This window comes from Rhodovulum sp. YNF3179 (genome assembly GCF_050586465.1).
Taxonomy (GTDB): Bacteria; Pseudomonadota; Alphaproteobacteria; order Rhodobacterales; family Rhodobacteraceae; genus CAJXYS01.
The window spans coordinates 217,991-264,163 of the sequence record NZ_JBOCEG010000003.1 but is presented as its reverse complement, the minus strand read 5'-3'; the positions used below and the strand labels follow the sequence as shown (position 1 = coordinate 264,163).

49 protein-coding genes and 1 tRNA gene (1 of these 50 running past the window's edge) are annotated in these 46,173 nt (G+C 69.8%); 36 read left to right on the top strand and 14 right to left on the bottom strand.

Going from position 1 to position 46,173, the window contains the following annotated elements:
- Positions 1 to 307: 307 nt before the first annotated feature.
- Positions 308 to 383, bottom strand: a tRNA-Thr gene (locus ACQ5SP_RS06655).
- A gap of 163 nt (positions 384 to 546) precedes the next feature.
- On the opposite strand from ACQ5SP_RS06655, the gene ACQ5SP_RS06650 reads away from it, so the two are divergent.
- Entirely contained in the window at positions 547 to 1,422 is an 876-nt protein-coding gene (locus tag ACQ5SP_RS06650; protein ID WP_430937566.1) for a hypothetical protein, read from the top strand.
- Between the two features lie 15 nt (positions 1,423 to 1,437).
- Here ACQ5SP_RS06650 and ACQ5SP_RS06645 read toward each other — a convergent pair whose 3' ends face one another.
- Positions 1,438 to 1,701, bottom strand: a complete 264-nt coding sequence (locus ACQ5SP_RS06645; RefSeq protein ID WP_430937565.1) for a DUF2312 domain-containing protein — start codon at positions 1,699 to 1,701, stop codon at positions 1,438 to 1,440.
- 117 nt (positions 1,702 to 1,818) lie between these two features.
- On the opposite strand from ACQ5SP_RS06645, the gene ACQ5SP_RS06640 reads away from it, so the two are divergent.
- Positions 1,819 to 2,034, top strand: coding sequence for a hypothetical protein (locus tag ACQ5SP_RS06640; protein ID WP_430937564.1), 216 nt, complete (start codon positions 1,819 to 1,821; stop codon positions 2,032 to 2,034).
- Positions 2,035 to 2,041: 7 nt separating this feature from the next.
- Here the strand turns inward: ACQ5SP_RS06640 and ACQ5SP_RS06635 are convergent, their stop codons facing one another.
- Genes ACQ5SP_RS06635 through ACQ5SP_RS06620 form a run of 4 tightly spaced genes read right to left on the bottom strand, consistent with a single transcriptional unit; the run spans position 2,042 to position 6,041 of the window.
- Positions 2,042 to 3,013, bottom strand: coding sequence for an alpha/beta hydrolase (locus tag ACQ5SP_RS06635; RefSeq protein ID WP_430937563.1), 972 nt, complete (start codon positions 3,011 to 3,013; stop codon positions 2,042 to 2,044).
- A complete protein-coding gene (locus ACQ5SP_RS06630; protein WP_430937562.1) occupies positions 3,014 to 3,769 on the bottom strand; it encodes an alpha/beta fold hydrolase in 756 nt (251 codons plus the stop codon).
- A gap of 49 nt (positions 3,770 to 3,818) precedes the next feature.
- Positions 3,819 to 5,120 carry an MFS transporter gene (locus ACQ5SP_RS06625; protein ID WP_430937561.1) on the bottom strand — a complete coding sequence of 434 codons (1,302 nt, stop codon included), beginning with the start codon at positions 5,118 to 5,120 and terminating at the stop codon, positions 3,819 to 3,821.
- Positions 5,121 to 5,168: 48 nt separating this feature from the next.
- On the bottom strand, positions 5,169 to 6,041 hold the full coding sequence (locus ACQ5SP_RS06620) for an RNA polymerase factor sigma-32 (RefSeq protein ID WP_430937560.1): 873 nt from the start codon (positions 6,039 to 6,041) through the stop codon (positions 5,169 to 5,171).
- 98 nt (positions 6,042 to 6,139) lie between these two features.
- Here ACQ5SP_RS06620 and ACQ5SP_RS06615 point away from each other — a divergent pair, with 98 nt between their 5' ends.
- The 7 genes from ACQ5SP_RS06615 (at position 6,140) to ACQ5SP_RS06585 (ending at position 12,402) form a co-directional block, all read left to right on the top strand.
- Positions 6,140 to 6,748, top strand: coding sequence for a MarR family winged helix-turn-helix transcriptional regulator (locus ACQ5SP_RS06615; RefSeq protein ID WP_430937559.1), 609 nt, complete (start codon positions 6,140 to 6,142; stop codon positions 6,746 to 6,748).
- Positions 6,745 to 7,086, top strand: a complete 342-nt coding sequence (locus ACQ5SP_RS06610) for a hypothetical protein (RefSeq protein ID WP_430937558.1) — start codon at positions 6,745 to 6,747, stop codon at positions 7,084 to 7,086. Before ACQ5SP_RS06615 ends, ACQ5SP_RS06610 begins: the two co-directional genes overlap by 4 nt.
- A gap of 120 nt (positions 7,087 to 7,206) precedes the next feature.
- Complete coding sequence (gene thrS / locus ACQ5SP_RS06605) at positions 7,207 to 9,153, top strand: threonine--tRNA ligase (RefSeq protein ID WP_430937557.1); 1,947 nt, start codon at positions 7,207 to 7,209, stop codon at positions 9,151 to 9,153.
- 167 nt (positions 9,154 to 9,320) lie between these two features.
- A complete protein-coding gene (gene infC / locus ACQ5SP_RS06600; RefSeq protein WP_430937556.1) occupies positions 9,321 to 9,815 on the top strand; it encodes a translation initiation factor IF-3 in 495 nt (164 codons plus the stop codon).
- Positions 9,816 to 9,822: 7 nt separating this feature from the next.
- On the top strand, positions 9,823 to 10,488 hold the full coding sequence (locus tag ACQ5SP_RS06595; RefSeq protein WP_430937555.1) for a DUF938 domain-containing protein: 666 nt from the start codon (positions 9,823 to 9,825) through the stop codon (positions 10,486 to 10,488).
- Between the two features lie 88 nt (positions 10,489 to 10,576).
- Positions 10,577 to 11,485 carry a DMT family transporter gene (locus tag ACQ5SP_RS06590; protein WP_430937554.1) on the top strand — a complete coding sequence of 303 codons (909 nt, stop codon included), beginning with the start codon at positions 10,577 to 10,579 and terminating at the stop codon, positions 11,483 to 11,485.
- A complete protein-coding gene (locus tag ACQ5SP_RS06585; protein WP_430937553.1) occupies positions 11,482 to 12,402 on the top strand; it encodes a lysophospholipid acyltransferase family protein in 921 nt (306 codons plus the stop codon). Before ACQ5SP_RS06590 ends, ACQ5SP_RS06585 begins: the two co-directional genes overlap by 4 nt.
- On the opposite strand, the gene ACQ5SP_RS06580 is transcribed toward ACQ5SP_RS06585, so the two are convergent.
- Both ACQ5SP_RS06580 and acnA read right to left on the bottom strand, forming a co-directional pair.
- Positions 12,354 to 13,052 (bottom strand): DUF1223 domain-containing protein, encoded by a 699-nt coding sequence (locus ACQ5SP_RS06580; RefSeq protein WP_430937552.1) that lies wholly within the window; start codon positions 13,050 to 13,052, stop codon positions 12,354 to 12,356. The two genes, ACQ5SP_RS06585 and ACQ5SP_RS06580, sit on opposite strands and share 49 nt — an antisense overlap.
- Positions 13,053 to 13,200: 148 nt before the next feature.
- A complete protein-coding gene (gene acnA, locus ACQ5SP_RS06575) occupies positions 13,201 to 15,951 on the bottom strand; it encodes an aconitate hydratase AcnA (RefSeq protein ID WP_430937551.1) in 2,751 nt (916 codons plus the stop codon).
- 228 nt (positions 15,952 to 16,179) lie between these two features.
- Between acnA and ccmA the strand changes: the two genes are divergently transcribed.
- The 16 genes from ccmA (at position 16,180) to ACQ5SP_RS06495 (ending at position 29,862) form a co-directional block, all read left to right on the top strand.
- A complete protein-coding gene (ccmA, locus tag ACQ5SP_RS06570; protein WP_430937550.1) occupies positions 16,180 to 16,815 on the top strand; it encodes a heme ABC exporter ATP-binding protein CcmA in 636 nt (211 codons plus the stop codon).
- Entirely contained in the window at positions 16,812 to 17,468 is a 657-nt protein-coding gene (ccmB, locus tag ACQ5SP_RS06565) for a heme exporter protein CcmB (RefSeq protein WP_430937549.1), read from the top strand. The genes ccmA and ccmB overlap by 4 nt, the downstream gene beginning before the upstream one ends.
- A gap of 58 nt (positions 17,469 to 17,526) precedes the next feature.
- Positions 17,527 to 18,255 (top strand): heme ABC transporter permease, encoded by a 729-nt coding sequence (locus ACQ5SP_RS06560; protein ID WP_430937548.1) that lies wholly within the window; start codon positions 17,527 to 17,529, stop codon positions 18,253 to 18,255.
- Positions 18,252 to 18,410: a heme exporter protein CcmD gene (gene ccmD / locus ACQ5SP_RS06555; RefSeq protein WP_430937547.1), complete on the top strand. Its 159-nt coding sequence runs from the start codon at positions 18,252 to 18,254 to the stop codon at positions 18,408 to 18,410. The genes ACQ5SP_RS06560 and ccmD overlap by 4 nt, the downstream gene beginning before the upstream one ends.
- On the top strand, positions 18,403 to 18,954 hold the full coding sequence (locus ACQ5SP_RS06550) for a DsbE family thiol:disulfide interchange protein (RefSeq protein WP_430937546.1): 552 nt from the start codon (positions 18,403 to 18,405) through the stop codon (positions 18,952 to 18,954). Before ccmD ends, ACQ5SP_RS06550 begins: the two co-directional genes overlap by 8 nt.
- A gap of 58 nt (positions 18,955 to 19,012) precedes the next feature.
- Positions 19,013 to 20,056 carry a dihydroorotase gene (gene pyrC, locus ACQ5SP_RS06545; protein ID WP_430937545.1) on the top strand — a complete coding sequence of 348 codons (1,044 nt, stop codon included), beginning with the start codon at positions 19,013 to 19,015 and terminating at the stop codon, positions 20,054 to 20,056.
- Positions 20,057 to 20,137: 81 nt separating this feature from the next.
- The gene (locus tag ACQ5SP_RS06540) at positions 20,138 to 20,818 is read left to right on the top strand and encodes an orotate phosphoribosyltransferase (protein ID WP_430937544.1); all 681 of its coding nucleotides are present in this window, start codon (positions 20,138 to 20,140) and stop codon (positions 20,816 to 20,818) included.
- 202 nt (positions 20,819 to 21,020) lie between these two features.
- Positions 21,021 to 22,523 (top strand): replicative DNA helicase, encoded by a 1,503-nt coding sequence (locus tag ACQ5SP_RS06535; RefSeq protein WP_430937543.1) that lies wholly within the window; start codon positions 21,021 to 21,023, stop codon positions 22,521 to 22,523.
- A gap of 81 nt (positions 22,524 to 22,604) precedes the next feature.
- Positions 22,605 to 23,669 carry an alanine racemase gene (gene alr / locus ACQ5SP_RS06530; protein ID WP_430937542.1) on the top strand — a complete coding sequence of 355 codons (1,065 nt, stop codon included), beginning with the start codon at positions 22,605 to 22,607 and terminating at the stop codon, positions 23,667 to 23,669.
- 59 nt (positions 23,670 to 23,728) lie between these two features.
- Positions 23,729 to 24,460 (top strand): MlaE family ABC transporter permease, encoded by a 732-nt coding sequence (locus tag ACQ5SP_RS06525; RefSeq protein WP_430937775.1) that lies wholly within the window; start codon positions 23,729 to 23,731, stop codon positions 24,458 to 24,460.
- Between the two features lie 8 nt (positions 24,461 to 24,468).
- Positions 24,469 to 25,215: an ABC transporter ATP-binding protein gene (locus ACQ5SP_RS06520; RefSeq protein ID WP_430937774.1), complete on the top strand. Its 747-nt coding sequence runs from the start codon at positions 24,469 to 24,471 to the stop codon at positions 25,213 to 25,215.
- Positions 25,212 to 25,679, top strand: coding sequence for a paraquat-inducible protein A (locus ACQ5SP_RS06515; protein WP_430937541.1), 468 nt, complete (start codon positions 25,212 to 25,214; stop codon positions 25,677 to 25,679). The genes ACQ5SP_RS06520 and ACQ5SP_RS06515 overlap by 4 nt, the downstream gene beginning before the upstream one ends.
- Positions 25,680 to 25,693: 14 nt before the next feature.
- Positions 25,694 to 27,061, top strand: coding sequence for a DNA repair protein RadA (gene radA / locus ACQ5SP_RS06510; RefSeq protein WP_430937540.1), 1,368 nt, complete (start codon positions 25,694 to 25,696; stop codon positions 27,059 to 27,061).
- A gap of 24 nt (positions 27,062 to 27,085) precedes the next feature.
- On the top strand, positions 27,086 to 27,667 hold the full coding sequence (locus tag ACQ5SP_RS06505) for a CvpA family protein (protein WP_430937539.1): 582 nt from the start codon (positions 27,086 to 27,088) through the stop codon (positions 27,665 to 27,667).
- A gap of 87 nt (positions 27,668 to 27,754) precedes the next feature.
- Entirely contained in the window at positions 27,755 to 29,215 is a 1,461-nt protein-coding gene (purF, locus tag ACQ5SP_RS06500) for an amidophosphoribosyltransferase (RefSeq protein WP_430937773.1), read from the top strand.
- The gene (locus ACQ5SP_RS06495; protein ID WP_430937538.1) at positions 29,212 to 29,862 is read left to right on the top strand and encodes an SDR family NAD(P)-dependent oxidoreductase; all 651 of its coding nucleotides are present in this window, start codon (positions 29,212 to 29,214) and stop codon (positions 29,860 to 29,862) included. The genes purF and ACQ5SP_RS06495 overlap by 4 nt, the downstream gene beginning before the upstream one ends.
- Before the next feature lie 94 nt (positions 29,863 to 29,956).
- On the opposite strand, the gene ACQ5SP_RS06490 is transcribed toward ACQ5SP_RS06495, so the two are convergent.
- The 5 genes from ACQ5SP_RS06490 to ACQ5SP_RS06470 form a co-directional block, all read right to left on the bottom strand.
- Entirely contained in the window at positions 29,957 to 31,333 is a 1,377-nt protein-coding gene (locus ACQ5SP_RS06490; RefSeq protein ID WP_430937537.1) for a TRAP transporter large permease, read from the bottom strand.
- Between the two features lie 4 nt (positions 31,334 to 31,337).
- A complete protein-coding gene (locus ACQ5SP_RS06485) occupies positions 31,338 to 32,027 on the bottom strand; it encodes a TRAP transporter small permease (RefSeq protein WP_430937536.1) in 690 nt (229 codons plus the stop codon).
- A 73-nt stretch (positions 32,028 to 32,100) separates the two neighbouring features.
- Positions 32,101 to 33,102 (bottom strand): DctP family TRAP transporter solute-binding subunit, encoded by a 1,002-nt coding sequence (locus ACQ5SP_RS06480; RefSeq protein ID WP_430937535.1) that lies wholly within the window; start codon positions 33,100 to 33,102, stop codon positions 32,101 to 32,103.
- 246 nt (positions 33,103 to 33,348) lie between these two features.
- Entirely contained in the window at positions 33,349 to 34,581 is a 1,233-nt protein-coding gene (locus ACQ5SP_RS06475) for a sigma-54-dependent transcriptional regulator (RefSeq protein WP_430937534.1), read from the bottom strand.
- Positions 34,578 to 36,371 (bottom strand): sensor histidine kinase, encoded by a 1,794-nt coding sequence (locus tag ACQ5SP_RS06470; protein ID WP_430937533.1) that lies wholly within the window; start codon positions 36,369 to 36,371, stop codon positions 34,578 to 34,580. The genes ACQ5SP_RS06475 and ACQ5SP_RS06470 overlap by 4 nt, the downstream gene beginning before the upstream one ends.
- Positions 36,372 to 36,478: 107 nt before the next feature.
- Between ACQ5SP_RS06470 and ACQ5SP_RS06465 the strand changes: the two genes are divergently transcribed.
- Positions 36,479 to 37,669, top strand: a complete 1,191-nt coding sequence (locus ACQ5SP_RS06465; protein ID WP_430937532.1) for a cytochrome P450 — start codon at positions 36,479 to 36,481, stop codon at positions 37,667 to 37,669.
- 138 nt (positions 37,670 to 37,807) lie between these two features.
- On the opposite strand, the gene ACQ5SP_RS06460 is transcribed toward ACQ5SP_RS06465, so the two are convergent.
- Complete coding sequence (locus ACQ5SP_RS06460; RefSeq protein ID WP_430937531.1) at positions 37,808 to 38,269, bottom strand: Lrp/AsnC family transcriptional regulator; 462 nt, start codon at positions 38,267 to 38,269, stop codon at positions 37,808 to 37,810.
- A 140-nt stretch (positions 38,270 to 38,409) separates the two neighbouring features.
- On the opposite strand from ACQ5SP_RS06460, the gene cysG reads away from it, so the two are divergent.
- The 10 genes from cysG to ACQ5SP_RS06410 all read left to right on the top strand — a co-directional run.
- Positions 38,410 to 39,801, top strand: coding sequence for a siroheme synthase CysG (gene cysG / locus ACQ5SP_RS06455; RefSeq protein WP_430937530.1), 1,392 nt, complete (start codon positions 38,410 to 38,412; stop codon positions 39,799 to 39,801).
- Complete coding sequence (locus ACQ5SP_RS06450) at positions 39,798 to 40,106, top strand: DUF2849 domain-containing protein (protein ID WP_430937529.1); 309 nt, start codon at positions 39,798 to 39,800, stop codon at positions 40,104 to 40,106. Before cysG ends, ACQ5SP_RS06450 begins: the two co-directional genes overlap by 4 nt.
- The gene (locus tag ACQ5SP_RS06445) at positions 40,099 to 41,778 is read left to right on the top strand and encodes a nitrite/sulfite reductase (RefSeq protein ID WP_430937528.1); all 1,680 of its coding nucleotides are present in this window, start codon (positions 40,099 to 40,101) and stop codon (positions 41,776 to 41,778) included. Before ACQ5SP_RS06450 ends, ACQ5SP_RS06445 begins: the two co-directional genes overlap by 8 nt.
- Positions 41,768 to 42,523, top strand: a complete 756-nt coding sequence (locus ACQ5SP_RS06440; protein WP_430937527.1) for a phosphoadenylyl-sulfate reductase — start codon at positions 41,768 to 41,770, stop codon at positions 42,521 to 42,523. The genes ACQ5SP_RS06445 and ACQ5SP_RS06440 overlap by 11 nt, the downstream gene beginning before the upstream one ends.
- A complete protein-coding gene (locus ACQ5SP_RS06435; RefSeq protein ID WP_430937526.1) occupies positions 42,520 to 42,963 on the top strand; it encodes a DUF934 domain-containing protein in 444 nt (147 codons plus the stop codon). Before ACQ5SP_RS06440 ends, ACQ5SP_RS06435 begins: the two co-directional genes overlap by 4 nt.
- A 49-nt stretch (positions 42,964 to 43,012) precedes the next feature.
- Positions 43,013 to 43,831 (top strand): ferredoxin--NADP reductase, encoded by an 819-nt coding sequence (locus ACQ5SP_RS06430; RefSeq protein ID WP_430937772.1) that lies wholly within the window; start codon positions 43,013 to 43,015, stop codon positions 43,829 to 43,831.
- A 61-nt stretch (positions 43,832 to 43,892) separates the two neighbouring features.
- Complete coding sequence (locus tag ACQ5SP_RS06425; RefSeq protein WP_430937525.1) at positions 43,893 to 44,600, top strand: endonuclease/exonuclease/phosphatase family protein; 708 nt, start codon at positions 43,893 to 43,895, stop codon at positions 44,598 to 44,600.
- Positions 44,601 to 44,799: 199 nt separating this feature from the next.
- The gene (locus tag ACQ5SP_RS06420) at positions 44,800 to 45,099 is read left to right on the top strand and encodes a BufA1 family periplasmic bufferin-type metallophore (protein ID WP_430937524.1); all 300 of its coding nucleotides are present in this window, start codon (positions 44,800 to 44,802) and stop codon (positions 45,097 to 45,099) included.
- A gap of 59 nt (positions 45,100 to 45,158) precedes the next feature.
- On the top strand, positions 45,159 to 46,031 hold the full coding sequence (gene bufB, locus ACQ5SP_RS06415; protein ID WP_430937523.1) for an MNIO family bufferin maturase: 873 nt from the start codon (positions 45,159 to 45,161) through the stop codon (positions 46,029 to 46,031).
- Positions 46,028 to 46,173: the 5' portion of an HvfC/BufC family peptide modification chaperone gene (locus ACQ5SP_RS06410; protein WP_430937522.1), read on the top strand. It continues 607 nt past the right edge of the window; 146 of the gene's 753 nt are visible here — the first part of the coding sequence; it begins with the start codon at positions 46,028 to 46,030; its stop codon lies off the right edge, out of view. Before bufB ends, ACQ5SP_RS06410 begins: the two co-directional genes overlap by 4 nt.

Below are 46,173 nucleotides of genomic sequence, written 5' to 3'. Positions count from 1 at the left end.
CGCCGCCCTGACCTAGCCGCGCCGTCCCGCGCGCCTGGCACATCGGCTGACTTCCCGCCCTCGGCCACCGGATCACCACCCTGGCGCCGGCCACCCCCCGGCCGCCGCCGGGATCCGCGCGGCTCAAGCACCGCGACTCGCGTGTGCTCGGCTAGGTTTTTTTTGGGGCTATGCCACTCGCGTTCACCGCGGCTTGTGGATCTCAAGAACGCGGTGACAAAAACAGTGACAAGGCCACAAACAGCCACATTCAGAAGGCTATTTGTCTGAAATTTATTAACTACGATTCTGTTTTTTCTGATTTTTTTGGTGCCCCCAGAGAGACTCGAACTCCCGACCCTCTGATTACAAATCAGATGCTCTACCAGCTGAGCTATAGGGGCGCCGCGAGTGATTTAGCCTGCCGCGGGGGGCCACGCAAGGGACGAGGCGGCCCGCGGCCCCGCGGCGCGGCCGGGGCGCGGCGGCGGCGAATCCGGTTTAACCCCGCGGAAATCCATCTATAGTTCGATCCGCGTATTGGTTTGAGTTCGTGTTCGGTGCCCCATGCAGATCGTCTTCCACCTCGGCGCCCATGTCACCGACGAGGCGCGCGCGCAGAAGGCGCTGCGCAAGAACGCCGCCCGTCTCGCCGACCAGGGCATCGCCGTGCCCCGCCCCGAGGAATTTCGCGCGCCCCTGGCCGAGGCGCTGCGCGCCCTGCAGGCCGGCGCCGAGGCGCAGGCGGTGGAGGATGCGCTGCTCTCCGCCCTGCTGGGCGGGACGGAGGCGACGCGGCTCGTGATCTCGGTCGACTCGCTGCTCTGCCCGGCCGACCAGGTGCTGGGCAAGGATCGGCTCTATCCCATGGCCGGCCCGCGGACGGCCCGGCTCGCCGCACTGTTTCCCGGCCACCGGGTCGAGTTCCATATCGGCCTGCGCAATCCCGCGACCTTCCTGCCCGCGCTTCACCGCCGGGCCGGCGGCGGCGGCTTCGCGGATTTTCTCGCCGACGCCGACCTGCAGCGCCTGCGCTGGTCGGACGTGCTGCGCCGCATCGCCGAGGCCACCCCCGCGGCGCGGCTCGTCGCCTGGGCGAACGAGGATACGCCCTTCATCTGGCCAATGCTGCTGCGTTCGCTCTCGGCCTATCGCGGCGAGACGCCGCTCGACGGCGGCGATGCCCTGATCGCCGGCCTGCTGACCGAGGACGGCATGGCCCGGATGACCGCCTACCTGGACAGTCATCCGCCGCGGACCGAGACGCAGCGCCGCCGGATCCTCGGCGCCTTCCTCGAGAAATTCGCCCGGCCGGGCGTGGTCGAGATGGATCTCGGCGACACCGGCTGGACCACGGCGGAGGTCGAGCAGATGACGCAGGCCTACGAACTCGACCTCGTCGAGATCGAGCGGATGTCCCACGTCACCTTTCTCGCGCCCTGACCCGGACCGCGCGGCTCACATGCCGAGCGCTTCCTTGTACAACTCCAGCACGGCCTCTTCCTCGCTGACCTCCTGGGGATCCTTCTTGCGCAGCGCCACCACCTTGCGCAGCACCTTGGTGTCGTAGCCGCGCGACTTGGCCTCGGCCATCACTTCCTTCTGCTGGTCGGCGATGTCCTTCTTCTCGGCCTCGAGCCGCTCGAAGCGTTCCACGAAAGAGCGAAGCTCCTCTCTTGTGACGCGGGTGGTGTCGCTGATGTGATCGTCTGCTTCGGTCATGCCTGCCCGTCCTCCGGTTCGTTCCGGCCCATCTCCTAGTGCCTCGCCCCGCCCCCCGCAAGGCCGCGCTTGCACGCCGCGCGACGCTTCGCTAAGGCGGCGCAAACGGAGGCTCCGATGGAATGGTTGGTCTATGCCGGCACGGTGCTGGCGCTCCTGGGTCTGGCGGGACTCGTCTGGTGCATCGTCAAGGTCGCGAAGGCCCGCCGCGCCGGGCTCTCCGACGCCGAGCTGCGCGCGCGGCTGCAGAGCGTCGTGGCGCTGAACCTCGGCGCGCTCGCCGTCTCGGCGCTGGGCCTGATGCTGGTGGTGGCCGGGCTGTTCCTGGCCTGAACGCCGCTCAGAGCCCGCGCGCGAAATCGAGGATTCGCGCGGTGACCGGCGCCGTCCGGCCGGGGCTCAGGATATCGCCCGCGACGAGATGCGCCGCGGGATCGTCGCCCGGCCCCATCTCGACCGGCGCCAGCACAGCCGGCCCGCCCCAGCGCGCGGCGGCGGCGCGGGTGGCGGCGGCGTCCACGATCTCGTCGGCGTCGGAAAAGAGAAACAGCGCCGGGGTGGTGACCGCCGAGACGTCGCGCCGCCGGGCCTCGGCCACGGCGGTGGCCATGGGCACCAGCGCGGTCACGGGATAGCGCGTCGTCCAGTAGCGCTCATGGCGGGGGCCGCGCGGCTCGAAGCCGCGGGTCCGGCCCGCCACGAGCGGCAGCCAGGCCCGCGCGAAGGGCAGCGTCAGCAGCCGCGCGCGGCGGTCCACGAGCCCGAAATTCGGCGAGACGAAGACGATCGCCCCGAGATCACGCGCCAGGTCCGGCTCGGTCGCGGCGAGCGCGGCCAGCGTGCCGCCCGTCGAGGTCCCGATGACGAGCACCCGCTCGCCGATGCGCCGGCCGATCTCCATCGCCTCGGCGAGGTCATGCCACCAGTCGGCCATCCGGGCCTGTCCCAGCGCCGCGCCGCCCTGCCCGTGCCCGGCCAGTCGCGCGAAGTAGAGATTGGCGCCGAGCCCCGCGGCCACCCGGTCGGGGACCGGGCGCAGTTCCTCGGCGGTGGCCGAAAAGCCGTGCAGGTAGATCACCGCCCAGTCCGTGCGCGCGCCCGCCTCACCCGCCCAGGCGATGCGTTTCTCGGCCTCGGCGATGACCAGCCCGGCCTCCGCCTCGGCGGCGGCCAGATAGGCGGCCGGGTCGGGCCCGATGGCGGACGGGTCAAAGCTCATGGGCCGCTCCGCCGGCATGCGCGGCCCGAACGCCGCCAGCCCCAGCACCGCCAGGGCCAGCGCGGCCAACAGTCCCGCGCCCCGGCGGCGCATCTACCCGGCACGCTCCAGCACCTCGGCGATGGCCGCCTCGATGGCGGCCAGGCAGTCCGGGGTCGAGAACCGGTGATCCGCGCCCTTGACCAGCGTCAGCCGGATATCGTCGCCCGCGGCATGTTCCAGCAGCCGCAGCGCGACCGACACGTCCACGTCCGCGTCCGCCGTGCCCTGCAACAGCCGCACCGGGACCGGCAAGGTGAGCGGGGCGCGCAGCACCAAGTGATCGCGCCCGTCCTCGATCAGGCGGCGGGTGATGACATAGGGCGCGTCGGAATAGTCGGAGGGCAGCTCGACGCGGCCCGTCTCCGTCAGCGCGGTGCGCTGGGCCGCGGTGAAGCCGGCCCACATGCCATCCTCGGTGAAATCGGGCGCGGCGGCGATGCCGACGAGGCCCGCGACCTTGTCCGGCATGGCGCGGGCCGCAAGCAGCGCGATCCAGCCGCCCATCGACGAGCCGACCAGGACCTGGGGGCCCACCGTCAGGGCACGGATCGCCGCGACGGCGTCCGCGGCCCAGTCGCCGATACAGCCGTCGAGGAAATCCTCCGACGACTGGCCGTGACCGGAATAGTCGAAGCGCAGGAAGGCCCGGCCGGTCGCCCGCGCCCAGGCCTCGAGATGGATGGCCTTGGTGCCCTCCATGTCCGAGCGGAACCCGCCCAGGAACACCACGCCGGGGCCGCGGCCCTCGGTGACGTGGTAGGCGATCCGCCGCCCGCTGTCGGTGTCGAGATAGCTCGGTTCGCTCATGCGCGCCTCCTCTTGCCCTGCCCCCAGAAAGCGCAGCCGGCGCGCGAGGTCAATCCGCCTGCACCTCGTCTAGCCCCAGCGCCAGCGCACCGCCCGCGGCGCTCAGCGCCACGAAGAGCCAGACCGCCGCCGCCGGCCCGGCGAGCGCGGCCAGCGCGCCAACGAGGCCGCCAGCCAGCAGCAGCAGCCCGATCACCGTGTTGGCCAGCGCCGTATAGGCCGCGCGCCGGTCGCCGGGCGCCATGTCCACCAGATGCGTGGCGCGCCCCAGCCGCACGCCCTGGTAGGCGATCATCAGGGCGAAAAGCGCCACGGGCAGCGCCCAGCTCGTGCCGCTCAGGCCGGCCGCCGACACGCCGAGCGCCAGCAGCAGCGCGGCCGCCCCGAGCCCGCCCGCGGCGGCCAGAACCAGCCGCGAGGATCGGTCGGCCAGCCGCCCCCAGACATAGCTCGAGACGAGCCCGGCCAGCGCCGAGGCCAGCACCAGCGCGCCAAGCGCCTCGAAGACGCCGCCCGCCCCGGCGCCGAGCATCACCAGGTAGGGCGGCGCGAGCGCGGTCGCGACCAGGCAGCCGCGCACCAGGATGAAGCGGCGCAACTGCGGGTCGTCGCGCAGGTAGGCGAGATGCGAGAGCGCCACGCGCGCGGCATTGCGCCCGCCCTCGGTGGCGCCCGCCTCCTCGGCCAGGGTCGCGAAGACGAGCCCCGCGAGGATCCAGGCGATGCCGGCCAGCCCGAGGCCGGCGAAGACCAGGACGCCGCGCTCCACCAGGCCGCTCATCAGCAGCAATGCGAAGATCACCACGCTTGCCGCCGCGGCCGAGCTGGCCAGGCCCGTTGCGGTGCCGCGCCGTGCCTTGTCGACGGTCTTGCCCAGCACGTCCTTGTAGGACACCGAGGCAAAGCTGCGCGCCACCGCCAGCACGGCCAGCGCGGCGACGATCGCGGCCCCGGCCGCCGCCCCGGACAGCGTCAGCCCCGCCGCGAGGATCGCCAGCGCGGCCGCGCCCTGCACGAGGCTCGCCCCCGCCCAGACCCATTTCCGACGCGGCAAACGGCGAATCCAGCCCGCGGTGAACAGCTGCGGCAGCAGCGCGCCGGCCTCGCGCACCGGCACCAGCAGCCCGACGAAGATCGCCGGGGCGCCCAGCGTGGTCAGCAGCCAGCTCAGCACCAGCTTGGGGTCGATCAGCCCGTCGGCGGACTTGGTCAGCGTCAGGGCGGCGGCGTGGCGCAGGAAGCTGCCCGGCTGCGCACGGCAGGCGTCCGGGCTCAATTCACGGCAGGCGCGGCCGTCATCCTCGGCGGTCAGGGCGGCGAAGGCCGCGTCAACGCTGGGTCGGTATTGCATGCGCCCCAAGCTATTCGCCCGGGCCCGCATGTCCAGCGGGTCGCCGCGTCAGGCGGCGCGGCTCTCGCCCGCGGCCGGGATCATCGCTTCCCGGAGCCGCTGGAGCGCGCGTTCCTCCAGCTGGCGGATGCGTTCCTTGGACACCCCCATCTCGGCGCCGAGATCGGTCAGGGTTCTCGGGTCGTCGCGCAGCCGGCGTTCGATCACGATGCGGCGTTCGCGTTCCGGCAGGGCCAGGATCGCGTCCTTGAGATGGGCGCGGATCTTGCGATCGTGCTGGCGCCCGATCACGGTCTCGGCGGGCTCCGGGCCGTCATCGACGAGAAGCTCGACCCATTCCCGCGCGCCCTCCTCGGTCGACTGCGGCGCGTTGAGCGACTGGTCCGGCCCGGCCATGTGGCCGAGCATCTGCTCGACCTGGGCGCGGCCGACGCCCAGCTCCTCGGAAATGCCGTCGATCAGCGCCTCGGAGGTCAGGTCCTCGCCGCGGGCGGCGGCCGCGGTCTCGAGCCCCGCGCGCACCCGGCGCAGGTTGAAGAAGAGCGTTTTCTGCGCCGCGGTCGCCCCCATCCGCACGATGGACCAGTTCCGCATCAGGTAATCCTGGATCGACGCCTTGATCCACCAGGCGGCATAGGTCGAAAACCGCACGCCGCGATCCGGGTCGAATTTCTCGGCCGCCTTCATCAGCCCGAGATTCGCCTGCTGGACGAGGTCCTCGACGGGCACCTGGTAGCGCTGCGCCTTGCGCGCCGAGGCGATGGCAAGCCGCGAATAGGCGTTGACGAGCCGATGCAGCGCGGCCTCGTCGCCATGGTCGCGCCAGGCCCGGGCGAGCGCGGCCTCGGTCTCGGCATCGAGCAGCTCACGCGCCATGGCCTGCCTGTTGAAGGCGCGATCCGACCCGACAAGCTCTCGCATGGTTTCCTCCGCCAAGACAGTCAAAGTGGTTTCGAGTCGAAACTATTTCTCCGGCGGGTTCCTTGTCAAGCTAGTATCGGGTCGCTACTATCCCGGCCATGACAACCGCGACGACCGCCGATCTCTGTGCCGAGCTGATCCTCCATCTCGGGCGTCTGGGCCAGCAGGCGCCGGGGGCCGCGCGGCTGACCCCGGCGCAATGGACGGCGCTGCGCTTCTTCGCGCGGGCCAACCGCTTCTCGCGCACGCCCTCGGCCTTCTCGAGTTTTCACGCCACCACCCGGGGCACCGCCTCGCAGACGGTCAAGTCGCTGGTCTCCGCGGGCTACCTGACCCGCAAGCCGAGCGAGACCGACGGGCGCAGCAGCCTTTTCGAGCTGACCGAGGCCGGGCGCGACATGCTGGCCGCGGACCCGCTCAAGACGCTGTCGGCGGCGCTCGAACGGATGCCGGAAGGCGAACGCGCCGCGCTGGACCAGGGGCTGCGCGACCTGCTGGCGCAGGTGGCGCTGGATCGCGGCGCCGAGACCTTCGGAACCTGCGGCGACTGCCGGTTCCTCGACCGCGAGGCGCCCGGCGCGGGAACACGCTGGGTGTGCAGCTGCACCGCCGCCGGGCTGATCTCGGACGATTTCGACAAGCTCTGCGTGAATTTCGCCCCCGCCACCGCCGAGCCCGACGAGGCCGGCACGACGCCGGCGCGATGACCGGTGCCGGGCTGTCGCTGCAGCTTCGCGCGCATCTGCTGACACTGTCCCCGGCCGATCCCCTGCCGAGCTACGCCGCGCTGGCCACGGCGCTGGCGCTGACCCCGCCGGGACGCATCGCGCAGGTGACCGGCGCGCTCGAGGCCAGCATGGCCCAGGACGCCGCCGCGGGGCGCCCGTTCATCGCCGCGCTGGTCACCGGGCGCGGCGGACGCCCCGGCCGCGGGTTCTTCGAGACGGCGCGCGCGCATGGCCGCGGCCCCGGCCCCGGCGAAAGCGCGGATGACTGGCTGGCCGCCGAGATCGCCCGCGCCCGCGCCCATTACCTGCGCGGCTGAGCCGCCGGGCGCTGCACATCCCTTTTCCACGTTGACTTCGCCGCGCAGCCGGCGCATGACGGGCCCCGACCCGCAACCGGGCGTTCCGTAGGCGCCAAACCGACGAGGAGGCACAGGCCGATGGCCGATATTTCCCTGACGTTTCCCGATGGCAATGCGCGCAGCTACCCCAGGGGCGTGACCCCCGCGGAGGTGGCGGCGAGCATCTCCAACTCGCTGGCCAAGAAAGCGATCTCGGCCTCGGTGGATGGCAGCCACTGGGACCTGAAATGGCCGATCGAGGCCGACGCGAACATCACGCTTCACACCATGAAGGACGACGGCCCGGCGCTGGAGCTGATCCGCCACGACCTGGCCCATATCATGGCCCGCGCCGTGCAGGAGATCTGGCCCGAGGTGCGCGTGACCATCGGTCCCGTCATCGAGAACGGCTGGTATTACGACTTCGACCGCGAAGAGCCCTTCACGCCCGAGGATCTCGGCGTGATCGAGGCGAAGATGAAGGAAATCATCAACCGCCGCGATCCCGTCACCACCGAGATCTGGGAACGCGACCGCGCGATCCGCTACTACGAGGCCAATAACGAGCCCTACAAGGTCGAGCTGGTCGAGGCGATCCCCGGCGACGAGCCGGTCCGGATGTACTGGCACGGCCACTGGCAGGATCTCTGCCGGGGGCCGCACCTGCAGCACACCGGCCAGGTGCCCGCCGACGCCTTCAAGCTGATGAAGGTGGCCGGGGCCTACTGGCGCGGCGACAGCACCCGCCAGATGCTGCAGCGGATCTACGGCGTCGGCTTCAAGAACCGCGAGGACCTGAAGGCCTACCTGACCTTCCTCGAGGAGGCCGAGAAGCGCGACCATCGCAGGCTCGGCCGCGAGATGGAACTCTTCCACATGCAGGAAGAGGCCCCGGGCATGGTGTTCTGGCACCCGAACGGCTGGACCGTCTACACCGAGCTGCGCGACTACATGCGCCGGGCGCAGCGCCGCGGCGGCTATGTCGAGGTCAACACGCCCCAGGTGGTGGACCGCAAGCTCTGGGAACGGTCCGGACACTGGGACAAGTACCAGGAGCACATGTTCATCGTCGAGGTTGAGGAAGAGCATGCGCAGGAAAAGCGCATGAACGCGCTCAAGCCGATGAATTGCCCCTGTCACGTGCAGATCTACAACCACGGGCTCAAGAGCTACCGCGACCTGCCGCTGCGCATGGCCGAGTTCGGCTCCTGCAACCGCTACGAGCCCTCGGGCGCGTTGCACGGCCTGATGCGGGTGCGCGGCTTCGTGCAGGACGACGCGCATATCTTCTGCGAGGAGCGTCAGATCGAGAGCGAGACCAAGCGCTTCATCGACATGCTCGCCGAGGTCTACCGCGACCTGGGCTTCGAAAGCTTCCGGGTGAAGTTCTCGGACCGCCCCGAGACCCGCGCCGGCTCCGACGAGGTGTGGGACAAGGCCGAGCGCGCGCTGATGGCCGCGACCGAGGCCGCCGGCTACAGCTTCGAGCTGAACCCCGGCGAAGGCGCCTTCTACGGGCCGAAGCTGGAATTCGTGCTGACCGACGCCATTGGCCGCGACTGGCAATGCGGCACGTTGCAGGTGGATTTCGTGCTGCCCGAACGGCTCGACGCGACCTATGTCGGCGAGGACGGCGCCAAGCATCGCCCGGTCATGCTGCACCGCGCGATCCTCGGCAGCTTCGAGCGGTTCCTCGGCATCCTGATCGAGAACTTCGCCGGGCGCCTACCCTTCTGGCTCGCGCCGCGGCAGGTCGTCGTGGCCTCCATCGTCTCGGACGCCGACCCCTTCGTGCTGGAGGCCGTCGAGGCGCTGAAGGCCGCGGGCATCCGCGCCGAGGCCGACGTGCGCAACGAGAAGATCAACTACAAGGTGCGCGAGCATTCCGTCGGCAAGGTGCCGGTGATCCTCGCCATCGGCCAGCGCGAGGTCGAGGACCGCACCGTTTCGATGCGCCGGCTGGGCGAGAAGGGATCGCGCGTGATCACGCTCGACGAGGCGGTGACGCAGCTGGCCGCCGAGGCCCGGGCGCCCGACATGCCCTGACGACCGCAGAGACGGGACCGCCGCCGGCCCGGCCCGGCGGCGGAAACAGCTTGATCGCCCAAGGGGCGCTGTCTATTTTCGACATTTGACCGAAGCAGAAAGAAGGAGCGAAACCCATAGCCCGCAGACCACACAACGCGCCGCCGACGCGCGACACCGGCCCCCGCGTGAACAACCGCATCCGGGTCAGTGAAATCCGTCTCATCGGTCCCGAAGGTGAAAATCTCGGCGTCTCGACGCCCGAGGAAGGCATGCGCATCGCCACGGAGGCCGGACTGGATCTGGTGGAGATTTCTCCGAACGCCAATCCGCCCGTCTGCAAGGTCATGGATTTCGGCAAGTTCAAGTACGAACAGCAAAAGCGTGAATCCGAGGCCAAGAAGAAGCAGAAGGTCATCGACGTCAAGGAAGTGAAATTCCGGCCGAACACCGACACGCATGACTACATGGTCAAGCTGAAGAACGTGCAGCGCTTCCTGGAAAAGGGCGACAAGGTCAAGGTCACGCTGCGCTTCCGCGGCCGCGAGATGGCCCACCAGCAACTCGGCCGCGAGCTTCTGGAACGCGTGGCCGAAGACGTCAAGGAGCTCGGCAAGGTCGAGAACATGCCGAAAATGGAAGGGCGGCAGATGATCATGATGATCGGCCCGCTCAAGACCTGACACGGCCGTGACGCGCCCGACCACCGAGCACAGCGCGCGCTACCGCGACGCGCTTGTGGACGGGCGCCTCCACTCCCCGACATTCGAACGCAACGCCGGGCCCGTGATCGACGGGCTCGCGCCCTATCTCGCGGGGCTCTCGGGCCATGCGCTCGAGATCGGCTCGGGGCCCGGACGCCATGTCTGCGCCTTCGCCCGCGCCTTCCCCGGCCTCGCCTGGACGCCCTCGGATCCCGACCCGGTGCACAGGACCAGCATCGCCGCCTGGGCCGCGCACGAGGCGGCCCCGGTGGCCGCGCCGCTCGATCTCGACGCGGCCGGGGACTGGGCCGCGCGCGGCGACGTCGCCGCGCTGGCCCCGTTGCGGCTCGTGATCGCGATGAACGTGATCCACATCGCCCCCTTCGCCGTGGCCGAGGGACTCGTCGCGGGCGCGGGCCGGGCGCTGGCCCCGGGCGGGTATCTCGCCTTTTACGGGCCCTTCCGCGAGAACGGTGCGCATACCGGCGACGGCAACCGGATCTTCGACGCGCGGCTCCGCGCCGACAATCCCGACTGGGGGCTGCGCGACACCGCCGAGATCACCGACGCCGCCCGCACCGCCAGGCTGGAACCGGCGGCGCTGCTGGCGATGCCGGCCAACAACCGGATCCTGCTTTTCCGCAAGTCCTGAAAGCGATTGCCGCGCCACGGGCCACGCCCTAGAACGGCGCCATGACCGACGCGCCAGCCAGAACCCGGCCCCCCGCGGGGGCGCGCCGATGACCCGTTTCGCGCGGCTCGCGCCCAATGCGCAGGGCATCCTGCTGGCCATCGGCGCGATCTTCTTCTTCACGCTGATGGACGCCACTGCCAAGGGCCTGACGGCCCGCTACGACACGCTGCAGGTCGTCTGGGCGCGCTATACCGGCCAGACGGTGATCGTGCTGGCGCTGCTGGCGCCGCGGCTGCGCGCCGTCGCCCGGACCCGCTATCCGGGGATGCAGTTCCTGCGATCCTGCTTTCAGTTCGGTGCGACGCTCTGCTTCTTCCTGAGCCTCGCCCATATCGGGCTGGCCGAGGCCACGGCGGTGATGGATCTGAACCCGGTTCTGATCACGCTGGGCGCGGCGATCTTCCTGGGCGAGCGGATCGGGCTGCGCCGCGCGCTCGGCATCGGCGCCGCGCTGGCCGGCTCGATGCTGATCATCCGCCCCGGCACCGACGTTTTTTCCGTCTACGCTTTGCTGCCGCTTTGTGCGGCGGCGTTCTACGCGGCCTACGCGATCTCAACCCGCGCGGTCGGACGCGATGAAAGCGTCTGGACCTCGCTGCTCTACACCGCGCTGGTCGGCACGGCGCTGACCTCGGTCGCGTTGCCGGCCGTCTGGGTGACGCCGGCCGCGGGCGATGCCGCGTTCTTTCTTCTGCTGGGCGTCCTCGGCGGCGCGGCGCAGCTTCTGCTGATCCGCGCGCTCTCGGTGGCCGAGGCCGGGGTCGTCGCGCCCTTCGGCTACGTGGGGCTACTCTTCGCCGCGATCTGGGGCATGGCCTTCTTCGGCGAGTATCCCGACCGCTGGACGATCATGGGCGCGCTTGTGATCGTGGCAGCCGGGCTCTATGTCTGGCACCGCGAAACACGGGCCGTGGCCAGCGCCCGGCCCGGCCCCGGCAAGGACGACGCGGCATGAAGACCCCCCGCAACCGGATCGCGGACCGGTCGACCGACCTAGCGCTCAGGGCGATGATCCGCCTGGCGCTGCTGCTGCCCTATCGCTGGCGGGTCCCGCTCTTCGGCTGGGTGGCGGCGCATCTGGTGGCCCCGCTCGCCGGGTATCGCCGCCGCATCCGTGCCAATCTCGCCCATGTGCTGCCCGACCTGCCCGAGGCCGAGATCCGGCGGCTCTGCCGCGAGGTGCCGGACAATGTCGGGCGCACGGTGATCGAGTTCTACTCGATCGAGGCGTTCGCAGAGCGCATGCGGTCGACCGTGATCCGCGGGCCGGGGCTGGCCGCGCTGCAGGCCGCACAGGCGGCCGGCAAGCCCGCTATCCTCGTCTCGGGGCATTTCGGCAATTACCAGGCGGTGCGCGTCGCGCTCCGCGAACGGGGCTGGACGGTGGCCGGGCTCTACCGGCCGATGAACAATCCCTATTTCAACCGCCACTACGTCGAGACGACCGCGCAGCTCGGCAAGCCGCTCTTCGCGCGGGACCGCCGCGGTATGGCGGGGCTGGTGAAGCATCTGCGCGAGGGCGGCGTCACCGGCATCCTGATCGACCAGTTTTTCGGACAGGGCGCCGACGTGACCTTCTTCGGCAAGACCGCGCCCACGGCGACCTCGGTCGCGGAAATGGCGCTCAAGTACGACGCGGCGCTGATCCCGGCCTACGGGATCCGCCAGCCCGACGGCATCTCCATCGAGATCGCGCTGGAAGAGCCGATCGCGCATACCGACGCGGTCACCATGACCCAGGCCTGCAACGACAGCCTCGAGGCCCAGGTGTGGCGGCACATGGGCCAGTGGTTCTGGGTGCACCGCCGCTGGAAGCCGCACCGTCAGCGCAGGCGTGCCGCCCCGAGTATCCGCCCCACCCCGTCGGATTGAACGATCACCGCGCAGGGCGTGTCGGCGTCCATCTCCACGCTGGCCGTCCAGACGCCCCGGCCGTTCCAGGACTCCAGCCTGTCCCAAGCCGTCACGATGTTGGAATAGAGCAGCGTGCGCCCGGCATTCTCGCCGCGGGTGATCTCGACCCGCTTGGCCGGGTCGTAGCGCACCAGCTGGATCACCGCGCCGCCCGGCAGCGCGGCGTCGGCCGTCACGCGGATGTCGAGCATGTCGCCCCGCCGCGCCATCTCGACGGCCACCGGCGCGGGCCGGGTCTGCAAGCGGGCGATCGCCTCGGCGACCTCGTCGGGGCGGTTGCCGATCACATGGGCGGTGCCCTGCACGATCATCTGGGGGGTGTAGACCGTCTTGGTGCCTGCCGCCCGCGCATAGGCCTTCTGCCGCTTGGTGAAGCGCGGATCGGCAAAGCGATCCTTCCAGCCGATGTAGTCCCAGTAGTCCACGTGCAGCGCCAGCGCGATCACGTCGTCGCGCGCGGCCAGCTCGGTCAGCAGCGCATCCGCCGGCGGGCAGGACGAACAGCCCTGCGAGGTGAAAAGCTCCACCACCACGGGACGGTCCGCGGCCCGGAGCGGCCCCGCGGCAAGGGTCAGGACGAGGATGGAAAGGGTCAGGATCTGGCGCATGGCGGCTCGCTTGTTTCGCGTGTCCACTGGTTTTAGGGCAGCGGACCGGGGAACGCCAATCAAGCCTTTGCGAGAGCCCCGCGATCAGCACCGTGGTCGCGCGACGGGATCGGCCCGCACCCGGGGGTGCGGGCCGCGCTGTCTTGGGTCAGGATGCCTTGGCGAGGTTGCGCAGCACGTAGTGCAGCACGCCGCCGTTGCGGACGTATTCGATCTCCACCTCGGTATCGATCCGGCATTTGAGCGTGATCTCGCGGCTGGTGCCGTCGGCATGGGTGATGGTGCAGGGCACCTCGGCCTGCGGCTTCAGATCGCCCGAGAGTCCCTGGATCGCCACCGTCTCGTCGCCCTTGAGGCCAAGCGTCTTGCGGGTGTCGCCGCCGGTGAATTCGAAGGGGATGACCCCCATGCCCACCAGGTTCGAGCGGTGGATGCGCTCGAAGTTCTCGGCGACCACCGCCTTGACGCCCAGAAGGTTCGTGCCCTTGGCCGCCCAGTCGCGCGAGGAGCCCGCCCCGTACTGCTCGCCGGCGAAGATGACCAGCGGCGTGCCCTCGGCCTGGTAGGCCATGGCGGCGTCGAAGATCGTCGTCTTCTGGCCGTCGGGGCCAAGCGTGTAGCCCCCCTCGACGCCGTCGAGCATCTCGTTCTTGATGCGGATATTGGCGAAGGTGCCGCGCATCATGACCTCGTGGTTGCCGCGGCGCGAGCCGTAGGAGTTGAAGTCGCGCGGCGCGACCTGGCGGTCGGTCAGGTAGGTCCCGGCCGGGGTATCGGGCTTGAAGGAGCCCGCCGGCGAGATGTGGTCGGTGGTGACCATGTCGCCCAGCACGGCCAGAACGCGTGCGCCCTCGATGTCGTCGATGGTGCCGGCCTCGGGGGACATGCCCTGGAAATAGGGCGGGTTCTGCACATAGGTCGAGGCCGCGGGCCAGTCATAGGTCAGGCCCTCGGACGTCTCGACCGATTGCCACTTGTCATCGCCCTTGAAGACGTCGGCGTATTTCGAGCGGAACGCCTCGCGGGTGACGGTGCGGTCGACGAGATCCTTGATCTCCTTCAGGCTCGGCCAGACGTCTTTCATGTAGACGTCGTTGCCGTTCCTGTCCTGCCCGATCGGGTCGCGGGTCAGGTCGATGTTCATGTCGCCGGCCAGCGCGTAGACCACCACCAGCGGCGGCGAGGCCAGGTAGTTGGCGCGCACGTCGGGGCTGATGCGGCCCTCGAAGTTGCGGTTGCCCGACAGCACCGAGACCGCGACCAGGTCGTTGTCGTGGATGGTCTTGGAGATCTCTTCCTGCAGCGGGCCGGAATTGCCGATGCAGGTGGTGCAGCCGTAGCCGACGAGGTTGAAGCCGATGGCGTCGAGGTCGTCCTGCAACCCGGCGGCCTCGAGATACTCGGACACCACCTGGCTGCCCGGCGCGAGCGAGGTCTTGACCCAGGGCTTGCGGGTCAGGCCCAGCGCGCGTGCCTTCTGGGCCACCAGCCCCGCACCGATCATCACGTAGGGGTTCGAGGTGTTGGTGCAGGAGGTGATCGAGGCGATCACCACCGAGCCGTCGCGCAGCTCGTAATCCTCGCCCTCGACCTTGGCGGATTTGCGCGGATCGACCAGCGCATCGGGGGCCGGCCCCTCGGCGGCCATGTCGTTGGCGGCCACGCCCTCGTCCTCGCCGCGATACTCGGCCACGACGTTGAAGAAGCTCTGCGCGGATGCGGTGAGCGGCGTGTGATCCTGCGGACGCTTCGGCCCCGAGACCGCCGGCACGACGTCGCCCATGTCGAGATGCAGCGCATCCGTGTAGACCGGGTCGTAATCGCCGTCGCGCCACAGGCCGTTGGCCTTGGCATAGGCCTCGACCAGCGCGATGCGGTCCTTGTCGCGGCCGGTCTGCTCGAGATAGCGCAGCGTCTCGTCGTCGATCGGGAAGAAGCCGCAGGTCGCCCCGTATTCGGGCGCCATGTTGGCGATGGTCGCGCGGTCGGCCAGCGGCAGGTGATCGAGCCCGTCGCCGTAGAATTCCACGAACTTGCCGACCACGCCCTTCTCGCGCAGCATCTGCACGACCTTGAGCACGAGATCGGTCGCGGTGGTGCCTTCGACCATCGCGCCGGTCAGGCGGAAGCCGACGACCTCGGGGATCAGCATCGAGATCGGCTGGCCCAGCATCGCGGCCTCGGCCTCGATGCCGCCGACGCCCCAGCCGAGCACGGCCAGGCCGTTGATCATCGTGGTGTGGCTGTCGGTGCCCACCAGCGTGTCGGGATAGGCGACCTCGTTGCCGTCCTGGTCGGTGTCCGTCCAGACCGTCTGGCCCAGGTATTCCAGGTTCACCTGGTGGCAGATGCCCGTGCCCGGCGGCACGACGCGGAAATTGTCGAAGGCGCCCTGCCCCCATTTCAGGAACTGGTAGCGTTCCATGTTCCGCTCGTATTCGCGATCCACGTTCATCTGGAAGGCGCGCGGATTGCCGAACTCGTCGATCATCACCGAGTGGTCGATCACCAGGTCGACCGGGTTCAGCGGGTTGATCTTGGTGGCGTCGCCGCCGAGGTTCACGATCCCGTCGCGCATCGCGGCCAGGTCCACCACGGCGGGCACGCCGGTGAAGTCCTGCATCAGCACGCGCGCCGGGCGGTAGGCGATCTCGCGCGGGTTGCGCCCGCCCTTCTCCACCCAGTCCGAGAAGGCGCGGATGTCGTCGACATGGACGGTCTTGCCGTCCTCGAAGCGCAGCATGTTCTCCAGCACGACCTTGAGGCTGGCGGGCAGCTGGGCGAAATTGCCGAGCCCGGCCTCTTCGGCGGCATGGATCGAGTAATAGGAAAAGCTCTTGCCACCCGCGGTCAGCGTCCTGCGGGTGTTCTTGGAGTCATGTCCGACGGTGATGGTCATCCCGGGCCTCCTGGATGTGACTGGCTAGCGGCGGTTCCCTTGACGTCCTCTTGCCCGATGGCAGGCGGTCACGCAAGGAGTCGCCGCTTATGTATACAATTGTGCACCGCCAATCCAGCCCCTTTTGCACCCGCGCGCCCCGGCGCGGCCGGCCGCCGGCTGCGGCAGCGCCCCGCAGGCCCGCGCTTCGCGCTTTTCGGGGGCGCGCGGATCGGCTAGACCCGCCCCATGGAGATGCGCGCAACAGACCTGGCCTGCCGCCGCGGCGACGTGACCGTGATCGAGGGGGTGAGTTTCACCCTGCCGGCCGGGCGCTGCCTGATCCTGCGCGGCCCCAACGGGTCGGGCAAGACGACGCTCCTGCGCACGCTGGCCGGGCTGGTGCCGCCCGCGGCCGGGCAGCTCGACGTGCCGCCCGACAGCGTGGTCTATGCCGGCCATGCCGACGGGCTGAAGGCCCAGCTGACCGTGGCCGAGAACCTGGCCTTCTGGGCTGCGGTCTACGGCACCGGCTCGACCGCTCGCGCCATCGCGGCCTTCGCGCTGGACGGCCTGCGCGACCGCCCGGCGCAGTATCTCTCGGCCGGGCAGAAGCGCCGGCTCGGACTGGCGCGGCTCCTGGTGACCGACCGCGCGATCTGGGCGCTGGACGAGCCCACGGTCTCGCTCGACGCGGCCACGGTCGCCAGCTTCGCGCAGGTCGTCGCGGATCACTGCGCGGCCGGCGGCAGCGCGGTCATCGCCACCCATATCGATCTCGGCATCGCGGATGCCGAGGTGCTGGACATCGGCGCCTTCCGCGCGGCGCCGGGGCGCGAGGGCTCGCCCTTCCTCGACGACAGCTTCGACGAGGCCCGCGCATGATCGCGCTGCTGCGCCGCGACCTCGCGCTCGCCTTCCGGTCGGGCGGCGGATTCGGGCTCTCGCTCGCCTTCTTCCTGATCGTGGTCACGCTGGTTCCCTTCGGCGTCGGGCCGGAAACCGGGACCCTGGCCGTGATCGCACCCGGCATCCTCTGGGTGGGCGCGCTCCTGGCCTGCCTGCTCTCGCTCGACCGGATCTTCCAGCTCGACTACGAGGACGGCTCGCTCGACCTGCTGGCCACCGCGCCGCTGCCGCTCGAGGGCATCGTCGCGGTGAAGGGCGTGGCGCACTGGCTCGTCACCGGGCTGCCGCTGACGCTCGCCGCGCCGGTGCTGGGGCTGCTTCTCAGCCTGCCGGGGCCGGCCTATGGCTGGCTGATGGTGAGCCTGCTCGCCGGCACGCCGGCGCTGTCGTTTCTCGGCACCTTCGGCGCGGCCCTGACCGTGGGGCTCAAGCGCGGCGGACTGCTGCTCTCGCTGCTGGTGCTGCCGCTCTACATTCCGACGCTGATCTTCGGCGCCGAAACCGTGCGCCGCGCGGCCGAGGGACTTTCGCCCGCGACCCCGGCGCTGCTGCTCACCGGTGTCAGCGCCGCGGTGCTGGCGCTGATCCCCTATGCCGCGGCGGCCGCCGTGCGCATCAACCTGAAGTGATCCCCTGCGACCGCGCGGCGCTTTGCCGCCCGCGCCTGACCGGCTTAGAAAGGGAACCATGTCGATCTGGGAATACGCAAACCCCGTCCGGTTCATCCAGACCACCGACCGCATCCTGCCCTGGGTGACGGGCGCGACGGTCGTGGCGCTGATCGTGGGGCTGTTCTGGGGCTTCTTCCTGACGCCCGACGATTACCGACAGGGCTCCACCGTGAAGATCATCTACCTGCACGTGCCCTCCGCGCTGATGGCGATCAACGCCTGGCTGATGATGCTGGTGACCTCGATCATCTGGATCGTGCGCCGCCACCACGTCTCGGCGCTGGCGGCCAAGGCCGCCGCGCCGGTGGGCGTGACGATGACGCTGATCGCGCTGCTGACCGGCGCGATCTGGGGCCAGCCGATGTGGGGCACCTGGTGGGCCTGGGACCCGCGGCTGACCTCCTTCCTGATCCTGTTCATCTTCTATCTCGGCTACATGGCGCTCTGGTCGGCGATCGAGAACCCGGACACCGCCGCCGACCTGACCTCGGTGCTCTGCATCGTGGGCTCGGTCTTCGCCGTGCTCTCGCGCTACGCGGTGAACTTCTGGAACCAGGGGCTGCACCAGGGCGCGACGCTCTCGCTCGACAAGGAAGAGAACATCGCGGACGTGTTCTACTACCCGCTTCTGTTCTGCATCGCCGGTTTCGTGCTCCTGTTCGTGGCGCTGGTGCTGCTCCGGACCCGCACCGAGATCCGCGCCCGCCGGATTTCCGCCCTGCTCGCCCGGGAGGCCCGCGCATGATGCCGGATCTCGGGAAATACGCGGTCGAGGTGCTCTCGGCCTATGCCGTCTCGATCCTTCTGATCGTCGGGATCGTGGCGCTGTCGCTGGCCCGCTCGGCCCGCATCCGCCGCCAGCTCCGCGAGATCGAGGAAAGGCGCCGCGCCGATGGCTGAGAAATCCGGTCTTTCGCCGCTGCTCTTCCTGCCGCCGCTGCTGTTCGTCGGCCTGGCGGCGCTGTTCTTCCTCGGGCTCAACCGCGAGAACCCCGACGCGCTGCCGACCGCGCTCGCCGGCAAGCCGGCCCCGGCCGTGATGATCGAGCCGCTCGGCGAAGGCGCCCAACTCACCGACGCGATGATCCGCGCGCCCGGCGTCAAGCTGGTGAATTTCTGGGCCAGCTGGTGCGCGCCCTGCCGGGTGGAACATCCCAACCTCGAGGAACTCGCCGCCGGCGGCCTGACGATCTACGGGGTCAACTACAAGGACAAGCCGCGCCAGGCGCTGGGCTTCCTCGACGAGCTCGGCGATCCCTACGCCGCGCTCGGGGCCGATCCCGCGGGCCGCATGGCCATCGAATGGGGCGTCTACGGCGTGCCCGAGACCTTCGTCGTGGACGGCAACGGCCGCATCATCGCGCGGGTCGCCGGGCCGGTCACGGACCGCGCGCTCGAGACCACGCTGCGTCCCGCGATCGCCGAGGCCCGCGCGCCGGAGTGAGGCGCTGGCCAAAACCCGCGCGCTGGTGTATCGCCGCCCCAAGCCAGAGGAGCGCCCCATGACCACCACGCTGACCCTCCGCCGCCCGGACGACTGGCACCTGCACCTGCGCGACGGCGCCATGCTCGAGGGCGTCCTGCCCGAGAGCGCGCGCCACTTCGCCCGCGCCATCATCATGCCGAACCTCGTGCCCCCCGTGGTCACCGCCAGGGATGCCGCCGCCTATCGCGACCGCATCCTGGCCGCCCTGCCCGCGGGGATGGATTTCACGCCGCTGATGACGCTCTACCTGACCGAAGAGACCGATCCCGCCGACGTCGCCGCCGCCCACGCCGCGGGCCTCGTGACGGCGGTGAAGCTCTACCCGGCGGGCGCGACCACCAATTCCGCCTCCGGGGTGCGCGATTTCGACAAGGTGCAGGGCGTGCTCGACAGGATGGCCGAGATCGGCCTGCCGCTCTGCGTCCATGGCGAGGTGACCGATGCCGAGATCGACATCTTCGACCGCGAGGCCGTCTTCATCGACCGCGTGCTCGACCCGATCCGGCGGGCCACGCCGGGGCTGCGCGTGGTGATGGAACACATCACCACCCGCGACGGAATCGACTACGTGCGCCAGGGCGGGCCCGATATCGGCGGCACCATCACCACCCATCACCTGGTCATAAACCGCAACCACATCCTGGTGGGCGGGATCAAGCCGCATTACTACTGCCTGCCGGTCGCCAAGCGCGAGGAACACCGCCTGGCGCTCAGGGCGGCCGCGACCTCGGGCGAGGCCAGCTTCTTCCTCGGCACCGACAGCGCCCCGCATCCCGACGACGCCAAGGAATCGGCCTGTGGCTGCGCGGGCTGCTTCACCGCCACCAACACGCTGTCGATCCTCGCCCGGGTCTTCGAGGAGGAGGGCGCGCTCGACCGGCTCGAGGCCTTCGCCAGCCTGAACGGCCCGGCCTTCTACCGCCTGCCCCCCAATGACGGGACGATCACGCTCGAAAAGGACGCCGCGCCGGTCGCCTACCCCGCCCGGATCGAGACCGGGGCCGGGCCGGTCACCGTCTTCGACCCGGGCATGCCGCTCCACTGGCGGGTGCGCCCCTGATCTTCACCGTTCCGTAAATATCCCCGCCGGAGGCACGATCCGCCGCGCAGCGGCATCCCCGGCCAGCCGAGAGAGACACCGATGATCCCCTCCGCCTTTCCCGACAAGACCGAGATCGCCCGTCTGACCGCGCGGATGCTGCTGGAAATCGAGGCGGTGCATTTCAACGCCGAAACACCCTTCACCCTGGCCTCCGGCCTGCCCTCGCCCACCTATATCGACTGTCGCAAGCTGATCTCCTTCCCGCGCATCCGCTCCGTGCTGATGGATTTCATGGCCGTGACCGTGATGCGCGAGGCCGGCTTCGAGGCCTTCGACAACGTCGCCGGCGGCGAGACCGCCGGCATTCCCTTCGCCGCGCTTGTGGCCGAACGCCTCGGCCTGCCGATGAGCTATGTGCGCAAGAAACCCAAGGGCTACGGGCGCAACGCCCGGATCGAGGGCGCCATGTCCGCGGGGTCGCGGGTGCTGCTGGTGGAGGATCTGACCACCGACGGCGGCTCGAAACTGTCCTTCGTGGACGCGATCCGAGAAACCGGCGCCAGCTGCGGGCACACGGCGGTGATCTTCTATTACGGCATCTTCCCCGAGACAGAGCAGACGCTCGGCGATCACGGCGTGCAGCTCCATCATCTCTGCACCTGGTGGGACGTGCTGGCCGAGGCTCGCGCCGCGGGCGCCTTCGACGCCGGGACGCTGCGCGAGGTCGAGTCGTTCCTGCAGGCCCCCCGCGCCTGGCAGGAGGCCCGCCAGCGCGGCTGAGCTTTCCCGGCACAGAAATATTTCGTTTCCAGGATTGGCCTTGCGCGCCCGGTCCGCCACAGCATGTTGACCGGCGCCCTGCCCGTGCCGCAAGATGTGCGGATCGAGCGGTTGCCCACAGGCAATCCACAGAAACATACAGTTTGCCAAGCACGCCGGGGTCGCACTATCCAAGCGCGCAAGGGACAAGGGCAGGCAGGCGATGAACGAGATTTCCGCGATCAGGCAGGGCCCCGCGGGCGGCGAGGAAGACGGCACGCTGCCCCACAACACCGAGGCCGAACAGCAGCTGCTGGGCGCGATCCTGACCAATAACGACGTCTTCGACCGCGTCGCGGCCATAATCAATGCCGGTCATTTCTACGACCCGGTCCACGCCCGCATCTACGAGGTCGCCGCCGCGCGCATCCAGAAGAACGCGCTGGCCTCGCCGGTCACGCTCAAGGCCTTCCTCGAGGACGATCCGGGCCTGGCGGAACTCGGCGGCGCGGCCTACCTCGTGCGCCTGGCCGGCGCCGCGATCTCGGCCTTCGCCGCGCGGGACTACGCGCAGATGATCTACGACCTCGCGATCCGGCGCGAGCTGATCGCGCTCGGGCGCGACATCGCCGCCCAGGCGGGCCAGGTCGATGTCGACAGCGATCCGAAATCGCAGATCGTCGAGGCCGAGCAGAAGCTCTACAAGCTCGGCGAAGAGGGCAAGTCCGAGTCGGGCTTCCAGTCCTTCCTCAAGGCGGTGACGGATGCGGTGAACGTCGCCAACGCTGCCTATCAGCGCGACGGCGGGCTGGCCGGGGTTTCGACCGGGCTGATCGATCTCGACAAGAAGCTCGGCGGGCTTCACAAGTCCGACCTCCTTATCCTCGCCGGGCGCCCCTCGATGGGCAAGACCTCGCTGGCCACCAACGTGGCCTTCAACATCGCCAAGGCCTACCGCAAGGGCAAGACGCCCGACGGCTCCGAAGGCGCGGTCGAGGGCGGGGTGGTGGGCTTCTTCAGCCTCGAGATGTCGGCCGAGCAGCTTGCCGCGCGGATCCTGTCGGAGGCCTCCGAGGTGCCCAGCGAACAGATCCGCCGCGGCGACATGACCGAGGCCGAGTTCCGTCGCTTCGTCGAGGCCGCCAAGCAGCTGGAGGCCTGCCCGCTCTATATCGACGATACCCCGGCGCTGCCGATCAGCCAGCTCGCGGCCCGCGCGCGGCGGCTCAAGCGCACGCACGGGCTCGACGCGCTCTTCGTGGACTACCTGCAGCTGGTCCGCCCCGCCTCGGCCAAGGACAGCCGGGTGAACGAGGTCTCCGAGATCACCCAGGGTCTCAAGGCCATCGCCAAGGAACTCGACATCCCCGTGGTCGCGCTCAGCCAGCTGTCGCGCCAGGTCGAGTCGCGCGACGACAAGCGCCCGCAGCTCTCGGACCTGCGCGAGTCGGGCTCGATCGAGCAGGACGCCGACGTGGTGATGTTCGTCTTCCGCGAGGAATACTACAAGGAACGAGAGAAACCGGGCGACCACGATCTCGACGCCATGGCGCAGTGGCAGGACGAGATGGAAAAGGTGCACGGCAAGGCCGAGGTCGTCATCGGCAAGCAGCGCCACGGCCCTATCGGCACGGTCGAGCTGGCCTTCGAGGGCCGCTTCACCCGCTTCGGCAACCTGGTGAAACCGTGGCAGCAGGGCGGCGGCGACGGCGGCGATTTCGCCTGACCGCGGCCTGCGGCGGGTTGCGGGCTTGTCAGCCTGGCCCTGCCACGCTATGGCCGCCCGGAACAGCCGCCGGAGCATTCCATGACCCGACCCACGCTTACCGTCGATCTCGATGCGCTCGTGGCCAACTGGCGCGGGCTGGACGCCGCATCGGGACCGGGCGTCGAGACGGCCGCGGTGGTCAAGGCCGACGCCTACGGGCTCGGCGCCGACCGCGTCGCGCCGGTTCTCGCGGCCGAAGGGGTGCGGCGTTTCTTCGTGGCGCTGGCCGAGGAAGGCGCGGCGCTGCGCCGCATTCTCGGGCCGGGGCCGGAGATCTTCGTCTTTTCCGGCCACATGGCCGGCGATGCCGAGTTGATCGCGGGCGCCCGGCTTGTCCCACTGCTCAATGACGCGGCACAGGTCAACCGCCATTTCGAGGCGCTGGCCGATCACCCCTTCGGCCTGCAGCTCGACAGCGGCATGAACCGGCTCGGCATGGAACCGGCGGAATTTGCCGCGCTTCGCGACAGGCTGCTTGCCGCAAGGCCGCGGCTGGTGATCAGCCACCTCGCCTGTTCGGACGACCCGTCCGACCCGATGAATGCCAGGCAGCTGAAATCTTTCAAGGAGATGGCAGGCGATCTTGACGTGCCTCGCTCGCTCGCCGCGACCGGCGGCACGCTGCTCGGGCCCGACTACCAGTTCGAGATCTGCCGCCCCGGCATCGGGCTTTATGGCGGGCAGCCCTTCGCGCGGGCGCAACCTGTCGTGCATCTCGACATCCCGGTGATCCAGACCCGCGAGGTCGCGGCGGGCGAAGCCGTGGGCTACGGCGCGACCTGGATCGCCAGCCGCCCGACACGGATCGCCACGCTGGCCGCGGGCTATGCCGACGGCATCATCCGCCAGATGGGCAATGTCGCGCAGCTCTACGCCGGCGCCACGCCCTGCCCGCTGGCCGGGCGCGTCTCCATGGATCTGCTGACGGTCGATGTCGGGCATCTCGACACCGTGCCCGACACGCTGGAACTTTTCGGCATCCACCAGTCGGTCGACGACGTCGCCGCGGCCGCGGGCACGATCGGCTACGAGATCCTGACCAGCCTTGGCGACCGCTACGCCCGGCAGTACAGTGGCGGCGAAACCGACCGGGCCGCCTCATGACCGCAACGCGCATCCTGACCTTCATCCCCCATGCCGTGGGCCATTCGACGCTGGGGCTGATGCGGCTCGTCGGGCGGGTAACGCTGTTCACCTTCTCGGCGCTGAGCCATCTTCTGCGCCCGCCATTCTACTTCAGGGAATTTGCGCATGCCCTTCTGTTCATTGGGTATTTCAGCCTTCCCGTCGTCGGCCTGACGGCGCTTTTCACCGGCGCGGCCCTGGCGCTGCAGATCTATTCGGGCGGCGCGCGCTTCAACGCGGAGACCGTCGTGCCGTCGATCGTCGCCATCGGCATGGTGCGCGAGCTGGGCCCCGTCATCGGCGGGCTTATGGTGGCCGGCCGCGTGGCGGCCTCGATCGCCGCCGAGATCGGCACGATGAAGGTGACCGAACAGATCGACGCGCTGGTGACGCTGTCCACCAACCCGATGAAATACCTGACCGTGCCGCGGATCCTCGCCGCGACCATCGCCATGCCGATCCTGGCCGGGATCGGCGATATCCTCGGCATCATGGGCGGCTATCTCGTCGGCATCACGCGGCTGGGCTTCAACTCCGCCGCCTATCTCGAGAACACGCGCGACTTTCTCGAGGCCGCCGACGTGATCTCGGGGCTCTGGAAGGCCGCGGCCTTCGGCTTCATCGTGGCGCTGATGGGCTGCTATCACGGCATGAATTCGGGCCGCGGCGCGCAGGGCGTGGGCCGCGCCACCACGAACGCCGTGGTCTCGGCCTCGATCCTGATCCTGGCGGCCAACTACGTGCTGACGGAGGTGTTCTTCTCGGCATGACACGCGCGATGATCGAACTCGAGGGCGTCGAGAAAGCCTTTGGCGCCAACGCGGTACTTCGCGGCGTGAACCTGTCCGTTGGCCGCGGCGAAAGCATGGTGATCATCGGCGGCTCGGGCACCGGGAAATCCGTCCTGATCAAGTGCATCCTCGGCCTCGTGAAGCCCGACGCCGGCACGATCCGGGTCGACGGCGCCGACGCCACCAAGGGCGACCGCGACGCCTTCCTCGCGCGCTTCGGGATGCTGTTCCAGGGGGGCGCGCTCTTCGATTCGATGACCGTGTGGCAGAACGTGGCCTTCCGGCTGCTGCGCGGCGCCCAGAAGCGGCCCAAGGACGAGGCGCGCGAAATCGCCGTCGAGAAGCTGCGCCGTGTCGGGCTGAAATCCGCTGTGGCCGATCTCTACCCCGCCGAGCTGTCGGGCGGCATGCAGAAGCGCGTCGGCCTGGCCCGCGCCATCGCCGCCGATCCCGAGATCATCTTCTTCGACGAACCGACCACCGGGCTCGATCCGATCATGTCGGGCGTCATCAACGAGCTGATCCGCGAGATCGTCGGCGAAATGGGCGCGACGGCCATGACCATCACCCATGACATGAGCTCGGTCCGGGCCATCGCGGACCATGTCGCGATGCTGCATGACGGCGTGATCCAGTGGACCGGCCCGGTCGAGGAAATGGACGCCAGCGGCGACCCTTACCTCGAGCAGTTCATCCAGGGCCGCGCCGAGGGGCCGATCGAGGCGGTGCGGTGAGACCCGCCGCGCCCTGGCCGCTGGTGGCGGCCAATCTCGCGCTGCTGATCCTGTTCCCGCTGGCCTGGACCGCGCCGCTCTTGCGGGCGGGGCTGCTGCCGCTTTTCGGGCTCTCGGAGATCTCCGTCGTCACCGGGCTGCGCGCGCTCTGGGAGACGGATGTCTTCCTTGCCCTCGTCGTCGCGCTCTTCGCGCTGGTGGCGCCCTATGCCAAGACGCTGCTGCTGGCCGCGCTCCATTTCGGCATCGCGCCGGAGCGGCTGCGCCCCTGGCCGGCGCGGCTCGGGCGGCTGGCCATGGCCGATATCTTCCTCGTCGCGCTTTATGTCGTGGTGGCCAAGGGCACCGGTATCGGCCGGGTGGAAACGGCCTGGGGGCTCTATCTCTTCACCGGCTGCATCCTGGCGTCGCTCGCGCTGTCGCATCTCGGGCGCGGGCGCGGCTTGCCGGCGGGCGGGGCCTGAGGCAGAAGGGATCCATGGCCAAGACCCAATCCCAATTCGTCTGCAACGACTGCGGTGCCGTCTACAAGAAATGGCAGGGCCGCTGCGATTCCTGCGGCGCCTGGAACAGCATCACCGAGGAAGCGCCGCTCTCGGCCGGGCCGGCGGGCAAGTCGCTGGGCCCCTCGCGCGGCCGGCCCGTCGCGCTGACGGATCTCGGCGCCAGCGACACGCCGCCGCCGCGCAGCGGCTCGGGGCTCGGCGAGCTGGACCGCGTCCTGGGCGGCGGGCTGGTGCCGGCCTCGGCGATCCTGGTGGGCGGCGATCCCGGCATCGGCAAGTCCACGCTGCTGTTGCAGGCGGCAGCGCGTTTCGCGCTGCAGGGGCTCTCGGCGGTCTATGTCTCGGGCGAGGAGGCCGCCGCGCAGATCCGCATGCGCGCCCAGCGCCTGGGGCTGGCCGACGCGCCGGTGAAGCTGGCCGCCGAGACAAGCCTGCGCGACATCCTCACGACCCTCGACCAGGAACGCCCGTCGCTGGCGATCATCGACTCGATCCAGACCATGTGGGCCGACAACGTGGAATCGGCACCCGGCTCGGTCAGCCAGGTCCGCGCCGCGGCGCACGAGCTGGTCAGCTTCGCCAAGAAGCGCGGCACCGCCGTCATCCTGGTCGGCCATGTCACCAAGGAAGGCCAGATCGCCGGCCCGCGCGTGGTCGAGCACATGGTCGACACGGTGCTCTATTTCGAGGGCGAGCGCGGGCACCAGTTCCGCATCCTGCGCGCGGTGAAGAACCGCTTTGGACCGGCCGACGAGATCGGCGTCTTCGAGATGACGGGCGCGGGTCTCGACGAGGTGGCGAACCCCTCGGCGCTGTTCCTGTCGGAACGCGACACGCCCTCGCCCGGCTCGGTCGTCTTTGCCGGGATCGAGGGCACGCGCCCCGTGCTGGTCGAGATCCAGGCGCTGGTGGCCCCTTCTCCGCTGGCCACCCCGCGGCGCAACGTCGTCGGCTGGGACTCGGGCCGGCTGTCGATGATCCTGGCCGTTCTGGAGGCGCGCTGCGGCATCAGCTTCGCGGGCTCGGACGTCTATCTCAACGTCGCCGGCGGCATGCGGATCTCGGAACCGGCCGCCGACCTGGCGGTGGCGGCCGCGCTGCTCTCGGCGCGAGAGGACGATCCGCTGCCGCCCGACACGGTCTTCTTCGGTGAAATCTCGCTCTCGGGGGCTTTGCGCCCGATCACCCAGGCCGAAAACAGGTTGAAAGAGGCGCAGAAACTTGGTTTTTCAAAGGCGGTCGCGCCGTCGCAGGCAAAGACGGTGGCCGTGGACGGTATCGCGGTGCAGAGCTACGCGGATCTCGGCGCGCTCGTCGGGGAGTTTTTCGGGGCCGGCTGAGTGGGCCCGCGCAGGGGAGACTTTATGGAAGGCTTCACCCTCATCGACGGCGTCGTCGCCGGCATCGTGCTGATCTCCGCCATCCTCGCCTATGCGCGCGGCCTCGTCCGCGAGGTCCTCTCCATCGCGGGCTGGGTGCTGGCCGCCGTGCTGGCCTTCGTCTTCGCGCCCCCGGTGCAGCCGCTGGTCAAGGAAGTGCCCGTGGTGGGCGAGTTCCTGGCCGACAGCTGCGAGCTGTCGATCGTGGCGGCCTTCGCGGCGGTCTTCGCGGTGGCGCTGATCGTCGTGTCGCTTTTCACGCCCTTCTTCGCCAGCGCGGTGCAGCGCTCGTCCTTCGGCGGCGTGGACCAGGGGCTCGGCTTTCTCTTCGGGGCGCTGCGCGGGCTTCTGCTGGTGGCGGTGGCCTTCGTCGTCTATGACCGCGTGGTGGTCCACGACACGATCCCGATGGTGGACAATTCGCGCTCCAGCGCGGTCTTCGCCTCGAGCCGCGCGGCCATCGCCGAACAGATGCCGGAGGAAGCCCCGGCCTGGATCGTGAACCGCTACGAGCAGCTCGTCGGCGTCTGCGGCGCCGAAGAGTCCGGGGGAACCGCGCAGAACTGACGGATCGCCCCGTGACACTTCTGTAACGAGTGGTTATATGGGGCCCGTGCTGCCCTGACCCCGGAGCCCTTTCCTATGCGCGAGCGCATGAAGCCGTTCCTGTCCCACCCTTTCGACGACGACAAGCTGCGCGAGGAATGCGGCGTCTTCGGCGTGATCGGCGTCTCGGACGCGGCGAATTTCGTCGCGCTCGGGCTCCACGCGCTGCAGCATCGCGGCCAGGAGGCCGGCGGGATCGTTTCCTACGCGCCCGAGACCGGCTTCAACTCGGCCCGGCGCTTCGGCTATGTGCGCGACAACTTCACCAAGGCGAGCCTGATGGAAACCCTGCCGGGCAGCCTCGCCATCGGACATGTGCGCTATTCCACCAGCGGCTCCAAGGCGCAGACCGCGATCCGCGACGTGCAGCCCTTTTTCGGCGAGTTCTCGATGGGCGGGTCGGCCATCGCGCATAACGGCAACATCACCAATGCCGAGGCGCTGCGGAAGGAGCTGATCGAGCGCGGGTCGATCTTCCAGTCGAACTCGGATTCGGAGTGCATCATCCACCTGATGGCACGCTCGATCCAGAAGAACATTCCCGAGCGGATGAAGGACGCGCTGCGCCGCGTCGAGGGCGCGTTTTCCATCGTCGCCATGACCCGGACCAAGCTGATCGGCGTGCGCGACCCGCTGGGCGTGCGCCCGCTGGTGCTGGGCCAGGTCGCCGGCGGCTGGGTGCTGAGTTCCGAGACCTGCGCGCTCGACATCATGGGGGCGGAGTTCATCCGCGAGATCGAGCCCGGCGAGATGGTCGTCATCACCGAGGAGGGCGTGGAGTCCTACCACCCCTTCGAGAAGGCCCGGCCGCGCTTCTGCATCTTCGAGCATGTCTATTTCTCGCGGCCGGATTCGATCCTGGGCGGGCGGTCCGTCTACGAGACCCGCCGCGCCATCGGGGCCGAACTGGCCAAGGAGGCCCCGGTCGACGCCGACCTCGTCTGCCCGGTGCCCGACAGCGGCACGCCCGCGGCGATCGGCTTCAGCCAGGAATCCGGTATCCCCTACGCGATGGGGATCATACGAAACCAGTATATGGGCCGAACCTTCATCGAGCCGACCGAGCAGATCCGCAACATGGGCGTGCGGCTGAAACTGAACGTCAACCGCGCGCTGATCCGCGGCAAGCGGGTGATCCTGGTCGATGACAGCGTCGTGCGCGGCACAACCAGCCGCAAGATCAAGGAGATGATCCTCGATGCCGGCGCCAAGGAGGTGCATTTCCGGATCGCCTCGCCGCCGACCTCCTGGCCCTGTTTCTATGGCGTGGACACGCCGCAGCGCGAGAAGCTGCTCGCCGCGTCCATGACCGAGGAAGAGATGCGCGCCCATCTCGAGATCGACAGCCTGCGGTTCATCTCGCTCGACGGGCTCTACCGGGCGGTGGGCGAATCCGGCGGGCGCAACGCCGACTGCCCGCAATACTGCGACGCCTGTTTCTCGGGCGAATACCCGGTGGCGCCGTCTGACATGATCGCCAAGGGCTTCGACCTCAAGGCCGCGGAATGACCGGGGCGGTCGCACTGGTCACCGGGGCCTCGCGCGGGCTCGGCGCCGCCATGGCCGAGAAGCTGGCCGGCGACGGCGTGCATGTGGTCGCGCTGGCGCGCACCACGGGCGGGCTCGAGGAACTCGACGACCGCATCCAGGCGGCGGGCGGCACGGCGACGCTGGCGCCGATGGACGTCACCAACGAGGATGCGATCCGCCAGCTCTGCCGCGCGGTGCATGACCGCTGGGGGCGGCTCGACATGATCGTGCACGCCGCGATCCATGCCGCGCCGCTCTCGCCCGCGGGGCATATCGACGCCCGGGACTGGGATCGTTCCATCGACGTGAACCTGCGCGCGACGGGCCGCCTGATCGCGCTGGCCGAGCCGCTTGTGCAGGCGGCCGAGGCCGGGCGCGCGATCTTTTTCGACGATCCCCATGCCGGCGAGAAGTTCTTCGGCGCCTACGGCGCGACGAAATCCGCGCAGGTCGCGCTCGCCCGCTCCTGGCAGGCCGAGATGGCCCGCACCGGCCCCGCCGTGCATGTGCTGGCCCCGCGCCCGATGCCCACGGCCACCCGCGCCCGCTTTTTCCCCGGCGAGGGGCGCGCGGGCCTCGCCGCCCCCGCAGACGAGGCCGCCCGGCTGCTGGCCGAGCTCGGCTGATCGCACCGACAGCGGAACGCAAGACCCCGGCGCGGGGACTTTCCGCGCCGGGGCTGTCCGCGTGCCGGGACCGCGGCCCGAAGTCCGCGCCGGGCTAGTAGGTGATGATCTCCGGCCCCATGAAGTAGGTGGGCAGGAAGGTCGAGATCCACGGCACGTAGGTCACCAGGATCAGGAAGACGAAGAGCACCGCCAGGAAGGGCAGCGCGGCCTTGACCACGCGCATCATCGGCATTCCCGCGACCCCGGAGGTCACGAAGAGGTTGAGGCCGACCGGCGGCGTGATCATGCCGATCTCCATGTTCACGACCATGATGATGCCGAGGTGGATCGGGTCGATGCCCAGCTCGATGGCGATCGGGAAGACCAGCGGCGCGACGATCACGATCAGCCCCGAGGGTTCCATGAACTGGCCGCCGATCAGCAGGATCACGTTGACGATGACCAGGAACATCACCGCGCCGAAGCCCGCCTCGAGCATCGCGCCGGCGATCTGCTGGGGGATCTGCTCGTCGGTCAGCACGTGCTTCAGGATCAGCGCGTTGGCGATGATGAACATCAGCGTGACGGTCAGCTTGCCCGCCTCGAAGAGCGTGTCGCGCGTGTCACGGTGGAAGAAGGCCGTGACCAGCGCATAGGGTTTCTTGATCAGCGGGATGTTCGGCCCGCCATCCTTCGCCGCAAGCGGCCCCATGTCGCGATAGACGAAGGTGGCGATGAAGAACGCATAGACGGCCGCGACGGCGGCGGCCTCGGTCGGCGTGAAGATGCCGCCATAGATGCCGCCCAGGATGATGACGATCAGGAACAGCCCCCAGGCCGCGTCCCGCGCCGAGGCGAAGACCTCGCCCCAGCCGAGCCAGTCGCCCTTGGGCAGGTCGCGCATGCGCGCGATCAGGTAGATCGTCGTCATCAGCATCAGCCCGGCCAGCGCGCCGGGGATCACGCCCGCGAGGAACATCCGCCCCACCGAGACGTCGGTGGCGGAGGCATAGACGACCATCACGATCGAGGGCGGGATCAGGATGCCCAGCGTACCCGCGTTGGCGATCACGCCGGCCGCGAAATCGCGCGAATAGCCGACCTGCCGCATGCCCGCGATCACGATGGAGCCGATGGCGACCACCGTGGCGGGCGACGAGCCCGAAAGCGCGGCGAAGAGCATGCAGGCAAAAACGCCCGCGATCGCCAGCCCGCCGTGGAAATGCCCCACCACGGCGATCGAAAAGCGAATGATCCGCTTGGCCACGCCGCCCGTCGACATGAAGGACGAGGCCAGGATGAAGAAGGGAATGGCCAGGAGCGTGTAGTGCCCCGCCATGGCCTGGAACAGGGTCTGCGCGATCGAGGACAGCGACGTGTCCGAGAGCACCAGCAGGAACAGGATCGAGGAGAACCCGAGAGAGACCGCGATCGGAACGCCCAGCAGCAGGAGCCCGATCACCATCGCGAAGAGAACGGCGACTTCCATGGTCTCACTCCTCCCAGTTCAGCTTCGAGGCGTCTTCGACGGCGTCCTCGGCTTCGTGGCTGACGATCAGCGAGTCCTGCTCGCCGCGCACCAGCCGGGCCGTGGCCTGGATGAAGCGGAACAAGAGCAGCGCCATGCCGAAGGGCAGGATGAAATAGGGAATGAAGCGCGGCAGCTTCTCGTATTCCTCGCCCTCGTTCATCAGCGGCTCGAGGAAGCGCAGGAATTCCGGCATCGGGATATCGACCACCGCGTACCAGGCCCGGTAGGAGGTGCGTTTCATCTCTTCCAGCCCGGTCGGGAACCAGCGCCCGGTGGTCTGCGGCAGGTTGGCGAAATTGGCCCAGTAGTCCCAGGCCCCCTTCATCAGCAGGAAGCCGTAGGCCAGGCAGACCGCGGCGGCGATCATGCCCATCACCCGCCGCGTCGGGCGCGGCACGAGGTTCAGGATCGCGTCCACGCCCAGATGGGCGGTGACCTTGACCGCGTAACTCACGCCGAACAGCACCAGCCAGGCGAACAGGAAGCTCGTCGCCTCCAGCCCCCAGATCAGGCCGGTATTGAAGCCGTAGCGCAGCACGACATTGGTGAACGTGATCAGCGTCATCGCGCCGAGGATCACCGCGATGGCGGTCTCCTCCAGCTCGTTGACGATACGGCCCAGCGCCGTTTCCGGTTCGTATCGCTTGGACATGCCCGGCTCCCCCTCCGAACGATGTGACGGGTCCGGCCCCGCGCGGGGCCGGACCCTGGACCTGACCCGGCCCTTAGTGCTTGGCGTTGATCGCCTGTGCCGCCTCGATGTTCTCGGCGCCGACATCGCCCTCGAACTGCGCCCAGACCGGCTTCATGGTCTCGACCCAGGCCGCGCGCTGCTCGGCGTCGAGCTGGCGCACGGTGCCGCCGGCATCGATGATCGCCTGCTTGGCCTCCTGGTTGACCGCGTAGGCCTCGGAGTTGCGGGTCGCGGTGACTTCCTCGACGAGCGTGGCGAGCTGGCCGCGCACGTCGTCCGGCAGACCTTCCCACCAGTCGATATTGGTCACCAGCAGGTAGTCGATGATGCCGTGGTTCGTCTCGGTGATGCCGTCCTGCACCTCGAAGAACTTCTGGCCGTAGATGTTGGACCAGGTGTTCTCCTGCCCGTCGACGACGCCGGTCTGCAGCGCGCCATAGACCTCCGAGAAGGCCATCGGCTGCGGCGACCCGCCGAGCGCGGCCATCTGCGCCTTCAGCACGTCGGAGTTCTGCACGCGGAACTTCAGGCCGTCGGCGTCCTCGGGCCCGATCAGCGGCTGGTTGGCCGACATCTGCTTCATGCCGTTATGCCAGAAAGCCAGCCCCAGCAGGCCGCGGCGCACCATGCTCTCCTTCATCGCCACCCCGGTTTCCGAGGTCTGGAACTCGTCCACCGCGTCGATGTTCTTGAACATGAAGGGAAGGTCGAAGATGCGGAACACCTTGGTGAACTGCTCGAACTTCGACAGCGACGGCGCGGCCATCTGCACGTCGCCCTGCAGCATCGCCTCGAGCACCTGGTCGTCGTTGTAAAGCGTCGAGTTCGGGAAGACCTCCATGCAGGCCTTGCCGTCCATCTCGGTGTTGACGCGTTCCTTCAGAAGCTCGGCGGCGATCCCTTTCGGATGCCGGTCGGTGTTGGTGACGTGGCTGAACTTGATGACGATCTCGCCGTCATCGCAGGCGGCAAGGGCCGCACTGCCGGAAAAGCTCAGCGCGACCGCGGTCGCGGCTGCGGTAAAGAGTTTCATGTTGTCCTCCCAATTCTTCAAGACGGGATCACCGGCGGTCCCGGCGCCCCGCGCCCACTGAACAAAGCGCGGCGCAGCGGAACAAGAGAAAGATTCGGTCGCGGCACGGGTTGAATTTTCGAGTTTATTTCCGGAACTTTAGAGCGCGTTTCGCAGACGGCTGCAGGCTGTCTGCGGCGACCCTGCGCGGAAAGTCACACAGTCGCGAACGGGCAATGTGTGGAAATCCACACAGGCCCGGGCCGGTCACGACTCGCGGTAATCCTCCGGCCGGAGCCCGTGCTTGGCCAGCTTGTCGTAGAAGGTCTTGCGCGGCAGCTGCAGCGCCGCCGCTGTGCGCCCGGCCCGGCCGCGGTGGCGTTCGAGCGCCTCGACGAGGATCGCGCGCTCGACGCGGCGCATCCGCTCGGCGAGGCCCAGCTCGGCCTCCTCCTCATCGCCGGTCTCGGGCAGCCCCATGGCAAAGCGCATCGCCGCGTTCTGCAGCGCGCGGGCATTGCCCGGCCAGTTCTGCGACATCAGCCGCGCGATCACCTCCTCACCGATCACGGGCTGCGGGATCGCGCCCTGCTCGCAGGCCATGGCGACGAAGTTGCGGAACATCGCCGGCACGTCCTCCATGCGTTCGCGCAGCGGCGGGATGCGCACGCGCATCACGTCGAGCTTGTAGAAGAGATCGCGGTTGAAGCGGCCCCCGGCCGCCGCGGTCTCGAGATCGTCCGAGGTCGCGCCGATGACCCGCGCGGCGGGATGCGTGTCGACCAGGTCCAGAAGCCCGAGCTGGACGCCCGGATCAAGCGCGCCCACCTCCTCGAGGAAGATCGTGCCGCTGCCCGCGCGCTCGAAGGCCGCGGCCAGGCTGGTCGAACTGGCCAGCGCGGCGCTGACCCGCTGGAAGGGGCCGGCGGCATCGGCCAGCTGGTGGATCACCTCGGCGATGCGGGCGGTGCCGGTGCCGGGCTCGCCGGTGACCAGCACGCTGGCCCGCGTGCTCGCGACGGCCCGCACCCGGCGCCGCAGATCCTGCGCGGCGGCCGAATCGCCCACGATCACCCGGGCGGCGGCGTCGCCGGCCTCGAGCCGGGCGCGCAGGCGGCGGTTCTCCAGCACCAGCTGGCGGGTGCGGAGCGCTTTACGGACCACCTCGATGAAATCGCCGGGCGCGCAGGGCTTTTCCAGGAAGGCAAAGGCGCCCCCCGACATGCCCTGCACCGCCATCGGGATATCGCCCTCGCCGGTCAAGAGCAGGACCGGCAGCTCCTCGTCCACCTGCCGCGCGAGGTCCAGCAGCGCGAAGCCGTCCTTGCCCGGCATCCGCACATCCGTCACCACCACGCCCGGGAAGGCCGGGACGACATGGTCCTTGGCCTCGATATAGCTGCCGGCCAGCACCGGCGTCAGATCGTGCAACTCCAGCGTCTGGCCGAGCGCCTCGCGCACCGCCGGGTCGTCATCCACCAGCAGAACCCTGTCGATCATGCCGCGGCCTCCGCCTCCCAGGGGCTGAGCTCGACGGTGAAGATCGCACCGCCCTCCGGATGGTTGCGGCCGCGGATGCGCCCGCCGAAGCTCTGCACGATGCCGTAGGAGATCGACAGCCCCAGACCCATGCCCTCGGACTGGCCGACCTCCTTCGTGGAATAGAACGGGTCGAAGATCTTCTCGGGCTCGCTCAGCCCCGGCCCGGTATCGCGCACGCTCAGCGTGACGCCCGCCTCGTCGCGCCCGATGGTGATCGCGATGCGCGGGTCCGCCGCGCCCTCCATCGCGTCGATCGCGTTGGAGACGAGGTTCAGCACCACCTGCTGCAGCCGCACCTCACCGCCGCGCACGATGACCGGCCTGCGCGGCGGGGCCCAGTCCACCGCCACCCCGGCATGGGTCAGCCGCGCCGCGCTGATCTCCAGCACCGCCTCGACCACCCCGCCGAGATCGACCCGGCCGATGGGCTCGTTCTCCTGGCGCGCGAAGGCACGCAGGTTCTTGATGATCCGCCCCATGCGCCGCGCCAGCTCCGAGATCCGGGCGAGGTTCTCGGACGCCCTTTCGGGCTTGCCGCGGTCGATGAAGGCGGCGGCGTTCTCGGCGAAGGAGCGTATCGCCATCAGCGGCTGGTTCAGCTCGTGACTGATCCCCGCCGACATCTGGCCCAGCGCCGAGAGCTTGCCGGCCTGCACCAGGTCGGCCTGCGCCTTTTTCAGCGCCGCCTCCGCCTCGCGGCGTTCGCCGATCTCGCGGCGAAGATTGCGGTTGGCCTCCGACAACTCGCCCGTGCGCGCCGCGACCCGCGCCTCGAGCGCCTGGTTCGCCGCCGCCTCGATCTCGAGCCGCTCGGCCAGCGTGCGGCGCCGCTCGGTCACCAGGAAGAGGAACGCCCCGAACACGAGACAGAGCGCCCCCACCCCCAGCGCCTGCCACGAGGCCAGCCGTACCGCCGGCCAGGCATCGAGCAACAGTTCGCCCCGCATCGAGATGACCGGCACCGGCTCCACGAGGTGCAGCGCCAGCGACGGCAGGTAAGGCCCGCCATCGACCCGCCAGAGCTCGTGCCCGCCGGCCATCATGCCGGTGATCTCGGGGAAAGGCCGCAGCACCGCCCGGTCATAGGGGCCGGCCGCCGCGGCGGCGTCCGGGTCCTCGGCCCGGAACAGCAGCTCCGAGCGGTTGGACACGAACACTGCCCCGGCCGCGTCGGTGAAATAGATCGCCTGGGGATCGCCGCTCCAGTCGGTTTCGACCGCGGCCATGTCGACCGTGACCACCACGGCACCGGCGGGCTGCGGGCCCGCGCCCCAGACCGGCGCGGCGAACTGGAACACCCGTGTCCCGTCAGCGCCCGCCCGGGCGTGATGGATCCCGAGCGCACCGTTCATCGCCCGCCTGAAATGCGGCCCAGGATCGGCCGGGCCGACCGCCACCGTCGGCGTGCCCGAGGATGCCAGAACCGTTCCCGACCGCGCCCGCAGCGTGATGGCGCGCGTCCCGGTCCGGTCCGCGTTCCGGCGGAGCAAACCGGCGGCGGCGGCGGCCGGGTCGCCCCCCGGCGTCTCGAGCATCGCCACCATCTGCGGATGATCGGCCAGCACCACGGCCAGCTCGCGGTAGCGGCGCAGCTCGCCGGCGAGCCGGTCCGCCGCCAGCGTCAGGTCGGACCGCCCGCGTTCCGACAATTGGTCCAGCGCGGCCCCGAAGGCCAGCCACCAGACCGCGGCCGCCAGCCAGGCCACCGCGAGGCAAAACGCCCCGATCGCAACTGCGCGCCGCCGCATCCGTCTCCTCCCGCGGTGCCGATGGGTTCCGGACTCTAGGCGGCGGCGCTTGCAATGGCCAGCGCGATTCGGCTAGGCCGGGCGGGCCCGGAAAGGATGCCCCCAACGTGCAACGCCTCTCGCAGCCCCCGACCGTGCCCGGCTTCGTCCAGGATCCCTACCCCTTTTACGACCGCGCGCGGGGCGCCGGGCCGCTGTTCTTCTGGGAAGATTACGGCATCCCCTGCGCCGCCGGCTGGGCGGAGGTCAACGCGCTGCTGCGCGACCGCCGGCTCGGGCGCGAACAGCCGGCCGAGTTCCGCCCGCCGGTCCCCGAACATCTCGCCGCCTTCGAGGCCGTCGAGGCGCATTCGATGCTGGAACGCGAGCCGCCGGCCCATACGCGTCTGCGCGGGCTCGTGCTGCGGGCCTTCACCAGCCGCCGCATCGCGGCGCTGGCCCCCGAGATCGCGGCGCTCGCCCACGACCTGATCGACGCCTTCCCGGCGACGGGCGCGGCCTTCGACCTTCTGCCCGCCTTCGCGGAACGGCTTCCGGTGATCGTCATCGCACGCCTCCTCGGCGTGCCCGAGGCGCGCGCCGACGACCTGCTGGCCTGGTCGCATGACATGGTGGCGATGTACCAGGCCCGCCGCACCCGCGCGACCGAGGACGCCGCCGCGCGCGCCGCCGCCGACTTCTCGGCCTTCCTCGGCGATCATATCGCGGCGCGGCGCGCCGCGCCGGGCGACGACCTGCTCACCCAGCTGATCGCCGCCGAAGAGGCCGGTGACCGGCTCTCGACAGACGAGCTGGTCTCGACCTGCATCCTGCTGCTCAACGCCGGTCACGAGGCCACCGTCCACACCATCGGTAACGGGGTGCGCGCGATCTGCGAGAGCGGGTTCGACCCCGCCCGCCTGCTCGCGCCCGGGGCGATCGACGCCACGATCGAGGAGATCCTGCGCTTCGACCCGCCGCTCCATCTCTTCACCCGCTTCGCCTACGAGGACATGGAGCTCTTCGGCCACGAGATCGCGCGGGGCGAGGAAATCGGCCTGCTGCTGGCCGCCGCGAACCGGGACCCGGCGGTCTGGACCGCGCCGGACCGGTTCGACCCGGTGCGGGCCGTGCGGCCGAATGCGAGTTTCGGCGCCGGGCTTCATTTCTGCGTCGGCGCGCCGCTGGCGCGGCTCGAGCTGCGCGTCGCGCTGCCGATCCTGTTCGAGAGATGCCCGGACCTGGCCCTGGCCGCGCCGCCGGTCTATGCCGATCTCTACCATTTCCACGGCCTCGAACGCCTGACCGTGACGCGCTGAGATTCCATGCCTCCGGCGGGGATATTTCCGCCACATGGAACGACACGCCTCCTCCAAGTGGGGCAAGTATCCTCGCCGAAGGCCGCGCGCCCGGGACGGGCGCGCAAGAAGAGGCTTGCGCGCCGCAGGCGCGCGCATTCAGACCGGCAGCGCGGTGGTCGACTTGATCTCTTCCATCGAGAGCAGTGCGGTGACGTTGTAGATCTTCACCTCCGAGATGAGCGCCTGGTAGAAGTCGTCATAGGCGCGCGCGTTCGGCACCCGGACCTTGAGGATGTAGTCGATCTCGCCGGCGAGCCGGTGGGCCTCCAGCACCTCGGGGCGGGCCTGCAGCGCGGCGAGGAACCGCGCCTGCCAGTCGGCCTCGTGTTCCGAGGTGCGGATCAGCACGAAGAAGCAGGCCTCGAAGCCCAGCTTCTCGGGATCGACCAGGACGGTCTGGCGTCCGATCACCCCGGCCTCGCGCAGCTTGCGAATCCGGTTCCAGACCGGCGTCTTGGAGGAACCGGCCTTGCGCGCGATCTCGTCGAGCGACTGGCTCGCATCCTCCTGGAGCTCCGCGAGGATTTTCCGGTCGATCGCATCGAGTTGGACGGGCATTCGTGCCTCCACGGCTCATGGGGAAAAACAGCTCTTTGTGAGAGTTATTATAGTACAGCTTCCTTAATTGCCAGCCCGTTATGGTCAATTAGGGGAATATTGTTCTACTTTCGGCGCAAGAACAGCCGGAAGGATCCCCCATGCAACATTTCCCCGTTTTCCTCGATCTGGCCGGTCAGCGCGTCGTTCTGTCGGGCGGCGGCGACGCGGCGCTGGCGAAGCTGCGGCTGCTGATGAAGACCGGGGCCGCGCTCGAGGTCTACAGCCCGGATCCCGCCCCCGAGATCGCGGGCTGGGCGGCGGAGGGGCGCCTCTCTCTCCACCGCCGGAGACTGGCGCCGGGCGACGTCTCGGGGGCGCGGCTGTTCTATGCCGCCGACGAGGACGACGCCGAGGACGCCCGCAGCGCCGCATGCGCCCGGGCCGAGGGCGCGCTCGTCAACGTGGTCGACAATCTCGCGGCCAGCCAGTTCATTACCCCGGCGATCGTCGATCGCGATCCCGTCACCGTGGCCATCTGCACCGAGGGCGCCGCGCCCGTGCTCGCGCGCGCCATCAAGGCCGATCTCGAGGCGAAGCTCTCCCCCGTGCTCGGCCACCTGGCCCGGATCGGCAAGGCCTTCCGGGACCGGGCCGAGCGCCTGGCCCCCGGACGCCCGCGGCGCGACTTCTGGTCGGACTGGTATTTCCGGGCCGGGCCGTGCGCGCTGGCGGCGGGGGCCGATGGCGAAACGGCGCTCACCGCGCTGCTCGACACCCATCTCGGCCATGCGACGCGCCCGGGCCACGTGGCGCTGGTGGGGGCCGGCCCGGGCGACCCTGACCTGCTGACGCTTAAGGCGCGCAAGGCGCTGCACGAGGCTGACGTGGTGATCCACGACCGGCTCGTGGCGCCGGAAATCCTGGAACTCGCCCGCCGCGAGGCCCGCATCGTCGCCGCCGGCAAGGAAGGTTTCGGCCCCGCCTGGGCGCAAGAGGACATCAACGCGCTGATGGTCGCCGAGGCCCGCGCCGGGGCGCAGGTCGTGCGGCTCAAATCCGGCGACCCGGGCATCTTCGGCCGGCTCGACGACGAGGCCGAGGCGCTGGACGCGGCCGGGATCGGCTGGTCGATCGTGCCCGGCATCACCGCGGCCAGCGCGGCGGTGGCCGGGCTCGGGCAGTCGCTGACGCGGCGCGGCCGGAACGCCGATCTGCGCTTGCTGACCGGCCATGACGTCAAGGGCTTCGCGGAACAGGACTGGCGCGCGCTGGCGCGCCCCGGCGCGGTCGCCGCCGTCTACATGGGCAAGCGCGCGGCGCGGTTCCTGCAGGGCCGGCTGCTGATGCACGGGGCCGACCCGGCAACGCCGGTCACGGTGGTGGAAAACGCCAGCCGGCCCGAGGCCCGCAACCTGGCGACCACCCTCGCCGCCCTGCCCGCCGACCTGGCCGCGGCCGCGCTGGACGGGCCGGCGGTGATCCTTCTGGGGCTGGCGCCGCGGCGCGCCGGGACCCCGGCCCTGCCCGCCCGCGAGGAGGCGCTGTCATGAGCCGCCCCTTTACCCCGCAGGTCGTCACCGCCAACGCCCTGGTCGCGGGCGACGTCGTCTACCTGACGCCGGGCGGCCACTGGTCACGCCACCACGCCGAGGCCGAGCTGATCGAGGATCCGGACCGGGCCGCGGCGCGGCTGGCCGAGGCCGCCGCGCAGACGGGCACCGTCGTCGGCGCCTATCTCGCCGAGGCGCGCCCCGGCCCCGCCGGCCCCATGCCCGTCCATTTCCGCGAGCGATGCCGCGCGCAGGGCCCGTCCAACTACCCTCATGGCAAGCAAGCGGAGACCCGCGATGTATGACTACACCGCCTTCGACGCGGCCTTCGTCCGCGCCCGCGTCGCGCAATTCCGCGCGCAGGTGGCGCGCCGGCTCGACGGCAGCCTTACCGAGGAAGAGTTCAAGCCGCTCCGGCTGATGAACGGGCTCTACCTGCAGCTCCATGCCTACATGCTGCGGGTCGCGATCCCCTACGGCACGCTGAACCCGGGGCAGATGCGCCAGCTGGCCATGATCGCCGATCGCTGGGACAAGGGCTATGGCCATTTCACCACGCGTCAGAACGTGCAGTTCAACTGGCCGCGTCTTCACGACGTTCCCGACATGCTTGAGGCGCTGGCCGACGTCGGGATGCACGCGATCCAGACCAGCGGCAACACGATCCGCAACGTCACCGCCGACCATTTCGCCGGCGCCGCGGCGGACGAGATCGCCGACCCGCGCCCGGTGGCCGAGCTGATCCGGCAATGGTCGACCGATCACCCGGAATTCCAGTTCCTGCCACGCAAGTTCAAGATCGCGATCACCGGCAGCCCCAACGACCGCGCCGTGACACGCGCCCATGACATCGGGCTGCGGATGGTCACGCGCGACGGGGCGCCCGGCTTCGAGGTGATCCTGGGCGGCGGGCTCGGCCGGACGCCGATGATCGGCAAGGTGCTGCGCGACTTCCTGCCCGAGGCGGACCTGCTGCCCTATCTGGAGGCCATCCTCGCGACCTACAACCTGCTCGGACGGCGCGACAACAAGTTCAAGGCGCGGATCAAGATCACCGTCCACGAACACGGCATCGACGCGATCCGCGACCTGGTCGAGGCCGAGTTCCCGCGCCGCCGCGCGGCCTTCGGCGGCGCCGACCGCGACTGGCTCGCGGCGATCGCGGCACAGTTCGCCCCGCCCGCCTTCCGCGACGCGGACCCGGCGCCCTACCACGCGGCGCGCGAGGCCGACCCGGTCTTCCGGGCCTGGACGGACACCAATGTCGCGGCGCATCGCCATCCGGGCTACGGCATCGTCTCGATCAGTCTCAAGGCCCATGGCGCGACGCCGGGCGACGCGACGGCCGCGCAGATGCGCGTCATGGCCGATCTCGCGGAACGCCATGGCCATGGCGCGCTGCGCATCAGCCACGAGCAGAACATGATCCTGCCGCATGTCCCCCTGGCCGAGATCCCGGCGGTCCATGCCGCGCTGCGGGACGCGGGGCTCGGCACGGCGAATATCGGCCTCGCCTCCGACATCATCGCCTGCCCCGGCATGGATTACTGCAGCCTCGCGACCGCCCGCTCGATCCCCGTCGCGCAGGACATCGCGCAACGCCTCGACGCGCTCGGGATCGAGCGGGCGGCCGGACCGCTCAAGATCAAGATCTCGGGCTGCATCAACGCCTGCGGCCACCATCACGTCGGCCATATCGGCATTCTCGGGCTCGACCGCGCGGGGGTGGAGAACTACCAGGTCACGCTCGGCGGCGACGGGACCGAGACCGCCGCCATCGGCACCCGCGCGGGGCCAGGTTTCGCGGCCGACGAGATCGTGCCGGCGGTCGAGCGGCTGATCCTGGCCTATCTCGAGCTGCGCGACGGCCCGGACGAGACCTTCCTCGAGGCCTACCGCCGGCTGGGCGCCGCGCCTTTCAAGGCCGCGCTCTATCCCGAAAGCGAACCGCGAAAGGACCGCTCCCGTGCCGCTTGAAGCCCCCCTGCGCCCGGTGGCGGAGCGCGCGGCCGAGCTGAACGCGCGCTACCGCGGCCACGGCGCCGTCTCGGTGCTGGAACACGCGCTGGGCGACCCGGAAGTCGGCCGCGTCGCGCTGGTCTCTTCCTTCGGGGCCGAGTCGGTCGTGCTGCTGCATTTGATCTCGATCATGGACCGGACGACGCCGGTGCTCTTTATCGACACCGAGATGCTGTTCGAGGAAACCATGCACTACCAGCGTGATCTCGCCGACCGGCTGAGGCTGACGGATCTGCGCGTGATCCGCCCCGACCGGGGCGCGATCTTCGCCGAGGATCCGGACGCGCTCTTGCACCGGCGCGACCCGGATGCCTGCTGCGCGCTGCGCAAGACGCGGCCGCTGGCCCGGGCGCTCGAGGGGTTCGACGCGTGGATCACCGGGCGCAAGCGCTACCAGGGCGCGACCCGCGCCAGCCTCGACCTCTTCGAGAGCGAGGACGGCCGGCGGATCAAGATCAACCCGCTGGCGCACTGGTCGCGCGACGACCTGCGTGCCTACATGGACAACAACGCCCTGCCCCGGCACCCGCTGGCGGCGCGCGGCTACCCGTCCATCGGCTGCCGCCCCTGCACGACCCGGGTCCGCCCCGGCGAGGACCCGCGCGCCGGGCGCTGGCGCGGACAGGCCAAGCAGGAATGCGGCATTCACTTCGTCAACGGGCAGGCCCGGCGCGACGCCCCGCCGAGAGGAGAGAGCAGATGACCGTCATCGTCACCGACACCGGCTTCGCCCCCGAGGACTGGGCGCATGGGTTCCTGCCGCTCGAGGCCTTCGACACCGGCGACGGCCGCGACGGCGGCCCGCTGGCCGTCAGCGTGCCCAGCGACACCGACCCCGAAACGCTGGGCAACCTGCTGGACGGGCCGGCGCTGATCCGGATCGCCTTCCCCAGCTTCGCCGACGGGCGCGGCTTCACCCTGGCCCGGCGGCTGCGCGACCTGGGCTATGCCGGCCGGCTGCGGGCCGCGGGCCATGTGCTGGCCGACCAGTACACGATGATCCGCCGCGCCGGCTTCGACGAGGTGGAGATCGACGACGACCTGGCCCGCCGCCAGCCCGAGGACCAGTGGCTTTTCCGGGCCGACTGGACCGCCCATGACTACCAGGCCCGCCTGCGCCAATTCGCGCGGGTTTCCGCCTGAGCCCGAAACACGTAAAAGGGATGTGCGCCGCGTGCGCGCAGCGACAGACATGAACGAACAGGCCACCGTGAGCAAAGACACCGCAAAGCCCGTCCCGACCATGCCCGACGCCCAGACCGTGACCGAGGTCCAGCACTGGAACGACAGGCTGTTCTCGTTCCGCGTGACGCGGCCCCGCTCGCTGCGCTTCCGCTCGGGCGAATTCGTGATGATCGGGCTGCCGGGCGAGGACGGCAAACCGATCATGCGCGCCTATTCCATCGCCTCGCCGGCCTGGGACGAGGAGCTGGAATTCTACTCGATCAAGGTGCAGGACGGCCCGCTGACCTCGCGGCTGCAGCATATCCAGCCCGGCGACCAGATCATCCTGCGGCCGAAGCCGGTGGGAACACTGGTGCTCGACGCGCTGCTGCCCGGCAAGCGGATCTGGTTCTTCGCCACCGGCACCGGCATCGCGCCCTTCGCCTCGCTCATCCGCGACCCCGACACCTATGAACGCTACGACCAGGTGATCCTGACCCACACCACCCGCACGGCGAGCGGGCTGGCCTATGGCAAGGATCTCGTCGCCAAGACGCTGGACGACCCGCTGGTGGGCGAAGAGGCGCAGGCCAAGCTCCGGTATTTCCCCACCACCACCCGCGAGGACAGCCCCGAGATGGGCCGCATCACCGACAAGCTGAAATCGGGCGAGATCTTCGAGACGCTGGGCGTGCCGCCGATCTCGGTCGAGGCGGACCGCGCAATGGTCTGCGGGTCGATGGGACTCAACATGGACATGAAGGCGATTCTCGAGGGCTTCGGCCTGACCGAGGGGTCCAACTCCGAACCCGCCGAATACGTTGTGGAAAAGGCCTTCGTCGGCTGAGGGACGCCGTGTCGCGGGGGCCGGGCTTTTGACGCGGACCCGGCATCCCCATATGTGGCCCATGTCCGACAGGTTTCGCGTCGCCACCTACAACATCCGCAAATGCGTCGGGCTCGACCGCCAGCGCAAGCCCGGCCGCGTGCTCGACATCGTCTCTGATCTCGAGGCGGATATCGTGGCGCTGCAGGAGGCCGACCGCCGCCTCGGCCCGCGGCCGTCCGCCCTGCCGCGGCGGATGATCGACATCCATTCCGACATGGAACCGGTGACGCTGGCCGCCAACGACGTCAGCCTCGGCTGGCACGGCAACGCGCTGCTGGTACGCAAGGGCACCCGGGTGCGCCATGCCGAGCGGCTGAACCTGCCCCATCTGGAGCCGCGCGGCGCCGTTCTGGCCGAGCTCGAGATCCGCGGCCGTGCGCTGCGCGTGATCGGTGCCCACCTGGCGCTCGTGCGCCGGTTCCGGCAGGCGCAGGCCGCGACCCTCGCCGACACGCTGGGCGCCCGCCCGGCCATGCCGACGGTCATCCTCGGCGATTTCAACGAGTGGAGCGTTCTCGGCGCGCTGGCGCCGCTGGCGGCCGGCTACGACTGGCACGCGCCGGGGCGCAGCTTTCATGCCGCCCAGCCCATGGCCGCGCTCGACCGCATCGCCACCGGCCCCGAGATCACCCTCTGGGACGCGGGCGTCGAGGAAGGCGCCGCCGCGCGGCAGGCCTCCGATCACCTGCCGGTCTGGGCAGACCTGCGGTGGCACGGCGCAGATTGAAACGAAACCCGCGGCCGAGCGGCCGAATCCGGGCAATTCTGTTTCAGTCCACCCCCTTTTCAGCGACATTTTCTGACATTCACTGACATACGCGTGTGTCACGCCCATGTGTGTGGCCGGTGATCGGCCCGCCCCGCTACCCCTGTGACAGCCGCCAAGGAAACCCGCGGCCTTGAGACCCACAGGAGGAAGACCACCCATGTCCCATAAAACCATGACCACCCTCGCCATCGCCGGCGCCGTCGCCGCCGCCGTCTCTGCCCACGGCACCACCGCCGCGCAGGCGCAGGAAAAGGTGAAATGCTACGGCGTTTCTCTGGCCGGTGAAAATGACTGCGCCGCCGGCCCCGGCACCACCTGCGCCGGAACCTCGACCGTCGACTACCAGGGCAACGCCTGGACGCTGGTGCCGGCCGGTACCTGCGAAGAGATGGACCTGCCGGGCGACCGGATGGGCTCGCTCGAGCCGCTGGACCGCGACCTGCCCGAACAGGGCTGAGCCGCCCGCGCCCGGGCGGCATCGCCCGGGCGTCCCCTCCGGCCAAGGAGAACCGCCCCATGCTCGACCGTGCCCCCGATCCGACCGCGACCCTGCCCGACGCGCCCGGCGTCGGCTACAAGGCGCAGCATTACGCCGCCATAGGGGCCGATCCCGGCGCGGTGCGCTGGCTGGAAATCCACGCCGAGAACTACATGGGCGACGGCGGGCGCCCGATCGCCCAGCTGCGCGATCTGCGCGACCGCTTCCCGATATCCTGCCACGGCGTCGGGCTGTCCATCGGCGGCGAGGCGCCGCTCGACCGTGACCATCTCGCGCGTCTCCGGCGACTGCTGGACTGGCTCGCGCCGGCGGCGTTTTCCGAGCATCTCGCCTGGTCCACCCATGACGGGCATTTCCTGAACGACCTGCTGCCGCTGCCCTACACCGCCGCGACGCTCGCCCGCGTCGCCGAGCATGTCGACGAGGTGCAGCAGACGCTCGGCCGGCAGATGCTGCTCGAGAACCCCTCGACCTACCTCGCCTTCGCCGAAAGCGAGATGTCCGAGATCGATTTCCTGGCCGGTATCGCACGGCGCACAGGCTGCGGGCTGCTTCTCGACGTCAACAACGTCTTCGTCTCGGCGACCAACCAGGGCTGGGACCCGGTCGCCTATATCGACACCTTCCCGCTGGATCGCGTGGGCGAGATACATCTCGGCGGCCATGACGCACAGGCCGACGATCACGGCGCACCGCTGCTGATCGACAGCCACGGCGCGCCGGTCGTGGACCCGGTCTGGGCGCTCTACGCCCACACGATCCGGCGCGGCGGACCGCGCCCGACCCTGATCGAGTGGGACACCGACGTGCCCGACTGGCCCGTGCTGGCCTCGGAGGCCGCCCGCGCCGCCCGGGTGCTGGCCGACGCTGCCGCGGAGCAGCCGGGATGAGCGCCCAGGACGCCTTCGCCGCCGCGCTGCTCGACCCGGCCCGGCCGGCACCGGCCGGCTTGACCGATCCCGCCGGCCGCCCGGCCGGCGCGCGCTTCGACGTCTACCGCAACAACGTGGCCGCCAGCCTGACCGCGGCGCT

Bases quoted from the DNA above. Each gene is read 5' to 3' on its own strand.
- alr (WP_430937542.1), top strand. From the start codon at position 22,605: ATGACCCGACCCACGCTTACCGTCGATCTCGATGCGCTCGTGGCCAAC.
- ACQ5SP_RS06620 (WP_430937560.1), bottom strand. From the start codon at position 6,041: ATGCGAGAGCTTGTCGGGTCGGATCGCGCCTTCAACAGGCAGGCCATG.
- ACQ5SP_RS06560 (WP_430937548.1), top strand. From the start codon at position 17,527: ATGTCGATCTGGGAATACGCAAACCCCGTCCGGTTCATCCAGACCACC.
- thrS (WP_430937557.1), top strand. From the start codon at position 7,207: ATGGCCGATATTTCCCTGACGTTTCCCGATGGCAATGCGCGCAGCTAC.
- ACQ5SP_RS06580 (WP_430937552.1), bottom strand. From the start codon at position 13,052: ATGCGCCAGATCCTGACCCTTTCCATCCTCGTCCTGACCCTTGCCGCG.
- ACQ5SP_RS06630 (WP_430937562.1), bottom strand. From the start codon at position 3,769: ATGAGCGAACCGAGCTATCTCGACACCGACAGCGGGCGGCGGATCGCC.
- ACQ5SP_RS06585 (WP_430937553.1), top strand. From the start codon at position 11,482: ATGAAGACCCCCCGCAACCGGATCGCGGACCGGTCGACCGACCTAGCG.
- ACQ5SP_RS06550 (WP_430937546.1), top strand. From the start codon at position 18,403: ATGGCTGAGAAATCCGGTCTTTCGCCGCTGCTCTTCCTGCCGCCGCTG.
- ACQ5SP_RS06535 (WP_430937543.1), top strand. From the start codon at position 21,021: ATGAACGAGATTTCCGCGATCAGGCAGGGCCCCGCGGGCGGCGAGGAA.
- ACQ5SP_RS06525 (WP_430937775.1), top strand. From the start codon at position 23,729: ATGCGGCTCGTCGGGCGGGTAACGCTGTTCACCTTCTCGGCGCTGAGC.
- ACQ5SP_RS06490 (WP_430937537.1), bottom strand. From the start codon at position 31,333: ATGGAAGTCGCCGTTCTCTTCGCGATGGTGATCGGGCTCCTGCTGCTG.
- ACQ5SP_RS06505 (WP_430937539.1), top strand. From the start codon at position 27,086: ATGGAAGGCTTCACCCTCATCGACGGCGTCGTCGCCGGCATCGTGCTG.
- ACQ5SP_RS06495 (WP_430937538.1), top strand. From the start codon at position 29,212: ATGACCGGGGCGGTCGCACTGGTCACCGGGGCCTCGCGCGGGCTCGGC.
- ccmB (WP_430937549.1), top strand. From the start codon at position 16,812: ATGATCGCGCTGCTGCGCCGCGACCTCGCGCTCGCCTTCCGGTCGGGC.
- ccmD (WP_430937547.1), top strand. From the start codon at position 18,252: ATGATGCCGGATCTCGGGAAATACGCGGTCGAGGTGCTCTCGGCCTAT.
- cysG (WP_430937530.1), top strand. From the start codon at position 38,410: ATGCAACATTTCCCCGTTTTCCTCGATCTGGCCGGTCAGCGCGTCGTT.
- ACQ5SP_RS06640 (WP_430937564.1), top strand. From the start codon at position 1,819: ATGGAATGGTTGGTCTATGCCGGCACGGTGCTGGCGCTCCTGGGTCTG.
- ACQ5SP_RS06520 (WP_430937774.1), top strand. From the start codon at position 24,469: ATGATCGAACTCGAGGGCGTCGAGAAAGCCTTTGGCGCCAACGCGGTA.
- ACQ5SP_RS06460 (WP_430937531.1), bottom strand. From the start codon at position 38,269: ATGCCCGTCCAACTCGATGCGATCGACCGGAAAATCCTCGCGGAGCTC.
- pyrC (WP_430937545.1), top strand. From the start codon at position 19,013: ATGACCACCACGCTGACCCTCCGCCGCCCGGACGACTGGCACCTGCAC.
- ACQ5SP_RS06425 (WP_430937525.1), top strand. From the start codon at position 43,893: ATGTCCGACAGGTTTCGCGTCGCCACCTACAACATCCGCAAATGCGTC.
- ACQ5SP_RS06610 (WP_430937558.1), top strand. From the start codon at position 6,745: ATGACCGGTGCCGGGCTGTCGCTGCAGCTTCGCGCGCATCTGCTGACA.
- ACQ5SP_RS06625 (WP_430937561.1), bottom strand. From the start codon at position 5,120: ATGCAATACCGACCCAGCGTTGACGCGGCCTTCGCCGCCCTGACCGCC.
- ACQ5SP_RS06615 (WP_430937559.1), top strand. From the start codon at position 6,140: ATGACAACCGCGACGACCGCCGATCTCTGTGCCGAGCTGATCCTCCAT.
- acnA (WP_430937551.1), bottom strand. From the start codon at position 15,951: ATGACCATCACCGTCGGACATGACTCCAAGAACACCCGCAGGACGCTG.
- purF (WP_430937773.1), top strand. From the start codon at position 27,755: ATGAAGCCGTTCCTGTCCCACCCTTTCGACGACGACAAGCTGCGCGAG.
- radA (WP_430937540.1), top strand. From the start codon at position 25,694: ATGGCCAAGACCCAATCCCAATTCGTCTGCAACGACTGCGGTGCCGTC.
- ACQ5SP_RS06435 (WP_430937526.1), top strand. From the start codon at position 42,520: ATGACCGTCATCGTCACCGACACCGGCTTCGCCCCCGAGGACTGGGCG.
- ACQ5SP_RS06445 (WP_430937528.1), top strand. From the start codon at position 40,099: ATGTATGACTACACCGCCTTCGACGCGGCCTTCGTCCGCGCCCGCGTC.
- ACQ5SP_RS06635 (WP_430937563.1), bottom strand. From the start codon at position 3,013: ATGCGCCGCCGGGGCGCGGGACTGTTGGCCGCGCTGGCCCTGGCGGTG.
- ACQ5SP_RS06470 (WP_430937533.1), bottom strand. From the start codon at position 36,371: ATGCGGCGGCGCGCAGTTGCGATCGGGGCGTTTTGCCTCGCGGTGGCC.
- ACQ5SP_RS06485 (WP_430937536.1), bottom strand. From the start codon at position 32,027: ATGTCCAAGCGATACGAACCGGAAACGGCGCTGGGCCGTATCGTCAAC.
- ACQ5SP_RS06420 (WP_430937524.1), top strand. From the start codon at position 44,800: ATGTCCCATAAAACCATGACCACCCTCGCCATCGCCGGCGCCGTCGCC.
- ACQ5SP_RS06540 (WP_430937544.1), top strand. From the start codon at position 20,138: ATGATCCCCTCCGCCTTTCCCGACAAGACCGAGATCGCCCGTCTGACC.
- ACQ5SP_RS06430 (WP_430937772.1), top strand. From the start codon at position 43,013: ATGAACGAACAGGCCACCGTGAGCAAAGACACCGCAAAGCCCGTCCCG.
- ccmA (WP_430937550.1), top strand. From the start codon at position 16,180: ATGGAGATGCGCGCAACAGACCTGGCCTGCCGCCGCGGCGACGTGACC.
- ACQ5SP_RS06450 (WP_430937529.1), top strand. From the start codon at position 39,798: ATGAGCCGCCCCTTTACCCCGCAGGTCGTCACCGCCAACGCCCTGGTC.
- ACQ5SP_RS06650 (WP_430937566.1), top strand. From the start codon at position 547: ATGCAGATCGTCTTCCACCTCGGCGCCCATGTCACCGACGAGGCGCGC.
- ACQ5SP_RS06590 (WP_430937554.1), top strand. From the start codon at position 10,577: ATGACCCGTTTCGCGCGGCTCGCGCCCAATGCGCAGGGCATCCTGCTG.
- ACQ5SP_RS06645 (WP_430937565.1), bottom strand. From the start codon at position 1,701: ATGACCGAAGCAGACGATCACATCAGCGACACCACCCGCGTCACAAGA.
- bufB (WP_430937523.1), top strand. From the start codon at position 45,159: ATGCTCGACCGTGCCCCCGATCCGACCGCGACCCTGCCCGACGCGCCC.
- ACQ5SP_RS06480 (WP_430937535.1), bottom strand. From the start codon at position 33,102: ATGAAACTCTTTACCGCAGCCGCGACCGCGGTCGCGCTGAGCTTTTCC.
- ACQ5SP_RS06475 (WP_430937534.1), bottom strand. From the start codon at position 34,581: ATGATCGACAGGGTTCTGCTGGTGGATGACGACCCGGCGGTGCGCGAG.